At 34.5% G+C, this 48982-nt stretch carries 46 protein-coding genes, 1 pseudogene and 1 riboswitch (1 of these 48 running past the window's edge); of the genes and pseudogenes, 6 read left to right on the forward strand and 41 right to left on the reverse strand.

Annotation, left to right across the window (positions count from 1 at the left end; translation table 11 throughout):
• From eno to PBV87_RS15635, 17 genes are all read right to left on the reverse strand, one after another.
• On the reverse strand, positions 1 to 518 hold the 5' portion of the coding sequence (gene eno, locus PBV87_RS15555; protein ID WP_271012868.1) for a phosphopyruvate hydratase. The gene continues 802 nt to the left of window position 1, outside the view; 518 of the gene's 1320 nt are visible here — the first part of the coding sequence; its start codon is at positions 516 to 518; its stop codon lies off the left edge, out of view.
• A 697-nt stretch (positions 519 to 1215) separates the two neighbouring features.
• Complete coding sequence (gene gpmI / locus PBV87_RS15560; protein WP_271012869.1) at positions 1216 to 2751, reverse strand: 2,3-bisphosphoglycerate-independent phosphoglycerate mutase; 1536 nt, start codon at positions 2749 to 2751, stop codon at positions 1216 to 1218.
• Between the two features lie 26 nt (positions 2752 to 2777).
• Positions 2778 to 3524 carry a triose-phosphate isomerase gene (gene tpiA / locus PBV87_RS15565; protein ID WP_053984662.1) on the reverse strand — a complete coding sequence of 249 codons (747 nt, stop codon included), beginning with the start codon at positions 3522 to 3524 and terminating at the stop codon, positions 2778 to 2780.
• A 170-nt stretch (positions 3525 to 3694) separates the two neighbouring features.
• Positions 3695 to 4936, reverse strand: coding sequence for a phosphoglycerate kinase (locus PBV87_RS15570; RefSeq protein WP_271012870.1), 1242 nt, complete (start codon positions 4934 to 4936; stop codon positions 3695 to 3697).
• Positions 4937 to 5064: 128 nt separating this feature from the next.
• Complete coding sequence (gap, locus tag PBV87_RS15575; protein WP_053984664.1) at positions 5065 to 6078, reverse strand: type I glyceraldehyde-3-phosphate dehydrogenase; 1014 nt, start codon at positions 6076 to 6078, stop codon at positions 5065 to 5067.
• 73 nt (positions 6079 to 6151) lie between these two features.
• The gene (locus PBV87_RS15580; protein WP_053984665.1) at positions 6152 to 7219 is read right to left on the reverse strand and encodes a sugar-binding transcriptional regulator; all 1068 of its coding nucleotides are present in this window, start codon (positions 7217 to 7219) and stop codon (positions 6152 to 6154) included.
• Between the two features lie 227 nt (positions 7220 to 7446).
• The gene (locus PBV87_RS15585; protein WP_271012871.1) at positions 7447 to 8502 is read right to left on the reverse strand and encodes a Gfo/Idh/MocA family protein; all 1056 of its coding nucleotides are present in this window, start codon (positions 8500 to 8502) and stop codon (positions 7447 to 7449) included.
• Positions 8503 to 8565: 63 nt separating this feature from the next.
• Complete coding sequence (locus PBV87_RS15590) at positions 8566 to 9531, reverse strand: sugar phosphate isomerase/epimerase family protein (RefSeq protein ID WP_053984667.1); 966 nt, start codon at positions 9529 to 9531, stop codon at positions 8566 to 8568.
• 12 nt (positions 9532 to 9543) lie between these two features.
• Positions 9544 to 10266 (reverse strand): sugar phosphate isomerase/epimerase family protein, encoded by a 723-nt coding sequence (locus PBV87_RS15595; protein WP_271012872.1) that lies wholly within the window; start codon positions 10264 to 10266, stop codon positions 9544 to 9546.
• A 15-nt stretch (positions 10267 to 10281) separates the two neighbouring features.
• Positions 10282 to 11058 carry a sugar phosphate isomerase/epimerase family protein gene (locus tag PBV87_RS15600; protein ID WP_271012873.1) on the reverse strand — a complete coding sequence of 259 codons (777 nt, stop codon included), beginning with the start codon at positions 11056 to 11058 and terminating at the stop codon, positions 10282 to 10284.
• Between the two features lie 14 nt (positions 11059 to 11072).
• Positions 11073 to 12158: a Gfo/Idh/MocA family protein gene (locus PBV87_RS15605; RefSeq protein WP_271012874.1), complete on the reverse strand. Its 1086-nt coding sequence runs from the start codon at positions 12156 to 12158 to the stop codon at positions 11073 to 11075.
• Between the two features lie 24 nt (positions 12159 to 12182).
• The gene (locus tag PBV87_RS15610; RefSeq protein ID WP_271012875.1) at positions 12183 to 13172 is read right to left on the reverse strand and encodes a LacI family DNA-binding transcriptional regulator; all 990 of its coding nucleotides are present in this window, start codon (positions 13170 to 13172) and stop codon (positions 12183 to 12185) included.
• Between the two features lie 312 nt (positions 13173 to 13484).
• Positions 13485 to 15176 carry a Na/Pi cotransporter family protein gene (locus PBV87_RS15615; RefSeq protein WP_053984672.1) on the reverse strand — a complete coding sequence of 564 codons (1692 nt, stop codon included), beginning with the start codon at positions 15174 to 15176 and terminating at the stop codon, positions 13485 to 13487.
• 243 nt (positions 15177 to 15419) lie between these two features.
• On the reverse strand, positions 15420 to 16526 hold the full coding sequence (mnmA, locus tag PBV87_RS15620; RefSeq protein WP_271012876.1) for a tRNA 2-thiouridine(34) synthase MnmA: 1107 nt from the start codon (positions 16524 to 16526) through the stop codon (positions 15420 to 15422).
• Complete coding sequence (gene nifU, locus PBV87_RS15625) at positions 16495 to 16953, reverse strand: Fe-S cluster assembly scaffold protein NifU (protein ID WP_053984674.1); 459 nt, start codon at positions 16951 to 16953, stop codon at positions 16495 to 16497. Before nifU ends, mnmA begins: the two co-directional genes overlap by 32 nt.
• Positions 16954 to 17017: 64 nt before the next feature.
• Positions 17018 to 18202, reverse strand: coding sequence for a cysteine desulfurase NifS (gene nifS, locus PBV87_RS15630; RefSeq protein WP_053984675.1), 1185 nt, complete (start codon positions 18200 to 18202; stop codon positions 17018 to 17020).
• A 46-nt stretch (positions 18203 to 18248) separates the two neighbouring features.
• Positions 18249 to 18695: an RrF2 family transcriptional regulator gene (locus PBV87_RS15635; RefSeq protein WP_053984676.1), complete on the reverse strand. Its 447-nt coding sequence runs from the start codon at positions 18693 to 18695 to the stop codon at positions 18249 to 18251.
• A gap of 189 nt (positions 18696 to 18884) precedes the next feature.
• Between PBV87_RS15635 and PBV87_RS15640 the strand changes: the two genes are divergently transcribed.
• Positions 18885 to 19277 carry a NusG domain II-containing protein gene (locus tag PBV87_RS15640; protein WP_271012877.1) on the forward strand — a complete coding sequence of 131 codons (393 nt, stop codon included), beginning with the start codon at positions 18885 to 18887 and terminating at the stop codon, positions 19275 to 19277.
• 11 nt (positions 19278 to 19288) lie between these two features.
• A complete protein-coding gene (locus tag PBV87_RS15645) occupies positions 19289 to 19810 on the forward strand; it encodes a Gx transporter family protein (RefSeq protein WP_053984678.1) in 522 nt (173 codons plus the stop codon).
• A 384-nt stretch (positions 19811 to 20194) separates the two neighbouring features.
• Here PBV87_RS15645 and PBV87_RS15650 read toward each other — a convergent pair whose 3' ends face one another.
• On the reverse strand, positions 20195 to 21388 hold the full coding sequence (locus PBV87_RS15650; RefSeq protein WP_271012878.1) for a glycoside hydrolase family 3 protein: 1194 nt from the start codon (positions 21386 to 21388) through the stop codon (positions 20195 to 20197).
• Positions 21389 to 21494: 106 nt separating this feature from the next.
• Here PBV87_RS15650 and PBV87_RS15655 point away from each other — a divergent pair, with 106 nt between their 5' ends.
• Positions 21495 to 22169, forward strand: a complete 675-nt coding sequence (locus PBV87_RS15655; RefSeq protein ID WP_271012879.1) for a DUF2225 domain-containing protein — start codon at positions 21495 to 21497, stop codon at positions 22167 to 22169.
• Positions 22170 to 22221: 52 nt separating this feature from the next.
• On the opposite strand, the gene PBV87_RS15660 is transcribed toward PBV87_RS15655, so the two are convergent.
• From PBV87_RS15660 to PBV87_RS15750, 19 genes are all read right to left on the reverse strand, one after another.
• Positions 22222 to 23283, reverse strand: a complete 1062-nt coding sequence (locus PBV87_RS15660; RefSeq protein WP_053984681.1) for an ADP-ribosylglycohydrolase family protein — start codon at positions 23281 to 23283, stop codon at positions 22222 to 22224.
• A 288-nt stretch (positions 23284 to 23571) separates the two neighbouring features.
• On the reverse strand, positions 23572 to 25236 hold the full coding sequence (ilvB, locus tag PBV87_RS15665) for a biosynthetic-type acetolactate synthase large subunit (protein WP_271012880.1): 1665 nt from the start codon (positions 25234 to 25236) through the stop codon (positions 23572 to 23574).
• A 30-nt stretch (positions 25237 to 25266) separates the two neighbouring features.
• Positions 25267 to 26928: a dihydroxy-acid dehydratase gene (ilvD, locus tag PBV87_RS15670; protein WP_271012881.1), complete on the reverse strand. Its 1662-nt coding sequence runs from the start codon at positions 26926 to 26928 to the stop codon at positions 25267 to 25269.
• Between the two features lie 105 nt (positions 26929 to 27033).
• The gene (gene ilvE / locus PBV87_RS15675; protein ID WP_271012882.1) at positions 27034 to 27909 is read right to left on the reverse strand and encodes a branched-chain-amino-acid transaminase; all 876 of its coding nucleotides are present in this window, start codon (positions 27907 to 27909) and stop codon (positions 27034 to 27036) included.
• A 45-nt stretch (positions 27910 to 27954) separates the two neighbouring features.
• Positions 27955 to 29031: a 3-isopropylmalate dehydrogenase gene (gene leuB / locus PBV87_RS15680; protein ID WP_271012883.1), complete on the reverse strand. Its 1077-nt coding sequence runs from the start codon at positions 29029 to 29031 to the stop codon at positions 27955 to 27957.
• A gap of 10 nt (positions 29032 to 29041) precedes the next feature.
• Positions 29042 to 29533 carry a 3-isopropylmalate dehydratase small subunit gene (leuD, locus tag PBV87_RS15685; protein ID WP_271012884.1) on the reverse strand — a complete coding sequence of 164 codons (492 nt, stop codon included), beginning with the start codon at positions 29531 to 29533 and terminating at the stop codon, positions 29042 to 29044.
• Between the two features lie 2 nt (positions 29534 to 29535).
• Positions 29536 to 30804, reverse strand: a complete 1269-nt coding sequence (gene leuC / locus PBV87_RS15690; protein ID WP_271012885.1) for a 3-isopropylmalate dehydratase large subunit — start codon at positions 30802 to 30804, stop codon at positions 29536 to 29538.
• Between the two features lie 156 nt (positions 30805 to 30960).
• Positions 30961 to 32487, reverse strand: a complete 1527-nt coding sequence (locus PBV87_RS15695; protein ID WP_053984688.1) for a 2-isopropylmalate synthase — start codon at positions 32485 to 32487, stop codon at positions 30961 to 30963.
• Positions 32488 to 32543: 56 nt separating this feature from the next.
• Positions 32544 to 33545, reverse strand: coding sequence for a ketol-acid reductoisomerase (gene ilvC / locus PBV87_RS15700; protein WP_053984689.1), 1002 nt, complete (start codon positions 33543 to 33545; stop codon positions 32544 to 32546).
• A 53-nt stretch (positions 33546 to 33598) separates the two neighbouring features.
• Complete coding sequence (gene ilvN, locus PBV87_RS15705; RefSeq protein ID WP_053984690.1) at positions 33599 to 34093, reverse strand: acetolactate synthase small subunit; 495 nt, start codon at positions 34091 to 34093, stop codon at positions 33599 to 33601.
• A gap of 13 nt (positions 34094 to 34106) precedes the next feature.
• A complete protein-coding gene (ilvB, locus tag PBV87_RS15710) occupies positions 34107 to 35714 on the reverse strand; it encodes a biosynthetic-type acetolactate synthase large subunit (RefSeq protein ID WP_271012886.1) in 1608 nt (535 codons plus the stop codon).
• A gap of 466 nt (positions 35715 to 36180) precedes the next feature.
• Positions 36181 to 37182, reverse strand: coding sequence for a tetratricopeptide repeat protein (locus PBV87_RS15715; RefSeq protein WP_271012887.1), 1002 nt, complete (start codon positions 37180 to 37182; stop codon positions 36181 to 36183).
• 124 nt (positions 37183 to 37306) lie between these two features.
• On the reverse strand, positions 37307 to 37645 hold the full coding sequence (locus PBV87_RS15720; protein ID WP_053984693.1) for a DUF4870 domain-containing protein: 339 nt from the start codon (positions 37643 to 37645) through the stop codon (positions 37307 to 37309).
• Positions 37646 to 37960: 315 nt separating this feature from the next.
• Positions 37961 to 38650 (reverse strand): Bax inhibitor-1/YccA family protein, encoded by a 690-nt coding sequence (locus PBV87_RS15725; protein ID WP_271012888.1) that lies wholly within the window; start codon positions 38648 to 38650, stop codon positions 37961 to 37963.
• A gap of 103 nt (positions 38651 to 38753) precedes the next feature.
• Positions 38754 to 39833, reverse strand: a complete 1080-nt coding sequence (locus tag PBV87_RS15730; protein ID WP_271012889.1) for an ethanolamine utilization protein EutH — start codon at positions 39831 to 39833, stop codon at positions 38754 to 38756.
• Between the two features lie 39 nt (positions 39834 to 39872).
• The gene (locus PBV87_RS15735; protein WP_053984696.1) at positions 39873 to 40472 is read right to left on the reverse strand and encodes a LysO family transporter; all 600 of its coding nucleotides are present in this window, start codon (positions 40470 to 40472) and stop codon (positions 39873 to 39875) included.
• The gene (locus tag PBV87_RS15740) at positions 40450 to 40740 is read right to left on the reverse strand and encodes a LysO family transporter (RefSeq protein ID WP_053984697.1); all 291 of its coding nucleotides are present in this window, start codon (positions 40738 to 40740) and stop codon (positions 40450 to 40452) included. The genes PBV87_RS15735 and PBV87_RS15740 overlap by 23 nt, the downstream gene beginning before the upstream one ends.
• A gap of 80 nt (positions 40741 to 40820) precedes the next feature.
• Entirely contained in the window at positions 40821 to 42059 is a 1239-nt protein-coding gene (locus PBV87_RS15745) for an HD-GYP domain-containing protein (protein WP_271012890.1), read from the reverse strand.
• Positions 42060 to 42189: 130 nt separating this feature from the next.
• Positions 42190 to 43500 carry a uracil-xanthine permease family protein gene (locus PBV87_RS15750; RefSeq protein WP_053984699.1) on the reverse strand — a complete coding sequence of 437 codons (1311 nt, stop codon included), beginning with the start codon at positions 43498 to 43500 and terminating at the stop codon, positions 42190 to 42192.
• Positions 43501 to 43532: 32 nt separating this feature from the next.
• Positions 43533 to 43634, reverse strand: a riboswitch (purine riboswitch).
• A 238-nt stretch (positions 43635 to 43872) separates the two neighbouring features.
• On the opposite strand from PBV87_RS15750, the pseudogene PBV87_RS15755 reads away from it, so the two are divergent.
• From PBV87_RS15755 to PBV87_RS15765, 3 genes and pseudogenes are all read left to right on the forward strand, one after another.
• Positions 43873 to 44178 (forward strand): annotated as a pseudogene (locus PBV87_RS15755) (ArsR/SmtB family transcription factor); the annotation flags it as partial.
• Positions 44147 to 44365, forward strand: coding sequence for a NifB/NifX family molybdenum-iron cluster-binding protein (locus tag PBV87_RS15760; RefSeq protein WP_271012891.1), 219 nt, complete (start codon positions 44147 to 44149; stop codon positions 44363 to 44365). The pseudogene PBV87_RS15755 and the gene PBV87_RS15760, both read left to right, overlap by 32 nt.
• 334 nt (positions 44366 to 44699) lie before the next feature.
• Positions 44700 to 44879, forward strand: a complete 180-nt coding sequence (locus tag PBV87_RS15765; RefSeq protein ID WP_053984700.1) for a hypothetical protein — start codon at positions 44700 to 44702, stop codon at positions 44877 to 44879.
• A 25-nt stretch (positions 44880 to 44904) separates the two neighbouring features.
• Here the strand turns inward: PBV87_RS15765 and PBV87_RS15770 are convergent, their stop codons facing one another.
• The 4 genes from PBV87_RS15770 to PBV87_RS15785 form a co-directional block, all read right to left on the reverse strand.
• Positions 44905 to 45657: a uracil-DNA glycosylase family protein gene (locus PBV87_RS15770; RefSeq protein ID WP_271012892.1), complete on the reverse strand. Its 753-nt coding sequence runs from the start codon at positions 45655 to 45657 to the stop codon at positions 44905 to 44907.
• An 8-nt stretch (positions 45658 to 45665) separates the two neighbouring features.
• Positions 45666 to 46538: a 4Fe-4S binding protein gene (locus PBV87_RS15775; protein ID WP_082238779.1), complete on the reverse strand. Its 873-nt coding sequence runs from the start codon at positions 46536 to 46538 to the stop codon at positions 45666 to 45668.
• Between the two features lie 213 nt (positions 46539 to 46751).
• Entirely contained in the window at positions 46752 to 48275 is a 1524-nt protein-coding gene (locus PBV87_RS15780) for a hypothetical protein (protein ID WP_271012893.1), read from the reverse strand.
• 21 nt (positions 48276 to 48296) lie between these two features.
• On the reverse strand, positions 48297 to 48815 hold the full coding sequence (locus PBV87_RS15785; RefSeq protein WP_271012894.1) for a hypothetical protein: 519 nt from the start codon (positions 48813 to 48815) through the stop codon (positions 48297 to 48299).
• Positions 48816 to 48982 lie beyond the last annotated feature (167 nt).

Consider the following 48982-nt stretch of genomic DNA (forward strand, 5'->3'; position numbering starts at 1 on the left):
ACAGGCATAATCATAAATTCTTGAAGGTCAACTGTATTGTCTGCGTGTTCGCCACCATTTAAGATGTTCATCATAGGTACAGGTAACACTTTTGCATTAACCCCACCTAGGTATTGATAAAGAGGCATGCTTTGTGCTTTTGCAGCTGCTTTTGCCACTGCCATAGAAACACCTAGTATAGCATTTGCACCTAATTTACTCTTGTTTGGTGTACCATCTAAGTCTATCATTACTTTATCTATTGCAGCTTGATCAAGGGCATTCATACCTATAACTTCTTCTGCAATGATGTCGTTAACATTCTTAACAGCTTGTTGCACACCTTTACCTAAATATCTAGATTTATCTCCATCACGAAGCTCAATGGCTTCTAGTTCTCCTGTAGAAGCTCCAGAAGGTACGATGGCGCGCCCAACGTAATCTCCTTCTACAACAACTTCTACCTCAACTGTTGGATTTGCTCTAGAATCTAGTACTTCTCTTGCAAATACATCTAAAATCTCAATGTAACCTTTCATATGCATATGACTCCTTTCGGCCTACATGAATTCTCGAGAATTATTGTTTCCTCTTTTCATGTAAATCATACGAAATCTTTTCTTGCATTATGCAAAATTACATTTTTTCTTCTCACTATTAAACTTTATCCGCCCATAAAGTTTAATCTTATTTACCTTTTAATATGGATTACTATGAACCTTATTCATCTAAAAGTCACTATACTTATCCAAGTAATCTTATCAAGATATTACCTCTTCGCCAATGTTTGGGGCCATACTCCCTCTCACTCTTAAAGATTAAGCATCTAGATAGACTTACATACACCTTTATGCTATTTACGCATTCTTTGTACATACTACTAGCTACATTTATGTACTACTCGTTTCAAGCAGTTCAAATTGGGTTCATATTTTGTAAATTTCGAGTCAATTCCAGACTCCTCTTTTTCATTAGAGTCTTTAATTACTTAAAGCCTCCAATAAGTTTAAGAGGTTTGTTAGTTATTTAAGATTTCACACCTTCTCTAATCAGTTTTTAATCTTTAAATTCTTTAAGAGATAAGTGCAGTTAGGTATGTGCTAGAAGATACTTTATCCGGAACACACCTATGTAACTTTTAGTAAGAATTTCATCAAATAAGAATTCTCTAAAAGTGGAATGAAGTGTGTGGAAGAAGAAGTAATTTCTAGTACTCCTTCTTAGTCCACTCCTTCATTATTTAACGAGTAAAGACTCACCATTCATTTCTGCTGGTTGTTCCATACCCATCATTTCAAGTAATGTTGGTGCGATATCAGCAAGCTTACCGCCTTCTTTAAGTGTCACACCTTCTTTGTAGTTTACAAGTACAAATGGTACTGGGTTAGTAGTATGTGCTGTGAAAGCTCCATGAGTTTCATAGTCTTCCATTTGTTCTGCATTACCATGGTCAGCACAGATAAATGCATAACCATTTGTTTCTTCAATAGCACGAATTACATCGCCTACTGCTTTATCTACAGCTTCGATTGCACGAATTGCTGCAGCCATATCCCCTGTATGACCAACCATATCTGGGTTAGCAAAGTTACAGATAATCATATCGTATTTATGTGAACGAATGGCATCTTCTAATTTAGTAGATACTTCAAATACACTCATTTCTGGTTGAAGGTCGTAAGTTGCAACTTTTGGAGAAGCTACTAATACGCGGTCTTCATTTTCATATGGTTCTTCTACACCGCCGTTGAAGAAGAATGTAACGTGAGCATACTTTTCTGTTTCAGCAATACGAAGTTGTGATTTACCTTGGTTTGCAAGATATTCACCAAATGTATTAGTAAGTGTTTGTGGTGTAAACGCTACTTCTTTATTTGGAATAGTGATATCGTATTGTGTGAAAGTTACAAAGTGAGTTTTCACTCTATTTCTTTCGAATCCTTTAAATTCATCATCACAGAATGCACGAGTCATTTCACGCGCACGGTCAGGACGGAAGTTGAAGAAAATTACTGAATCGCCTTCTTCTACTTTTGCTACTGGAGCACCATCTTTTGTGATTACTGTTGGAAGCACGAATTCGTCGTTTACTTCTTTAGCATAAGAATCAGCAATAGCACCTACTGCATCAGTGGCTACTTCACCTTTACCGTTAACGATTGCATCGTATGCTTTTTCAACACGATCCCATCTATTGTCACGGTCCATAGCATAGTAACGACCAGATACTGTAGCAATTTCACCTACACCGATTTCTTCCATTTTTGCTACAAGTGAAGCTGTAAAGTCTTTACCTGAAGCTGGAGGTGTATCACGACCATCTAAGAATACATGTACGTATACTTTTGAAAGACCAAACTTTTTAGCCATTTCTAAAAGACCATAAAGATGATTAATATGGCTGTGTACCCCACCATCTGATAAAAGTCCAAATAAGTGAAGGGCTTTATCATTGTTTTTTGCATTTTCCATAGCACCTGCTAAAGCTTTGTTTTCGAAGAAATCTCCGTCTGCAATTGCTTTAGTGATACGTGTAAGTTCTTGATATACGATACGTCCAGCGCCCATGTTAAGGTGACCTACTTCTGAGTTACCCATTTGTCCATCTGGAAGACCTACTGCCATACCACTTGCGTAGCCTGGTACTGTAGGATATTTTGCCATAATCGCATCAATATTTGGTTTATTAGCATTTGCAATCGCATTGCCTTCTTTTAAGTCATTAAGTCCAAATCCATCAAGGATAAGGAGTAAAGTTGTTTGTTTATCCATGTTAAATCTCCTTCTAAGAGAGAGTCTTATTTGTAGTTAACGATTGAAGCGAATTCTGGTTTAAGACTTGCTCCACCTACTAAACCACCATCGATGTTACCCATGTTGAATAACTCGTTAGCGTTACCACCGTTTACAGAACCGCCGTATTGTACACGTACTTCGTCTGCAACTTCTTGGCTGTATACTTCTGCAATTACTTGTCTGATTGCTGCACATACTTCTTCTGCTTGAGCTGAAGTAGCTGTCATACCTGTTCCGATAGCCCAGATTGGTTCGTATGCAATAACAACTTTTTTAGCATCTTCTGCTGTTACATCTTTAAGAGCAATTTTTGTTTGAAGACGAACTAAGTCAATTGTTACACCTTGTTGTCTATCTTCTAAACTTTCACCAACACATACAACTGGTACTAAGCCATGTTCTAAAGCTTTTAATGTTTTTTTGTTAACTGTTTGATCAGTTTCAGCGAAGTATTGTCTTCTTTCTGAGTGACCAATTACAACATATTTAACACCAAGTTCTACTAACATGCTTGGAGCGATTTCGCCTGTGTAAGCACCGTTTTCTTCGAAGTGCATGTTTTGAGCACCTACTTGAATATTTGTACCTTTTACAGCTTCAAGTACAGCTGGAAGGCATACGAATGGAGGACATACTACTACATCTACTTCATTTGTGTTAATTTCATTTTTAAGTGAATCAATAAGTTCTACAGCTTTAGCTGGAGTCATGTTCATTTTCCAGTTACCAGCAACGATTTTTTTACGCATAAGTAATCTCCTTTTTAGGTACTATGTGACCTTTATTTTTTATTAGGAAAGTAAAAATTTTCTATTTACGAATATAGGCGACGAATACTCTAGCCCCAAATGGAGGTAGAGTACTCGTATACCCATTAAACTATTAATTAATAATTTAATTTTATTGAATTAAACCGGGATTAGTGACATCCACAGTTGCATCCGCAACCTTTGTTATCAGCTGCAGCAACACCTGGAAGTTCTTTACCTTCTAAGAACTCTAATGATGCACCACCACCTGTTGAAATGTGGCTCATTTTATCTGCGAAACCAAGACGTTTAACAGCATTTACAGAGTCTCCTCCACCAACTACTGTTGTAGCATCTTCAAGGTTAGCTACTGCATCACATACTGCAAGAGTACCTGCTGCGAAGTTTTCGAATTCGAATACACCCATTGGTCCATTCCATACAACTGTTTTAGCACCAGCTAAAGCATCTTTGTAAAGTTCGATTGTTTTTGGTCCGATATCAAATCCTGACCAACCAGCTTCGATTGTTTCTACTACAGCTTTTTCTGTATCATTAGAGAATTCTTTACCTACTAAGTGGTCAACTGGAAGAAGGAGTTTAACACCTTTTTCTTCAGCTTTTTTTACCATTTCTAAAGCGTAATCCATTTTATCTTCTTCTAATAATGAGTTACCAACTTCTTGTCCTTGAGCTTTAAGGAATGTATAAGCCATACCACCACCGATAATAAGTGTATCAACTTTTTCAAGAAGGTTGTTGATAACAGCAATTTTATCAGAAACTTTAGCTCCACCAAGGATAGCAACGAATGGACAAACTGGGTTTTCTACAGCTTCGCCTAAGAATTTGATTTCTTTTTGCATTAAGTAACCAACTACATTTTCTTTACAACATTTTGTTACACCAACGTTTGAACAGTGTGCACGGTGAGCTGTACCGAAAGCATCGTTTACGAATACTTCGTTATCGCAAAGAGCAGCTAATTCTTCTGCATATTTAACAGCAGCTTCATCTTTACCATATTTTGTTTCTTCTGCTCTGTAACGTGTGTTTTGAAGTAATAATACTTCGCCATCTTTAAGTTCAGCAGCAACTTTTTGTGTTTCTGGTCCTGTAACAACAGCATCATCAACAAATTTAACTTCAACGCCTAATCTTTCTGTAAGAGCAGCTGCAACTGGAGCTAATGAAAGTTCTGGTTTAGCTTCTCCTTTTGGTTTACCAAGGTGTGAGCAAAGGATAACTTTTGCGCCTTGTTCTAATAATTTTTTGATTGTTGGAAGTGCACCGTCGATACGGTTGTAGTTTTGGATAACACCATCTTTTAAAGGTACGTTAAAATCACAACGTACTAATACTTTTTTGCCTTGAAGACCTTGAAGATCATCAACTGTTTTTTTGTTTAGCATTTGTATTGCTCCTTTCAATTTCTACTTTATTTTTGTATTTGAATTTAATTTTAAATCTAACAAAAAAGGGGCCGGTCCTATAATCCAACTACAAGACCGGACCCTTTTAGGATCTTGTTTACAATAAATTATTTGCTAAGTTCAGCAAAGTATTTGATTGTTCTAACCATGTTGCTTGTGTATGAGTTTTCGTTGTCATACCAAGAAACAACTTTAACTAAAGTTTTGTCGCCAAGTTCAGTTACTTTTGTTTGTGTAGCATCGAATAATGAACCGTATGTGCAACCAATGATATCTGTTGATACTAATTCTTCTTCTGTGTAACCGAATGATGGTGTAGCAGCAGCTTTCATTGCAGCATTAACTTCTGCAGCTGTTACTTTACCGTCTACTACAGCAACTAATTCTGTTAAAGAACCTGTTGGAACTGGTACACGTTGTGCAGCACCGTCTAATTTACCAGCTAATTCTGGGATAACAAGACCGATAGCTTTAGCAGCACCTGTTGAGTTAGGAACGATGTTGCAAGCAGCAGCACGTGCTCTTCTTAAGTCACCTTTAGCGTGAGGACCGTCAAGTGTCATTTGATCACCTGTCCAAGCATGGATAGTTGTCATGAAACCTTTTTCGATTGCAGCTAATTTGTTTAATGTGTCAGCCATTGGAGCTAAACAGTTTGTTGTACATGAAGCAGCTGAGATGATTGTGTCATCTGCTGTTAAGATGTTTTCGTTTACGCCGAATACAACTGTTGGAAGGTCATTACCAGCTGGAGCTGAGATAACAACTTTTTTAGCACCTGCATCGATATGTGCTTGAGATTTAGCTTTTGATACGTAGAATCCTGTACATTCAAGAACTACGTCTACACCGATTTCTCCCCATGGAAGATCTGCAGCGTTTCTTTCAGCGTAGATTTTAATTTCTTTACCATCTACTACGATTGAATCTTCTTTAGCTTCTACTGTTTCAGCTTTAGCGTATCTACCTTGAGCTGAGTCATATTTTAATAAGTGTGCTAACATTTTAGGATTTGTTAAGTCGTTGATTGCTACTACTTCATATCCTTCAGCACCAAACATTTGTCTAAATGCAAGACGTCCGATACGTCCAAAACCGTTAATTGCTACTTTTACAGCCATTGATACATCCTCCTTAAGATAACTATGAGTAATAATTTTTATATGCAAACCGCTTCTATTAGTATAAACCTAATTAGCGAATTGATACCTCTATCATTTTTTTTGCAGCACCTTCATCGATTACAAGATAACTTTCTTTAAGCAAATCTTGTGTTGCCATAAGAGCAATCCCCTTTGAAGTGCCACCTGCTAGTACTATTCTAGTTTGGATACGTTTAACCATTTCTAAATCCAAACCAATGTTGCTTGCACTATAGATTACATGACCATCTTGATCAAAGTAGTATCTAAAGGCCTCCGCAACAGCACTATGTTCTTCAAGTAATGCTATGACCTCTTTTGACTCATTTCGCCTATAGGCCATTTTCATCGCATCACCCAAACCCAATATAATCATATCTGATTTTGCCATTTTTTGCAATATTTTTTGGATATGAGGTTCTTGTTTAATTGTTTCTATAGAATTTGCACTTAAATTGTCTGGTATATTGAAAACTTCATACTTTCCATTAATTTTTTTTGCAAATTCCGCCGCTAATATATTAGCTTGGTACTCCATACGCTTTCCGATACTTCCACGTGCTGGAATAATTGTTGTATAGGTAGGGCCTTTTTGTTTAACTGGCATAAGTTCTATCATTTTTGCAATAGTACTTCCACCTGTTATTGCTACAACATCATCTTCACCTAATAAGCTTAAAACCAAATTACTTCCAGCTTTTCCAAGCTGCCACTTAACGCGTTCATCATCATCCACATCCCCTGGTACTATAGTAACCTTTTTCGCTCCAGTTAATGCTTCTATCTCGCCTTCTAATGTTGTGAATGTATTAAGTGCTTGCAATGGCTCATATAACTCATCTAACAACATCTTTCCAGTTGTTGTCACTACCATTCCTGTATGCGCTATATCTATTAGCCCTTGTTTATTAAGTAGGTCTGTTGCTGCACGTATGGTTCGTTCTGAATATGTAGTAAGTCCTGCAAGAAGTCTACGCCCGATAGGCTCATTCTCTAAGATCGTTTGTAAAATCCTATATCTGATTTTAAAATCTTGCATACCTTCGGGGATCATGAGTTCTAGTCTTAACATGGTATCTTTCATTTTATCACCTTGTGGGACTTTTTTTGCCCCGTTCATTTATTTTGTTCCCACTCCATTATTCTACCATTTTTAAAGGATTTTTCAAGGCTTTATTAAAAATTTAACAATTTTTTTATATGAATCTCTAAATATTAATATTACCTTAAAACAAATAAGCACTTTACCTACAAAATCATTGTGTACAAAACAAAACCAGAGTATGTAGTTAAATTTTACATTCTCTGGTTTTGTCTTATGGTTTTAAAATACCATTTTATTCTATTTTAGATATTACAACTTACACTTGCTTTTTTTGCATGTGATTCAAAAATTGCATCAATTACTTTCATTGCACGTAAACATTCTTCTGGTTTTACAATAAGTTTCTCTTTACCATCTAGTACACCTACAATATTTTTGTAGTAGTCAGTCCAATCAGAAGTTACTTCTGGAAGGGGAAGATTTATTGTGGTTTCACTAGGTCTTGGTGCCATAGTACGTGTTGGACCTGCTTCTGTATATACAATAGCATCTGCCCATTCCATCTTTTCTTCTGTATTAAGTTTTACAATCTGTCCATTACAGCTCCAATCACTGATAACAGCTGTTCCTTCTTCCCCAATTACATGCCATCTTGATTGATTAATAAAGCAGTTTGTTGCTACTTCTATAAGCGCTGATACACCATTTGCAAACTTTAGCATCACTTTTAAGTTATCATCTACTTCTTCTGAATAGATAGAGTGTAAATCTGAATATACATCCACTACAGATGCATCAATCATACAAAGAAGTTGATCAACTAAATGTACACCCCAGTCAAGAAGCATACCGCCTCCATTAATTTTATAGGCACGCCACCCATGCATTGCTTGCCTTGAGCCTTGTACACGATTTTCTATCATACAAGGTTTTCCAATAATATTCTCTTCTACAATTTTTTTAATGATGACATAATCTTTATCCCATCTTCTATTTTGATGTACTGAGAAAAGTTTACCTGTTTCTTTTTGTACTTCTATAATTTCTTCTAACTCCTGCGCATTCATTGTAACTGGTTTTTCACAAACTACATTTTTTCCATGACGCATACATGTAATTGCAATATCTTTGTGTACATCATTCGGTGTAGCAATTGTAACAATATCTACTTCTTTATCATTTACAAGTTCTTCTAAAGAGCTATAACACTTAAGACCTAATTCTTTAATATGTGGATGCACTTCTTCCCTGATATCATATGCTCCTATAACCTCTATATCATCGATGCGTTTTGTTACATTTTCATAGTGCCATCCACCCATACCACCAAGTCCAACAATCGCTAATTTATATCCCATTTCATTCCCTCATCTCTATTTCAGATTTTATCTCTATCTGCTTATTTGATGACTACCTTCTATTTACGCCCACCACATATCGCCCACAGGCTCAGTTGTGATAATTTCTTTCAAGAAATCTGCTGCTTTTGTAAGTCCTTCATTTTGGCTCATAAGCCCATCTTCGTGCTCTATACTTATGGCATAATCATAGCCTACTAATCGTAGTGCTGAAATAATATCTTTCCAGGCTGCATCATCATGTCCATAACCTACACTTCTAAATACCCAAGAACGCTCACCTATATTGCCGTAGTGACCTGTATCTAGTACCCCATTTTTAGCTGTATTATATGGATCAATCTTAGTATCTTTTGCATGGAAATGGAAAATAGATTCTTTAAGTTCACGAATTACGAGACATGGATCCATGCCTTGCCAGAACAGGTGACTTGGATCAAGATTCGCACCAATTTCTGGCCCAACTGCCGCACGTAATTTAAGTAATGAACTTGTATTGTAAACTGCAAATCCTGGATGGAGTTCTAATGCAATTTGGTTCACACCATGTTCTTTAGCAAATGCCACTGTCTCTTTCCAATAAGGAATAAGGACTTCATTCCACTGATAATCAAGGACAGCTAGGAAATCCTCTGGCCAAGGACATGTTACCCAGTTTGGATATTTTGCCCCTGGGTGATCTCCAGGGCATCCTGAGAAGGTATTAATTTGATGAATTCCTAACTTTTCTGCAAGCAGGATAGTCTTTTTAATAGCTTCATCAAAAGCTGTAGCAATTTCTTTTTGTGGATGTACAGGATTACCATGACAGCTTAGTGCACTAATTTCCATATCATACTTTGCAATGAGCCCTTTAAATGTATCTAACGCTGCATCATCATTTAAGAGAAGATCTGGATTGGCATGGCTATTTCCTGGGTAACCACCACATCCTATCTCTACCATTTGAATTCCTTTTGACTTAAAATACGCTAATGATTCTTCTAAACTTCTATCACTTAGTAAAGTTGTAAATACACCTAGTTTCATATGCTTCCCCCTTTATTTGTTTTGAAGATATACCATACTTCTTTCAATGTCTTCTAATCCATTTGGATAAGGATTGTCATTTTCTACAATAATCCACTCAAGTCCTAATTCTTCCACTGTTTCTAACACTTGGGCAACTGGCGCTTTTCCTTCCCCTAAAGCATTAAGTCCTTCATCTGTACCATCTTTAACATGTACAAAAGGAATATGCTTTTCATGCTTTAACATATAATCTCTTGGATTAACGCCTCCACGATAAACCCAAAATGTATCTACTTCCAGCCCTAGCTCTCCATCACACACTTCCACTAACTTATCAAGTAAAAAGTTATCATCTAATATTTTTAGTTCATGATCATGATTATGGTAAAGAAGTTCCATCCCCTCAGCTTTTACTTTGGGAATAAGTGTTTTCAAACGCAAACCTATCTCTTGCAAAGATTCTTTATCTTTTAGTTCTGACCAAGGGCACACTAAGTAGCGATTCCCTATTGTCTTATTATAACGAATAACTTCATCAAATTGATTTTCTAATGCCTCTAGAGGTGTGTGGCTAGCAACTGCAGTTAGTCCTAAACGTTCTAAGTGGCCTTTCATTTTCTCTGCTGGTATATCAAAAAATCCTGCAAATTCTACCCCTTTGTAACCAAGTTCTGCAACTTTTTCTAATGTACCAACTGGATTCTCCTTCATTTCTTCTCTTACGGTATAAAGCTGTACGGCGATTTTATACATTTTTCTATCACCTTTCTATAGCATGATATTTCTTATATATTTAATCGTAAAATCTATTCCCTTTTGCCCTAGTTCTCCATGCCAATTACTTGAGTGTGGTTCAATACTTAAATTACCATCATAACCTTTTGCATAAAGTACTGCCATAAAAGAACCCCAATCTGTCTGATCAAGTCCTGCTGGTGGATCATCAAAACGTTTTCCATCTATTATAAGTGCCCCTTTAATATGTACATGTGCAAAACGTTCTCCCCATTTTTTTGCTTCAGATAAATAATCCCCTCCATCGTAAATACAGTGTGAAGTATCATATTTAATCCATAAATCCTTTAAGTGTCCATGAATTATTGTCCAGGCTGGATCTGAGTGTATGAAGTTATTCCATCTACAATTGTAAGTAGCAATTTTAACACCGTACTTTTTACCATGTTCAATGAGCTTTTCAAAGTAACTAATAGCAAGTGTACAGTTTTCATAATAAGATAAACTTTCAACATAATTACATCCTGTAATATAAATATCACAGCCTAGCTTTTGGGTTGCCTCAATCAAGCTATACTCTATTTGAAGCTCTTCCTCTTTGATTCCTTCAGCTGTAATTTTATCTTCACCCCAACGTCCTACACTTCCAATGGGCATTTCATAAGCTTGGCTATAACCTTTAAGTTCTTCAATTCCTGCCAAAAATGCTTCATGGCGCTCGTTTACACAAATTTCAATGAACTCTAATTTTCTTTCTTTTGCACGCTTAAATTCTTCTTCATTAATCCACCCAATGATTCCCAGTCTCATAGTTCACCTCTACATTAATTTTCAAAGAATACAGGTTTTCCTGTTTTTCCTGATTCATAAATAGCTTCTAAAATCTGTGTTACCACTAAAGCTTCTTCTGGCTTTACAACAACCTCTGTATCATTAATAACTGCTTCTATCCAAAGTCTTGCTTCTAACTCTTGTGGAGATTCTGCATCACCATCATAGAAGTCTACACCACCTACACCAAGCCCTGGTTTTTCTACATATTGTTTGTTGTATTTAACGCCATTAATACGAAGACCATCCTTCATATCTGCACCTGCCTTAGTTCCACAAAGTGTCGTTTGTGCTTCCCCTACATCGAGTGTATTAAGTGCCCAGCTTGACTCTAGTACAATTGTTGCGCCATTTTCCATTTTGATAAAGCCAAATGCTGAGTCTTCAACTGTATACTCGTTAACATCCCAGTCCCCCCATGCATTAGCTGTTTCTGTTTGATCACTTAACTTCTTAAATACACTCCCTACTACCATCTGTGGCTTGTAGTTGTTCATCATCCATAATGTTAAGTCTAAAGCATGTGTCCCGATGTCAATAAGTGGTCCTCCACCTTGTTCCTCTTCATTTAAAAATACACCCCAAGTTGGTACTGCACGACGTCTTAACGCATGAGCTTTAGCATAATATACTTCTCCTAATACCTCATCCTCACATGTACGTTTAAGATATAAACTATCTTCACGATATCTATTTTGATAACCAATGGTCAATTTCTTCCCTGTACGCTGAGCAGCCTCTACCATTGCTTTTGCTTCTTCCGTTGTTTTAGCCATAGGTTTTTCACACATAACATGTTTGCCCGCCTCTAATGCATCAATAGTGATGAAGGAATGTGAACGATTAGGTGTACATACATGGATAACCTGTATAGATTCATCTTTTAAAAGTTCTTTATAATCTACATAGCATTTTGCATCTGGTGTTCCAAACTTCTCACAAGCTTTTTTAGCTCTCTTCTCAATAATGTCACAGAATGCTACCATTTCTACATTTTCTAATTTTGCTAAAGATGGCATATGCTTTTGTGTTCCAATACCACCACATCCAATAATTCCAACTTTTACTACTTTATCCATAACCCTATCTCCTTTTTAAATAGATTATTTAGTTGATTGTCTAATCATTAATTCATGTGGTAAAAATATAGTTTCATTAGCACTGTCTATATTCTGGATTTTATTTAGCAATAATTTTGCTGCTTTTTTTCCCATTTCTAGACGTGGCTGACTGATGGTTGTTATTGTAGGCTCATAGAACTTCGAAATGAAGGTATTATCAAATCCTATAACATCTATGTCTACCCCTACTTTTTTCCCACATTCTTTTAATCCTCTAATAACACCTATCGCTAGACTATCTGAAATCGTAAATATAGCTGTAGGTGGGGTCTTTCTTGTTAACAATGCTTTTGCAGCCTCTGTACCGCATTGTGGTGTATAGTCTGTGTAGTAAATAAGTTCTTCGTTCACTGGTAATTGATATTGTGTAAGTGCCTCCTTAAAGCCTTCTTCCCTTAATTTTGAAGACGTATATACTTTTTTACTGGTTATAAGCCCAATATGTTTATGTCCTAGTTCAATAAGGTACTTAGTTGCATCAAATGCCGCTTGCTTATTATCAATACTTACCAAACTAAGCTTGGCACCTTCTACATACTCGCTACACTGAACAATAGGATATACTTTTCCAAGCCTTGTTAAAGTAGACTTTGCAATTTGAGGTGTAAAGAAAATAATGCCATCCACTAACTTATTTTCAAGTAGTTGAATATGATTCATCTCTATATTCACATCCAAATCCGTAATACCTATCATTACATTGTATCCCTTCAAAGTTGCTTCCTCACGAATTCCTTTAATAATAGCTGAATAGAACTGATTCGAAATCGTTGGAAGGAGTACCAGGATATTATGGGTAGAAGAACGTCTTAGATTTCTCCCTAGTAAATTGGGGGAATAGCCCAGTTCATCAATTGCTCTTTCAACTACTTCCTTCGTTTCTGCTCTTACTTTAGGATCATTATTAAGCACTCTAGATACTGTCGCTACAGAAACCTTCGCATGCTGTGCAACATCTTTAATGGTCGCCATGCTTTCCCTCCTTTCACAAATTGGATAATGTAATCCGTTACATCTTTGATTTAATTATAAGTTTTATTTAATATAATTCAATACATTAATTAATAAAATTATTTTTTTGTTTAAATTATATATTTTTACATTATTTTTTGTTCACCATATACAATGCTCTTGTAATTAAAATCATAACTATCACTTAAAATTTTTTTTAATTTTGTAGAAATAAAATAAGAGCAAAAAGGTACAAGATTGACTTGTACCTTTTTGCTCTTATTTAACATAAATTTAGTTTTAATTTATTATTAATTTAGTATTCTTATATTATTATTTAGAAATCATTGGTTCACTTGATACATAAATTTTCTTCTCATCAAGTACCGCATTCCCAACATTAGAAGCATGGTCAGAGATACGCTCTAAGTTACTAATTGCATCTAAGAATACGACACCTGCCATAGAACTACATTTATTATCTGCAAGACGTTTAATATGTCTTGTTCTTAATTCTTCTTCTAATTTATCAACTTGTTGCTCAATTGGCTGTACTTCTTTTGCAATAGAACGATCATCAAATTCACAAGCTTGAAGTGCTGTATCAAAGCATTTAATTGCTAAACCAGAAATAGCTTTTAATTCTTTTATAGCTGTTTCTGAGAATTCTACTTCATCTCTTATTCGAATTTGTGCAAGTTCTGCTAAGTTTTCTGCATGATCACCTACACGTTCAATATCGCTTACTGTATGGAATAAGCTATTAACAATACCATGTTCATTTTCAGAAATTGGTAAGTTAGAAAGTTTAATTAAATAGTGGTTAATACCATGTTGTAATTGATTAATAACTTTTTCACGTTTAAATACGTCTTGTATTTTAACTTCATCTTTATCAAAGATTGCTTCCATACCAATTTTTGCATTATGACTTGCCATTTCTCCCATACGTACAACTTCTTTAATAGCATTTTGTACTGCAAAAGATGGTGTTTCAAGAATACGTTCATCTAAATGTTTAAGTTCGCTTTCGTTATCCTCATCTTCTTTACCTGGAACAAGTTTTTCTGCAACTTTTACAAGTAAACCTGCAAATGGGAATAATAATAGCGTATTTAATACGTTAAAGATACTATGTACCACACTAATCTTCGTTGGGTCAATAAGTGATGTACCAAATGCAGCAAGTTTTGGCATAAGTCCACCAAATGCTATAATTGCTATCACGGCGAATACAACAGAACCAATTACGTTGAAAAGTAAATGGATAACAGCTGCACGTTTACCATTTTTACTAGCACCAATACTAGAAAGCATAGCTGTTACTGTTGTACCAATATTTTGACCTAAAATAATATAAATCGCAGTATTCCATGGTACAAGACCACTTAATGCTAATGTTTGTAAAATACCTACAGAAGCAGATGAACTTTGAATAACTGCTGTTACAATCGTTCCGACTAAAATACCTAAGAAAGGATTTGCGCCTAAGCTTACAAATAGTTGTTTAACAGATTCTAGTTGACTGATTGGTTTCACTGCATCTCCCATAAGGTCAAGCCCTAAGAAAAGTGCACCAAAGCCAAAAACAATTTGGCCAACTTGTTTTACTTTTTGTTTCTTACAGAATAAAACCATAATAACGCCTATACCAATACAAAGTGGCGCTATTGTAGCCGGTTTTAAAAATGATACCCAGTCTCCTAAAGATACAATCCATGCTGTTACTGTTGTACCAATATTGGCACCCATGATAACCCCTACAGCTTGTTTTAAAGACATAAGACCTGCATTAACAAAACCTACAACCATAACTGTGGTTGCTGACGAACTTTGGATAATAGCTGTTACACCTGCACCTACAGCAACCCCTAAAAACGGATTACTTGTTAATGCACTAAGAAGATTCTTCATCTTACTACCAGCTGCTTTTTGAAGCCCTTCTCCCATGTAGTCCATCCCAAACATAAAAAGACCAAAACCACCAAGAAATGCTAAAGCTATCTGAAATACATTAATATCCATCGGTATCCTCCCATGTTGTTTTCATACAGGGACATTCTAACACGATATATTTTGACGTACAACAATTAGATTTATACTTCTCATTATTTTGTACAATTTATCCTATATATCTATTATTTCATCTTAAAATCTAGTCTATGTGTTAAAATATTATATCAAAAGAATTAACTATTCTATTAATTTAAATAGCTAAAAAGGGTCGCAATGAGCGACCCCTTTTTATAGAGAATTAAAGTGATATATTTATTTAATAATTGTACCGCCACCAACTACAATATCACCATCATAAATTACAAGAGCTTGTCCTGGTGTGATGGCACGTTGTGGTTCTTTAAATGTACATTTAAGTGTTTCTTCATCTACCATTTCTATTGTACAAGGTTGAGGCGCATGGCTATAACGTATCTTAGCTGCTACTTCTAATGGACCTTCTAACTTTTCAAATGGCATAAAGTTAAGTTTATTTGCGTATACCTCGCAAGTAAATAAATCTTCATTATCTCCAACAACTACGGTGTTGTTAACTGGATCAATTTTAGAAACAAACAGTGGTTTACCATAGGAAATACCAAGACCTTTACGTTGTCCAATAGTATAATGAATAATACCTTTGTGCTCACCTAATACCTTACCATCTTTTGTGATAAACTTACCTTTTTGTTGTTTTTTTCCTGTTTCACGTTCAATATAACCTGCATAGTCATCGTCTGGAACGAAGCAGATTTCTTGGCTATCTGGTTTGGTTGCTACAGCAAGTCCTATTTCTTTAGCTATTGCACGTATTTCATCTTTTGTGTAATCACCTAATGGCATAAGAGTATGCTCTAATTGATGCTGTGTTAAATTGTACAAAGCATAAGTTTGATCTTTTGCCATTGTTTTAGAGAACTTAAGCATAAAACGTCCTGTTTGTTCATCTTGAATAACTCTTGCGTAGTGTCCTGTTGCAATATAGTCTGCACCAATTTGAAGTGCTTTGTGTAACATAGATTCCCATTTAACATAACGGTTACATGCTATACAAGGATTTGGTGTATGCCCTTGTTCGTACTCATCAATAAAATAATCAATTACATGTTTTTTAAAGTCATCTCTAAAATTTATTACGTAGTGTGGAATATCAAGCTTCTGGCATACGCGTCTTGCATCATCTACTGCTGAAAGCCCGCAACATCCCCCGTCATTATCTTCCGGTGCATCTTTTTGCCAAATCTGCATCGTCATCCCAATAACTTCATAACCTTGTTGCTGAAGAAGGTAGGCAGTTACAGAACTGTCTACCCCTCCTGACATCCCAACTACAACTTTCCCCTTGCTATTAGGCATGGCAAGCTTCATCTTCTTCATCATGGCCGTGGTCATGATCATGGTGGTCTGTTTCTTTTGGTTCTTCTAGACCTTCAATTTTAATCCCATTTTTTGTCGCATAATCCCAAAGCGCTGCTTGAAGTGCTTCTTCAGCAAGTACTGAACAGTGTACTTTTACTGGTGGAAGCCCATCTAATGCTTCCATAACTGCTTTATTTGTTACTTTTAATGCTTCTTCAATTGTTTTACCTTTTACAAGTTCTGTAGCCATTGAACTTGTTGCCACAGCTGCACCACAACCAAAAGTTTTGAATTTAACATCTTCAATAATATCATTTTCAATTTTAAGGTATACCTTCATAATATCGCCACATTTAGCGTTACCTACTGTACCTACACCACTTGCATCATCGATCTCACCTACGTTACGTGGATTCATAAAATGATCCATTACTTTTTCACTATACATAATTTCACCTCGTTAGTTATTTTAGTTATTTATTTTATCTCGATCTAGTATTTATAATTTTTTCTTAGTCTTGTTTGTTTTCTTTTAAAAAATCTTCGTATAAAGGAGACATATCTCTCATACGGCCTACAATTGCAGGTAATTTTTCAAGTACAAAATCAATTTCTGCTTCTGTTGTTTTCTCACCTAAAGTCATACGTAATGAACCATGAGCTTTTTCATGTGGTAATCCAAGTGCTAATAATACATGTGATGGATCAAGTGAGCCTGATGTACAAGCTGAGCCACTAGAAGCTGCAACACCATTCATATCTAATAAAAGAAGAAGTGATTCTCCCTCAACAAATTCAAATCCAATGTTTGCATTATTTGCTAAACGTTTTACTGGATCACCATTTAATTTGCTATATGGAATACTTGTTAAAATACCATTAATTAATCTGTCACGTAATCCTTGAATACGTGCAATTTTATTATCAAAATCTGTATATGCAAGTTCTATTGCTTTTGCAAGACCTACAATACCTGGTACATTTTCTGTTCCAGCACGTCTGCCTCTTTCTTGTGCGCCACCATGAATAAGATTAGTTACTTTAAGTCCTCTTCTGATATAAAGAACACCTACACCTTTTGGTCCATAGATTTTGTGCCCTGACATAGAAAGTGCATCAATATTTTGATCTTTTACATCTATTCTCACTTGTCCTACTGCCTGAACAGCATCTGTATGGAAAGCAACACCATGTTCTTTAGCAATTTGACCAATTTCTTTAACTGGCATAATACTTCCAACTTCGTTGTTTGCATACATAATTGTAATAAGAATAGTTGTATCTTTTATAGCTGCTTTAAGTTCTTCAAGATCAATTTGACCATTTTCATTAACATTTAAATAAGTAACTTCATAGCCTTGTTTTTCAAGATATTCACATGTATGAAGAACAGCATGATGTTCGATTTTACTTGTAATGATATGGTTACCTTTTGCTTTATTTGCTTCAGCAATCCCTTTGATTGCCCAGTTATCTGCTTCACTTCCACCTGCTGTGAAGAAAATTTCATTCGGATGAGCACCTAAATGCTTAGCTACTGTTTCTCTTGCATCATCTAATGCTTTTTTATTAATTTGAGCAATTTGATAAACACTTGATGGATTTCCGAAATTTTGTGTGAAGTAAGGCATCATAGCCTCTAATACTTCTGGTTTGACTGGTGTGGTCGCTGCATGATCTAAATAAATTTTATCCATTTTCAACACTCCCAACTTTATAATAAGTAGTTTCTATCTATAATATTTATATATAAAATTTGTTACATGAATTATCACTTATAGATTCATAGTCATCTATAAGTTCCTGTAATGAGATTCCATCTACAACTTCATTAATGCCATCTCTGATTTTTTCCCATACAGGTCTTGTTACACATCTTGTATTTCTTTCGCAATGTTTGCCTCCCTCACAAGTACAATCTGTTGGAGCAAGTGAACCTTCTAAAGTCCTTAGGATCTCTCCTATACTAATCTCTTTAGCTGGTCTTGCCAAGGTATATCCACCTTGGGCACCTCTTACACTTGTGACAAGCTTATTTTTTTTAAGTAAAGCAATAAGCTGTTCTAAATAATTTTCAGATACATCTAAGCGCTCAGCAATGCTTTTTAAAGAAATATGTTTTTCTTTCGCATAAACCCCAATATCAACCATTGCTTGGAGTCCATACCTACCTTTAGTAGATAATTTCATTTTAACGCCTCCAATTCCTAGTTATTTTGTAGGAATTACATTTTCAGCATATCACTCCCTTTTTTATTTGTCAATTATTATTTTTTGTGCTATAGTAGTGTGTTCCAATTTGTCCTTGATAAAACCTAAAGTCTTTGTCTATACTGATAATTGAACAAGCATTATTTTCTAAAGAAAGGTGTTTTTAAGATGAGTAAACATATAAATAAAATCATTATTGCCGCCATTGGCATCCTTATGGTTGTATGTATTATTGCAATTTTTATGATGATGAACTATAAAACTCCAGACCACCAAATAGCTACTATAAAATTGGATGGTGAAGTGATTCGTGAGATAGATTTATCAAAAGTATCTGATCCCGAAACTTTTTCAGTCGAAAATAAACATGGTGGTACTAATACCATTCATGTTGAACATGGTAAAATCAGATTTCTAGAAGCAAGCTGTCCAGATCAGCTTTGTGTACAACAAGGTTATATCTCTAATAGCTTGTTACCTGCAGTCTGCCTTCCTAATGGAGTAGTTATTGAAATTGAAGCAGCTAATGAAGAGTTATTACTCGATGCTATTGTTGAATAAAAGGAGTCTCTATGAATAAAGTTCAAAAGTTAGTCTATTTAAGCTTATTATGTGCCATTGCACTTGTTATCTTTATTATTGAATTACAAATTCCACCTATTGCGCCTATCCCTGGTCTAAAACTTGGCCTGGCTAATATGGTTTCCCTTGCTGTATTAATTCTCTACGGACCAAAAGAAGCCTTAACTGTACTTTTATTACGCATCTTTTTAGGAACAATGATTACAGGGAAAGTCTCTACAATTTTCTTTAGTCTTGCTGGAGGCCTACTTAGCAATATAGGTATGATCTTACTTTATAAATATTGTAGCAAATATATAAGTATCTGGGTCATTAGTGTTGTGGGCTCTATCCTACATATTATTGGTCAACTTGTTATTGCTGTAATAATTACAAATACACCTGGTATTTTCTTCTATGCACCAATTCTTCTTGTGAGTAGTATTGTTGCAGGATACTTCGTAGGATGGGGAGCTCTCTTTATCAGTAAACATTTAAAGAAAATTATGCGGACAGCAAATAAAGATTTTTAATCAAAAAAGGTGTTTCCTGTCGGAAACACCTTTTACATTTTAGGTTATAAAAATATAGTCTAATTTTATATCATTAAGCATATACATAGAATGTATTATATATGTCATATTTATAATTTATATAATTAAATGAGTCCAGCTTTTAGCAGATATATCATAGGATATAAATGTCTGTTCGTGACTTCTACCTTTAAGCGGCATCTTAATGGTAGGGCCTTCTTTTGTTTAAAGCTGGTTTTGTAAAGGCTAGACTCATTATTGTAGAATAAGGAATTTGTTCAAAGGGGATACTATACCATTTTACACTGTATAGTAATAATATATGCGGTCTTCTAAAAAAGGTTCCACTTTATTTAGAAATTTTTTGTTCTTCTTAATACTATATTATTCAAGTACAAGTATTTTTTGTTCTACTTTTTTCAACAAAATTTTATAAACTGATTTATTTATTCTCTCTTCACTTAGTTTTCCCTTTTCATAAGCTTCTTTTAATGCTTCCATAGCCTCATCTAATTGTTCTGGCATCAGAATCATATCTATCCCACTTATAAAACTCATAAGTGCAGCTTGCCCTGATCCTCTATCTTCTATAATAGCGCCCATATTCATAGCGTCGGTAATAAATATAGTATGCTCTTTATCAAAGTTTTGTTCTATATATTTTCCCCATCTCGGTGAAAGTGTAGCTGGAAGTGTATCCATTTCCTCTACAATCAAATGTCCTACCATTACCACATCTACTCCATTCTTTGTAGCTTCTAAAAATGGCTTCATTTCTTCATCTTCTAATTCTTTGATTGTTTTATCAATGTAAGCTAAACCAACATGTGAATCTTCTACTGTATTACCGTGTCCCGGGAAATGTTTTATAACAGGTATTATCTCTTCCTCCTTTAGCCCTTTACTAAACTCTATAACCATAGGTATCACTTCTTCTGCTGTCTTTCCAAAGCTTCTATCTCCAATCACTATATTTTCAGGGTTGTTATAAATATCAGCATCTGGAGCAAAATTCATATTAACACCTATAGAATGTAGTGCTTTCCCCATACGTTTTGCTTCCTCATATGCCACTTGCGTATCTCCAGTTTCGCCAATAGCTTCAGCACTTTTGAATGGTGCATTCACTATAGCTTCATTATTTCCTACTCTGCTTACTCTCCCACCTTCTTCATCAATTCCTATCCATAAGGACGTAGTTGCCTGCTCCTGTAATCCTTGTACAAGCTTACTTGTTTCTTCTATGGTTGTAATATCATCTTTAAAAAGTATAACACCACCTATATCCTTTCCATATTTATTATTTACTGCTACTTGTTGTACCGTCACAAAAAATAGCTGGCCAATCTTTTCCTCTATACTCATTTGATTCATATAGTCTAAGACTTGCTTTTCTTTTATCTCTTCCACTATCTTTGCATCCGAAACGTGAAAATCTGATTGTGGCTCATTTTGTGGTAACACCTGGGAATCAAATTGATTCTCCCCATGTCCAATCTCTAAGTCTATCTTGTTACATCCTACAAATATAAAGCTCATAAGTCCTATCATTATCACCCAACTTAATAACTTTTTCACTTTATCCCCTACTCTTTCTATATAAATTGCAATAGTTACAAAAGATTAATTTTAATGTATAATTACATTAAAATATACTAATATTTACTAGCAAAGAAGGTGCACTATGTCTACAACACTCACACCTTCGGATATTCTCTACGATAAGACTTATGAATGTCCAGTGTGTTATAACAAGTTTACGTCCAAAGCAATCCGCACTGGTAAAAACCAAGCGCTTTCATCTGATATAGATCTTTATGCACGTTACGCTGTTATCAATCCTATTTTATATGATGCAATACTTTGCCCTAATTGTGGATACTGTAGCTTGTCTAAAAATTTTTCTACATTATTACCTACACAAATAAAATGGATAAAAGAACAAGTAACACCTAAATATAAAAAACGTAACTTTGATACATATACTTCTATTAATGATGCAATTATAAAACATCAACTTGCTCTTGTTTCTAGTATTATTAAAAAAGGAAAAATTGGTGAGCAAGCCTATATCTGCCTACATATTGCTTGGTTATACCGAGATTTAAATGCACTTAATCAAGAAAAAATATACTTGAACAAGGCTGTAAATGGCCTAAAACAAGCTCTAGAAACAGAAAATTTTCCACTTTTTAATCTTGATGCATTAACAACTTCTTACATTATTTCGGCTATTTCCTATACATTAGGCGATTACACTAATGCAAAAACCTACTTAAGCGATGTTCTGTATAATAGCAACGGAAAACTAAAGGATCGTGCCCTTAATCTAAAGGAAATGATCTTAGAACATTCGTAATAAAAAGACCTGCACCTATAATACATGCAGGTCTTTTTATTACGTATCTTGACTACCATCCAGGATATCTTTTTTGCCATTCTTCCGTTTCTTCATAGCGTACATAAATATCTTCTGATATTTGTTCAAGTTCCTTGCGTATTTCTAAACTTTCAACAAGCTTATTAGGAATAGCATCTATCCCTAAATAAGTTCCTAGTACTTGCCCTGTAATAGCTGCTACACTATTACTATTACCACTTTGATTAATAGCAAGTTTTACAGCTGATTCAAAATCATTAGGATAGCTTAGTGTACAGTATACAGCCATCGCTAATGCATCATCTGCCATAAAGCCATCTCCAAAGTTTAATAATTTATCTGCATTTGGCTCACTATCTTTGGTAAGCTCTATCGCTTTATTAATCATTTCAAGACACTCTTCATGTCCTTCATACATTTTAAGTTTTGCTATGGCTTGTTCTAAACTCTCTTCTAAACTATATCCTTCTATTAAATAAAAAATCCATGTAGCTAGTATTCCTGCAGATAAGTAAGCTTGAGGATGTCCATGAGTAATAACACCTATTCGACTTGCTACTTCAAAAACATCTTCTTCTACCTCTATAAGGCCTACAGGAGCTATCTTTATAACTGTCCCACATCGTTTGCTATCATTAAGTGGTCTTTCTAAGGTTCCCATTACACCTTTTCCTAAAGACGTAATACAAGTGATACCTGGCTCTTTGTAACCATAAAGCTTCTTACATTTAACAAGCCATCCATCATATGATTTAGAATTCCAATTGGGGGTTGAAAGTCCTTGGGTATAAAGCCATCTTAAATATGCTCTAAACGTAATCATAGCTGTATCTTTAGGTGTTCTAAAAATACCTTTTTGATTGGCTCTAACAATACTTCTCAGTAAACCTTCTGCTGTAAATAGGGTTAGTTGTGTGTCATCTGTAATTGTTGCTTTTGGTCCTTCCATTGTAGCAATTAAATCAGTAATGCCTTGTTCACCATACATCTTCTGAATCTGCTCATACTTCATATTTTTAACAGGTGCACCAAATGCATCCCCAATTGCACCACCTATTAGGCATCCATAAAATTGTTCCTTACATCTTCTCATTCGAAGCACCTCCAGACCAGCATCTTTATAATTTTTCTTAAAGCTTTCATACTCTTCTTATTACTATCTTCCTATTACAGTTATATATAAAGTATTGTACCAAATTTATCTAGGTTTTTCAATGTTGTATATATTTTAATGTATATTCTAACACTTAAGCAAAATATTAACGCTCTTTATCTTATTCAATTTATTTTTACATTACTTAATTTACACTCGCTAATTATTCTTCCCAGAAATCCTAAATATAAAAGTATGGGATTGCAAAATTTATGCAACCCCATACTTTTACTCTAATATTAAATCATTAATAGGTGCACCCGGTGCTACCATAGGTAATACTTTTTCATCCTCACCCACATGACAATTAATTACAACAGGCTTTTTGCTCTCTAAGGCTTCTTTAAATGCTTGCTGGAACTCCTCTTGTGTAAATACATCATACCCCTTCATATAATAAGCTTCTGCTAATTTTACAAAATCAGGGCCTCTATCTAAAGTTGTCTCTGAATATCTTCCTTCATAGAACATGGTTTGCCACTGTCTTACCATACCTAAAACACTATTATTAAGTACTACAATAATAACAGGGATATTATAATACGAAATAGTTGCCAGCTCATTACAATTCATTCTAAAAGAGCCATCTCCAGCAATATGCACAACTTGCTTGGTAGGCATCCCCATTTGAGCTCCAATGCTTGCTCCTGTACCATATCCCATTGTACCTAGTCCACCAGAGGAAATATATGTTCTAGGCATTGTATACTTATAAAACTGTGCAGCCCACATTTGATGCTGACCTACTTCTGTTGTAATAATTGCCTCACCATTTGTTTGTTCATAAATGTCCTCTATAACAAACTCAGGTCTTAATTTATCATCTCGTTGATAATCAAAACGGAACTCTTCTTTCCACCCTCTAACATTTTCTAACCACTCTGTGTGGTCTTGTTGTACAATCATTTCATTAAGATTAGTGAGAATTTCTTTCGCATCTCCAATGATTGATGTATAACATTTAACATTTTTACTAATTTCTGCAGGATCTACATCAATATGAATAATCTTTGCATTTGAAGCAAATGTATTCACACTACTTGTTACCCTATCACTAAATCTAGCTCCCACTGCAATAAGTACATCACATTCAGTAGTTGCCATATTGGAAGCTTTACTACCATGCATACCAATAAGTCCAGTAGATAATCTATGGGTTTCTGGGAAACCACCTATACCCATCAAAGAAGTTGCTACAGGTGCTTGAATCCTTTCTGCAAACTCTAATAATTCTTTATGAGCAGAACTACGAATAATACCGCCTCCACAGTAAATCATAGGTTTGCTACTGTCTCTTATTAGTTTAACTGCTTCATCTAAGTCTTTTTGTCGAATACTACATACTTGTCTAAAAACCTTTTTAGGCATAGATGGCATATACTCACAAGTTATTGCCGTAATATCTTTTGGAATATCAATAAGTACGGGACCCGGTCTACCTGACTGAGCAATGTAAAATGCTTCTCTTATGGTATCCGCCAACTTACATATATCTTTTACAATATAATTATGTTTTGTAATTGGCATAGTTACACCTGTGATGTCCACTTCTTGAAAACTATCTTTTCCAAGAAGTGGTCTACCTACATTCCCTGTAATTGCAACCATAGGCACTGAATCCATATATGCTGTTGCTATTCCTGTTACTAAATTTGTAGCCCCTGGCCCTGATGTAGCTAAACAAACCCCTACTTTTCCTGTTGCTCTTGCGTATCCATCTGCAGCATGAGCTGCCCCTTGCTCATGTGCAGTTAAAATGTGATGGATTTTCTCTCTATATTTATATAATTCATCATAAATGTTGAGTACAGACCCTCCTGGATAACCAAACACAGTGTCTACGCCTTGCTCTAACAAACATTCCATTAATATTTGTGAACCATTAAGCTCCATATTTCCCCTCCTCTTGATTTATCTACTCTCTTACCCCTTAAAGATTGCTCCTGTACTTGCAGATGTTACTTGCTTTGCATAACGTGCCAAATAACCATGTTTTACTTTTGGTTCTGGTTTTACCCATGCATCACGTCTTTTTGTCAGTGTTTTTTCATCTACCAATAAGTCTAATGTACAAGCTTCCATATCAATACTGATTAAGTCACCATTCTCAACAAGACCAATTACTCCACCTTCAGCCGCTTCCGGCGAAACATGCCCAATGCAAGCACCTCTTGTCGCTCCTGAGAAACGTCCATCTGTAATAAGTGCTACATCTTTATCAAGCCCCATACCAGCAAGTACAGCAGTAGGAGATAGCATTTCCCTCATACCCGGTCCACCTTTTGGTCCTTCATAACGAATAACAACTACATCGCCTTTTTTAATTTGCCCACTTGTTATACCTTCTTTGGCTTCCTCTTCACTATTGAATACTTTTGCAGGTCCTGTATGTTTAAGCATTTCATGAGCCACAGCTGAACGTTTAACAACACAAGAATCTGGCGCTAAATTACCACGTAGTACAGCAATACCTCCTGTTTCACTATATGGATTTTCACTTGGACGAATAACTTCTGGATTTTTATTTACTACTTTTTCAAGATTAGTTGCTACACTCTCTCCTGTAACAGTAATAAGTTCCTCATTTAAAAGCCTTTTTTTAGTAAGTTCTTTCATAACAGCAGCAACGCCACCCGCACCATAAAGATCTTCCATATGATTTGGACCAGCTGGCGCTAACTTACAAAGGTTAGGTGTACGACTGCTAATGTCATTCGCCATATCTAAGTTAATTTCAACCCCTGCCTCATGAGCAATAGCTGGAAGATGGAGCATCGTATTTGTACTACATCCAAGTGCCATATCAGCTGTTAATGCATTCTCAAAAGCTTTCTCTGTTAAGATATCACAAATCTTAATATCTTTTTCTACCATTTTCATAATAGCTATCCCTGTTTTTTTAGCTAAACGAATACGTTCTGCATAAACTGCTGGAATACTGCCGTTCCCTGGAAGAGCAATCCCTAGCACCTCTGTCATACAGTTCATACTATTAGCAGTAAACATCCCTGAACAAGATCCACATCCTGGACAAGTATGTTCTTCAAACTCACAAAGCTCTTCTTCTGTAATTTTACCTGAATTATATGCACCGACTGCCTCAAAAATAAGAGATAAACTTACTTTTTTACCTCCTACTGTTCCTGCAAGCATAGGCCCTCCGCTTACTACTGCTGTTGGAAGATTCATTCTTGCTGCTCCCATTAACATCCCTGGTACAATCTTGTCACAGTTAGGTACAAGTACAAGCCCATCAAATCCATGTGCCATTGTCATACACTCAATAGAATCTGCGATTAGTTCACGTGTTACTAATGAATATTTCATCCCTTCATGGCCCATAGCAATACCATCACATACACCAATAGCAGGAATCTCTATTGGTGTTCCCCCTGCCATACGAATACCTGCTTTAACAGCTTCTGTTATACGGTCAAGATGCATATGCCCTGGGACGATTTCACTTTTAGCTGTAACAACCCCTATCAAAGGTTGATTAAGCTCTTCCTCTATATATCCCATTCCTTTAAATAATGAACGGTGTGGTGCACGGTCTATACCTTTTTTAACTACATCGCTTCTCATCTATAAGCCTCCCTCTATTTTATAAGTTTTAATCCTGCTAATTAGATTATGCCAAGGTGGGGTATAGCAATTTTACGCTATACCCCTTTAAATTCTTTATTAATATTAGAAAATTTCTGTTCCATTCTCATTTGCATAAGCTTTAAATGCTGCAAGGATTTCAGTTGTAACCTTTCCTGCTACACCATCACCAATAATACGCTCATCAACACTTGTTACAGGAATAGCTTCTGCTGCTGTTCCTGTTAAGAAACACTCATCTGCACTATATACATTGAATAAAGTAAATTCTTTCTCCTCTACTATATAACCCATCTTTCTTGCTAATTCTATAACTGTGCTTCTTGTAATACCATCTAAGATACCTACATGAATCGGAGGTGTATAAATTACATTATCTTTTACAATGAAGATGTTATCTCCTGTACATTCTGCTACAATTCCATCATGATTGAGCATAAGTGCTTCTGGTACACCTGCACGATTAGCTTCAATTTTAGCTAAAATATTATTAAGATAATTTAAAGATTTTACTTGTGGGTCTACAATGGTAGCCTTATTTCTTCTTTGAACAGCTGTAATAATTGGCATACCTTTTGTATACATTTCATCCGGATAAAGCGTAATAGAACCTGCAATACAAAATACAGTTGCTACCTTACAACTTTTGGGATTAAGTCCAAGATCACCTTTTCCTCTTGTTACAACAAGTCGAACATAACCATCCTTTAAATCATTTTTTCTACATGTTTCAAGTAAAACTTCTGTCATCTCTTTCTTAGTCAAAGGAATTTCTAACATAATTGCTTTTGCTGCATTATAAAGTCTATCAATATGTTCCTCACATCTAAATATACGTCCATTATAAGCACGAATACCTTCAAATACACCATCTCCATAAAGTACGCCATGATCAAATACTGATACGGTAGCTTCTTCCTCTGGTACATATTTTCCATCTAAATATATTATTCTACTCATGTTTCATTCCTCCTTATGCTGATTTTCTATAATTAATTAGTTCAACTAAATAGCATTACAAATTAATTCGCCCATTTCTCTTGTTCCAACTAATTTCATACCTTCATTCATAATATCACTTGTTCTATAACCTTGATCTAGGACACATTCTACTGCTCGTTCTATAGCATACGCCTCCGCATTAAGTCCTAATGAATAACGGAGCATCATCGCCGCAGATAAAATGGTGGCTATAGGATTTGCTTTATTCTGTCCTGCTATATCTGGCGCACTACCATGACTTGGCTCATAAAGCCCCAGACTTCCTTCTCCAAGACTTGCTGAAGCTAACATTCCAATAGAACCTGTTAGCATACTTGCTTCATCAGATAAAATATCACCAAACATATTGTTTGTAATAATAACATCAAACTGCATTGGATTCACTACAAGTTGCATTGCTGCATTATCTACATACATAAAACTATACTCTACTTCTGGAAACTCCTTTGCTACTTCTTCACTAACTTCTCTCCAGAGTTTGGATGTAGCAAGTACATTAGCTTTATCTACGATTACAGCCTTTTTACCACGTTTCATAGCGGCATCAAAACCGACTTTTAAAATACGCTCAATTTCTTCTACATTGTAGTACTCGATATCCTCTGCATACGTTGCTTTCTTATTTTCCATAACTACACGTTCATGCTTGCCAAAATAAATTCCACTAGTCAATTCTCTTACAATCAAAATATCTAAGTTATCCCCTATTACTTCTTCTTTTAAAGGGCTTGCGCATTTCAATTGCTTATATAAAATAGCTGGTCTTAAATTAGCAAATAACTTTAATGTTTCGCGAATTTTAAGAAGACCTTTTTCCGGCCTATCTCCATTAGATGTTGTATCCCATTTTGGTCCACCTACTGCCCCTAAAAGTATAGCATCACTTTTTAAACAGGCCTCTATAGTAGCTTCTGGAAGAGAAGCACCTGCCTCATCTATTCCTATTCCACCAATAAGTTGTTCATTGAATTTAAATTGATGGTTATATTTAATAGCTATTTTTTCTAATACTTTTACTGCTTCACCTACAATTTCTGGCCCAATACCATCTCCAGGTAATGTAACGATTTGATATGTCATAACCTACCCCCTAATTTCTACTTTCCTTTACATAGTTTACAAGCCCATTAGCTGCAATAATACGTTGCATAAACTCAGGGAAAGGTTGTGCCTTATAAGTTATACCTGTTGTCATATTATGAATCTCACCTGTATTAAAATCTACTTCTACCTGATCACCCTCACTAATACCTTTAACAGCTTCAGGACACTCTAAAATAGGTAATCCAATATTAATAGCATTTCTATAAAAAATACGAGCAAAAGTTTTAGCTATAACACAAGAGATACCTGAAGCTTTAATTGCAATGGGTGCATGCTCACGAGAAGAACCACATCCAAAGTTTTTGTCTGCAACAATAATATCTCCATCCTTAACTTTTTTACTAAATGTTAAATCTATGTCTTCCATACAATACTGTGCAAGCTCCTGTGGATTAGAAGTATTTAAGTATCTTGCAGGAATAATAACATCTGTATCAATATTGTCTCCATATCTAAATACTGTACCTACTGCTTTCATTACTATTCCCCCTTTACCTCTTCTGGATTTGCAATCTTACCACTAATAGCAGATGCAGCTGCTACTGCTGGGCTTGCTAAATAAATCTCAGATTCTACATGTCCCATACGTCCTACAAAGTTACGATTGGTTGTAGCCACACATCTTTCACCTTTAGCTAATATCCCCATATGACCACCTAAGCATGGACCACAAGTTGGTGTACTCACTACACAACCTGCTGTAACTAAATCTTCAATAATACCTTCTTTAATAGCTTGCAAGTAAATATTCTGTGTCCCCGGAATAATAATTGCACGTACACCGCGTGCCACTTTTTTCCCTTTCATAACCTCTCTTGCCATACGAAGGTCTTCCATACGCCCATTAGTGCATGACCCTATGACAACTTGATCAATAGCAATATTGCCTACTTCATCTATTGTTTTTGTGTTCTCAGGTAAATGAGGAAAAGCTATAGTTGGTCTAATGTTACTAAGGTCAATTTCTATCACTTGATCATAGTGGGCATCTTCATCCGCTTTATATACTGTATATGGTTTCTTAGATCTTTCTTTGATATAGTCAAGTGTGATTTCATCGACTTCAAAGATTCCATTTTTTGCTCCTGCTTCTATAGCCATATTTGCCATAGCAAGTCTAGAGTCCATAGATAAGTATTTAAGCCCTTCCCCTACAAATTCCATAGATTTATACAGTGCTCCATCTACACCAATCATTCCTATAATATGTAGAATAATATCTTTGCCTGATACAAACTTTGTAGGCTCACCTGATAACACAAACTTAATCGCTGATGGTACTTTAAACCATGCTTTACCTGTTGCCATACCTGCTGCCATATCTGTACTTCCAATCCCTGTTGAAAAAGCGCCTAATGCACCATAAGTACATGTATGAGAATCTGCCCCAATAACCACATCTCCTGCTACTACGAGCCCCTTTTCTGGAAGCAGTGCATGCTCAATCCCCATTTCTCCAACTTCAAAATAATTTTCTACGCCTTTAGCATAAGCGAATTGTCTTACACATTTGCATTGCTCTGCAGCTTTTATATCTTTATTGGGTGTAAAATGATCTGGTACAATAGCTACTTTTGCTTTATCAAAAATCTGTTCTATGCCTATTTTTTCAAACTCATTGATTGCTACAGGCGTTGTAATATCATTACCAAGAACGAGGTCAAGATCAGCCTCTATTAATTGTCCTGCTACTACTTGGCTAAGTCCTGCATGTGCTGCTAAAATTTTTTGTGTCATGGTCATTCCCATACGATTTCCTCCTTTTTAATAATTTCTGCCGATATAATCCCTTACACCGTTCTTACTTCTCTATGTTTATTACAATGGATATATTTTCCACTATCTCATAATGGTTTAAAGTGCAGGGCCTATCATAGTAGTCCCTGCACTTTGGAGTTTACCTCTTTATTTCATACTTTCTAAATCATAAAGCATACTATTAATGGCTGATATATAAGCTAAAATACTTGCTTCTACAATATCCATACTTACGCCATGTCCATTATATGTTTTACTCTTACATTTGATTTTAAGAGTTACCTCGCCCTGTGCATCTGCACCACCTGTTACTGAATTAATAACAAAGTCTTCTAATGTAAACTTCTTACCTACCATCTTATCTATCGCTTTAAATGAGGCATCAATTGGTCCATCATATGAAGACATTACATCTTCTAAAATAGCACCCGTTTTACAATATAAACGTACAGATGAGGTAGCTGTAATTGTATTTCCTGAATTTACAACGAAACGATCTAGGTTATAAGTTTGTGGAATAACAATAGTTTTACGACGCACTAAAGCTTCTACGTCTTTATTGGTTACAACTTTCTTCTTATCTGCTAAAACTTTGAACTGTTCAAAAGCTTTATTAAGTGCATCTTCTTCTAATGTATATCCCATTGTTTTTATACGATCCACAAAAGCGTGACGTCCTGAATGCTTACCAAGTACCATCTTATTCTCTGTAAGCCCTATAGACTCTGGTGTCATAATTTCGTAAGTTTCTTTATTAGCAAGTACACCATGTTGATGTATACCTGATTCATGTGCAAAAGCATTTTCTCCTACAATTGCTTTATTAGGTTGTACCTTTACACCTGTAATACTACTCAATAATTTACTTGTTCTATAAATTTCTTTTGTATTAATATTAGTACCTAAATTATAAAGATCTCTTCTAACACCAAGATTCATAACAATTTCTTCTAATGCAGCATTTCCCGCACGCTCTCCAATACCATTAATAGTACATTCAATTTGAGTTGCACCTGCTTTAATCGCCGCTAGAGAGTTTGCTACCGCTAAGCCTAAGTCATTATGACAATGTACTGAAATATCCACTTTATCAATACTTGGGACATTTTCACGAATTCCCTTGATTAAAGTGAAAAATTCCTCTGGACTTGTGTACCCTACTGTATCAGGAACATTAACAACGGTTGCTCCTGCTTGTATAACAGCCTCGATAATTTGATATAAAAATACTGGATTACTTCTAGATGCATCTTCTGCAGAAAATTCTATATCTCCACAGTATTTCTTTGCATATTTCACCATCTCTACTGCTGTTTCAAGTACTTGTTCAGGCGTTTTTTGCAACTTATACTGCATATGAATATCAGAGGTTGCAATAAATGTATGTATTCTTGGATATGCTGCCTCTTTAACCGCTTCAGCAGCTGCATCAATATCTTTTGTGAGGGCTCTTGCAAGACTCGCTACTCTTGTATTTTTAACAGCCTTTGCAATTTGGTTTACAGATTGAAAATCACCAGGTGATGCAATAGCAAAACCTGCTTCAATAATATCTACACCTAGGCGTTCTAGTTGCAAAGCCATCTCCAGTTTCTCGCTTAGGTTCATACTACACCCTGGTGATTGTTCGCCGTCTCTAAGTGTGGTGTCAAAAATTTTGATAGTGTTTGCCATATAAAAGCCCTCCTTTTTTCTTATTTTATTTATACTTCTATTTGTGGCTATAGTTTTTATTTATCGTCTTCTTTAATCCAGCTCATCATTTTTCTAAGTTCTTTACCTACTGTTTCTACTTGGTGCTCTGCTTCAATACGACGAATTGAACGGAAGTAAGGACGATTTGCTTGATTTTCTAAAATCCAGTTTTTAGCGAATGTACCATCTTGAATTTCTGTAAGTACTTTTTTCATTTCTTTTTTAGTTTCTTCTGTAATGATACGTGGACCTACTGTATAGTCTCCGTATTCTGCTGTATCAGAGATAGAGTATCTCATATATTCAAATCCACCTTGATTAATAAGGTCTACGATTAATTTCATTTCATGTACACATTCAAAATATGCACTTTCTGGTTGATATCCAGCTTCGACTAATGTTTCAAAACCAGCTTTCATAAGAGCGGTTACACCACCACAAAGTACTGCTTGCTCACCAAAAAGGTCTGTTTCTGTTTCTTCTTTGAATGTTGTTTCCAAAATACCAGCACGTGCACCACCAATACCTTCTGCATAAGCAAGTGCCATATCTTTTGCACTTCCTGTAGCATCTTGATATACAGCGATAAGACATGGAACACCACGACCTTCTTGATATTGGCTTCTTACTGTATGCCCTGGTCCTTTTGGTGCAATCATTACAACGTTTACATTACTTGGTGGTACAATTTGACCATAGTGAATATTGAAACCATGAGCGAATGCAAGTGTCTTACCTTCTGTAAGGCCTTCTTTAATACTATCTATATAGAGTTTTGCTTGTTTTTCATCATTAATTAAAATCATAATAAAATCAGCAGCTTGCGCGGCATCAGCAGCTGTCATAACTGTCAGACCAGCTTTTTCAGCTTTAGTCCAAGATGGGCTACCTTCATAAAGACCAACAATAACATCTACTCCAGATTCATGTAAGTTAAGTGCATGTGCATGCCCTTGACTCCCATAACCAATAATTGCTACCTTTTTACCTTTTAATAAATTTAAATCACAATCCTTTTGATAATATAACTTTGCCATAATAAATCCTCCCTAATATATGTTTATTTTAATAAGGCTTCTTCTAGGAAGTCTTAGTTTTTCAATTCTTTTTCTCCACGTTGTAGTGCCGTTAAACCCGTACGTATAACTTCCCTAATCCCATAAGGTTGAAGCATCTCTGTCAAAGCTTGAATCTTACTTTGATCTCCAGTTGCTTCTAATATAAGTACCTCTTTTGAGACATCTACAATATGCGCTCTAAAAATATTAGCAATTTCTATAATTTCAGCTCGATTACTTTGATTCGCACATACCTTAATAAGTGCTAACTCACGATAAACAGCATCTTGCTCTTTTAACTCTACAATTTTGATGACTTCTACTAATTTGTTAAGTTGCTTTTTAATTTGTTCTTGCATTTGCCTATCAGCTTTAGTAACAATAGTCATACGAGAGATTGAAGGATTTTCTGTTTCACCTACCGATAAACTATCAATATTATATCCTCGTCTACTAAATAGCCCTGATATGCGACTAAGTACCCCTGAATGGTTCTCAACAAGTATAGATATAACATGTTTTTCCATTTCATCTCCTCCTCTACAGTGTGCTTTCTTTATCATTTACAATGAATTCAAAGAAATAAGGTTCATTACTATTCACTGCTTCTTTTAAAGCCTCTTCTACCTGCTTTGGGTCAGAGATTGTTACAGCCTTAATCCCATAAGCTCTTACAATAGCTGCAAAATCTGGATTTTTTGGAAGTCCTACACCGTATTCTTTAAGCTCTGTTCTTCTTTGAATCTCTCTTACCATCCCAAGACCACTATTGTTAAATAAAATCATAATAGGACTTACTTGCTCTTGTATAAGTGTACCCAGTTCAAAGAAACTCATTTGGAAACTACCATCTCCAAAAACACTTACTACTTTCTTATGTTTATTGCCTATACAAGCTCCAATACATGCTGGCAAAGAATATCCCATAGTACCAAATCCACCAGAGCAAATCATTTGCCTATTGCCCTTCATTTCCATATTACGCATAGTCCAAAATTGATTCTGGCCTACATCTGCCGTAATAATGGCATCATCATCTAATAAATTAGATAATATCTTTATTACCTTTTTAGGGTTGATAAAAGTTTCATGATCTATTTCTTCTTTTAACTGCTTCCTATCTAAAATTGTCTTTGTCCAATTAACCGTATCTAGGGGTGTTACCATTTCATTCATTACGTTAAGTATTTCTTTTGCATCTCCTACAACAGGAATATTGGCAGCTGTAATTTTGCCTATTTCTGCTGGATCTACATCTATATGAATAATACTTGCATTATCATCTAAAATCCCTACATTTGCTACTGCACGATCTGCAATACGTGCCCCTACGAAAAGTATAGTATCTGCATTTTTAAGTGCCCAATTGGCATGGGCATATCCATGACTTCCTATCATTCCAAGATTAAACTCTGAATTTGTATCTAATGCGCCCGTTCCCATTAATGTATGTACAACTGGTATATTTGACTTTCTTACCAATTCTCGTATCTCGTCTTTTGCATGAGCAAGGATGACACCACCTCCTACGCATATAAGTGGCTTCTTACTATGCTGCAAAAGCTTAATAGCTCTTTTTATCTGTCCTACATGGCCTTTTACTGTAGGTTTGTATCCTCTAATTTCTACCTTTTTAGGATAATTAAAGTCTATTTGATAATCTTGAAAATCCATTGGTATATCAATAAGAACAGGACCGGGCCTTCCTGTTCTTGCTATATAAAACGCTTCCTTTACAATACGAGGGAAGTCTTTAGGATTTTGTAGCAGATAACTATGTTTAATAAACGGTTCCGTACACCCTGTAATATCTACCTCTTGGAATACATCTCTACCAATAAGTGTTGACTTTACTTGACCTGTAAAGATAACCATTGGAATAGAATCCATATAAGCTGTCGCAATACCTGTTACAAGGTTGGTTGCACCTGGACCTGATGTAGCCATGCAAACACCTACTTTACCAGTTGTCCTTGCATACCCACTTGCCGAGTGAACCGCTGCTTGTTCTTGACGCACCAATACATGGTGTATACTGGAAGCTCGTAATGATTCATACAGAGATAAGACGGCTGCACCAGGATACCCGAATACGGTATCAACATTCTCTTCAACTAAACATCTTACTAATACATCTGATAATTTCATTTTCGAACCTCCTCATTTTGAAATAATAAACAAAAATCTCATCCTACAAAGGACGAGACAAAAGTCTTTGGTTGCATTTATCTGACAATTTAATTATAAGTATTGTATCAATTGTCTTTAATAGTGTCAATATTTTACTTGTATATAATTTTTATTTTTGCTTATTTTAGTTAGATATTACAAAGCTCAATCTATTGAGTATATTTTCTTATCCATTTAATTAATTTACATAATTAATTTCCAAAATATTTATATTTTATTTGTAATATGACTTAGATTAGCACTATTAATTTCATATCTATGTCTATTCTTCTGATTTTTTCTTTATTCTTTCCTATTTAATGTACCACCACTCCCCCTAGTCCTTTCTTTTCTCACTAACAACTTTACATAATTCAAAAAATAATTTTAAAAAAGAAGCGTAGTGAGGAATTTTTCCATTCCAAACTACGCTTCATATTAATTACTATTTTTGTGTAATACGTTTATAAATTTGTGCTACTACTGGATTTTCTTTTTCTTTTTTATACGCATCTGTAATTGCCTCTTCTGCTTTTGCTTGATTCCCTTGTATAAAATACACATAGGCACGCTCTGCTGCTACATGATAATCTTTTGGTCTACGTTCTAAGTAGTAATCAAGATAAGGAAGTGCTTCCTCATAATTTTGTTTTAACCCATTTATAAGCCCCATACAATAATGTGCTAAATCATTACTTTCATCTAGTACAATTACCTTTTTATACAGTTCTAAAGCTTCATCATACATTTTGAGACTTAGTAAAATACTTGCTTTACATTCATATCCCAAAGTTTCTTCTGGTTCTTCTTGGATAGCCTTATTAAAACAGCGAATCGCTTTTGCATAAGCATCTTTTGCTAAAAATTCATCTGCCTTATGGAAGTAGCGTTCATAGTCCATATTAATAGAAAGAACACCATTTAACTCTTTTTCTGTAAGTACTAAATTCATATGATCTCCAGCATAATTATGAATATAGCTTAAAAGCTCTGCACGTTTAGCTTCATCCATATGATATGCAATTGGTGCTTCTAATCCTTCTACTACATAACTTCTTTCTTCTACTGGCAATAAGAGTACCCCTTGATTTGGTGCAACTATACTATATGTTCTTTCAAAACGTTCACTATCTAATGTAAGTTCTGTAAGAGCGTGTCCATGTACTGTAGCATCTTTATACCATCCAATAACACATGTCTCCCCATTACGATTTGGAGCTAACCATACAACAAGTACATTTTGTACTTTGTCATCTACAACTTCAATATTATCTTTATTTATTCCCTGAATTTTTTCTAATTGAATCGTTTCAAGTCCTTCCCCATAACCATAGTAATACCCATTTACATTCTGAAAATTATAACCACAAAGAGGAACCGCTTTCTCTTCATCCCCTTCTCCTACATAATACTTCATCCAGTCTGTTGTCACGAATAATATCTTCATTGTCTAATCTCCTATTAAAATCTTAAATCTCATAACAATAGCTTATCATATTCTAAAAAAAATGTCTAAATAAATACAAAAGAGGAGCGTTCATATCCCTCTCCTCTTTAATACTTTATCTTCTTTATTTAATAATCTCAAACTGACCTATTATAGGTAGTTCTTTTGCCTGGCCTTGAAGTGCATTCACTAAGCCCATTATAAATCCTGCTAAAACCAGTACCCAGGCTGAAAATGAGAAAATCCCCCCAATAAATGGGATAATACTAAGTATACCGCTTGCAATAGATACAATAATAGATGCGATAAAAAATACTAGGCCTTGATTAGCATGGAACTTTGCATATTCAGATTCTTTTGCAGCTAATAGGGGTACTATGAATAAAATCCCCACATATGATAGTGCAGCCATCCCCTTATTACTCTCTATATCTTGTGGATCAAAAACCTTTTGTGTTGACATCTTAATCTCCCTTCATCCTATATTCTTTCCTATTATAGGATAACTTTTCTGATAAATCAAATATTTATTCACCCCTTCAAACTTAATTATAAAAAAATGACTGTTGTAAAGCGATTAATCACTTTACAACAGCCTATATTATTTCTTCTTAGGTTGAATTTCTTCAGCTACTTCTAAGTTAGTATTTTTATTTGCTTTTTTAGCCTTTGTACTTACTTTATCTTTGTTATTTTTGTTTTTAGCCATCTTTAAAACTCCTTTAACATAGATTTAAACATTATCATTATTTCCAATGTAAAGGAATTTTATACATGATTAATTTCTTTTCCCCATCATTCTTACAAGATAAATAAATATGTTAATAAAATCCAAGTATAATTCAAGAGCAAAATATATCGCAACCTTCTCCATCATTTCTGATTGTTGTTCTACTGCTCCAAATGTATTTTTCATCTTTTGAGTATCATAAATAGTAAGTCCTAAAAATACAATCACACCAAATAGACCTATTAATAAATCATATCCAGATAAATTAATAAAAAATCCCACTACACCTATTCCTAAAAGAATAAACAAGCCCATAAAGCATAAATTTCCTATAGAAGAGAAATCTTTCTCCGTAGTAAATCCAATAATTGATAAACAGGCAAATAATATAGCTGCAAAAGCAAATGCTATAAAAACAGATGTGATATCAAACATAAAAAAGATTACTGAAAAAGTTATTCCTGTTAAGATTGAATATCCTATAAATACCATACGTGCAGTTGATGTTTGCATCTTATAAATTCTACTACTTAAGAAAATTACAAGGGCAATTTTTGCTATAATCATTGCAAAAGGTAACCATGAAAAGCTATAAACTACCCATATTAAATCTGTTGCAATCATTACATATGATGTAAGCGCTGTACATAGTAGCCCTACAAACATCCATAAATATGCTTTATTAATATAATTGTAACTTGATGATTGTCTTATTGATGAATACTGGTTATTTTCCATTATTAATCCTCTCCTCCATAAGCTATTATAATCATTGATTTTAATCCTTCTCTAAGGTTTATCCATTACTCTTGATAATTATACAAAAATAGTCTTAAATTTATCAATCTTTAATTTTATTATATAGCCTTACAGCAATAATTACACTTAAAATACCTGCAATTATTTTAGACGTTAAAAAAGGTATAATCATACGTTCTTCCATTGCACTTACAAAAGCCAACTGCCCCCCTAGCATAAACCCGCCACTTATTCCAAATGCACTTGCAACAACCTTTCCCTTTTTATCCATCTCTTCTAAATCACCAAATGTTAATAGATTACTTGCTAATGCACCTATCATTCCTACAATGGTTATATCATTAACTTGTAGCCTATTGGCTAATGGTTTGGTTACTGACTGCAACCCTTTTTGCAAGCAATAAAGCATTGGATATGCCCCTGCTAAGAATAATCCAATCCTTACTACGACTTCCGCTGCTTCTTGCAATGGCGGCATAGCAGCTGGCAAAAAGTCTATACCTAGTACAACAGATGTTCCTACTGCAATAAGTCCTAGTACACTTATCGTAGTAATCAACTTACTAAATGCAGTAAAGAATTTCACAACTGCATTTGTATATTTAATTGTGCAATATCCTAATATAATACTTAGTAAAAATAATGGAATACTATTAATAATAAGAGTAACTAAAGGTACACCTTGTACCAGTCCTCCTACAAAGTTTCCGATAGGTATAACAATAATTGCTACAACCAATCCTTTTAAAAAATAGGGCAAATCCTCTTTCTTAATCATACCTAAAGCAACTGGAATAGAAAAACTTAAAGTTGCTCCTAAATTAGATGCTAATATAATTCCGGAAAAGCTTGCCATTTCTGATGTATAGGCCAGTTGCCTTCCTAACTGTAATCCTCCCATATCTACTGCTAAAAATGTAGTTGGTATAATAGAAGGATCTATCTTAAACAAATGGGCAATAGGTTCTAATACAACAATAAGCCCCTGTGCTAGAATCGGTGCTAGCATATAAATCCCTATCATATTTAAGCTTAATGCACCTACTGCTTCTAATCCTTTCTTGAATTGGCTTCCTAGCCCAAATCGATTACCTATTAAATAATCCATACCTCCTAGTACAAGAAATCCTGCAATAATAAGAAATAATATTTTTGTTACCATAAACTAAACCTTTCCTTCTCATATAATGTAAGCAATCTACTATAGGACACTATAGAAGAAGTTAGTTAATATAGGTACCATCATTGAACAAATAACCCCATTAATAACTGCCATAACGACAACTTCTTCACTTGTATACTTGATTAAAACTGGCAAAGTCGTATCTTCACTTGTAGCTGCTGCTGGTGCAATAGCTGTATAAGGATTACAGTATTTTGCTACAATAGGTATTATCATAAAAGATAAAATTTCTCTAAATAAATTTGCCAAAAATGCTATTGTCCCTACATCTGCACCTGCTAAGTCTGTTAATAATACACCTGATAACGAATACCATCCAAGCCCTGATGTAATGGCTACGCTTGTATTAAGTGGCATATCCATAAGTTTACTACATACCACACCACCTAATATAGACCCTAATATGATTCCTACTGGAATAAGTAATATTTTTATATGGTGTTCTTTAATCTTACTGAAAACTTGTTTATTTGCTCCTACACTAATTCCTACTGAGAACATTAAAATAACTAATGTAATATCTGAAAGACTACTAAAAAATTCAACTTGTTCATTTCCCAAACCTACAGTTGCATAAAGCACACCTAAAACCAAACTAATCATTATTGCTTTGATCATCTTTTTTCTCCTTCATAAATAACCTGGTCAATATATATACAACAATAACTGATAGGATAATTGGTATAACTGCAAAAAGTAAGCCTTGTAATCCCATCCCTAACAATTTATCCATTAAAGTTTCATTACTCCCGAGTGTAACACCCATGCAAAAAATGAGTATTACAATACTTATAACCTGAACTTTACTATTATGTACTTGCCATTTTTCAGGAAAGATGTAAGCTCCCAATGCTACACCTAAACACATTATTAATAAAATAATCATATCATTTACTCCTTATTTCTAAACTTAAAATGCCATTTATCCAAATAAAAAGGGCTGTTTAATGACAGTCCTTTTATTAGCTATTCAATAAATACTTGATAACGGCGTATTGCATCCCTTTGAGCTGCCTCACGTATCGCAACTAAATTATCATAGTTCTGCTTCAGTACTTCCACTAAACAACTAAATTCCTCATCTTCTTCATCTTGCTCAACACGTTTAAAAATTTCTAATACTTTTTCTGATTTCATCGGTTCTCTATAGGGTCTTTCTTCTGTTAATGCTGTAAATATATCTGCTACTTTCATAATTTTACAGCCCTCATCCAATCCACTATCTTGTATTCCAAATGGATATCCTGTTCCTTTTATATTTTCATGGTGGTATGCTGCCCACTCTTTTACTTTTCCTATTCCTTCTATATGACTTAAAATCTGATAAGTATAATAGGGATGTATTTTCATGATACTATATTCTTCATCTGTAAGCTTATCTGGTTTTTCAATAATTTCTATCGGTACTGCCAACTTACCAATATCGTGAACAAACCCTGCAAATCGCATTAATGTACATTCATATTGACTATATGCTCTTAACTTTGCTAACTCACTTGCAACTGCTGCAATACCACTTGAATGAGTTGCCGTAAATCTACACCTAAAGTCAATTATTTGTGAAAAGAATAGCCCCATTTGAATCATAACATCTTCTGTAAAGGCTATGTTTTTATAATATTCACATCTAGGTGCCAATATCATAGCACTCATACTATCTAGCCAAAAAGCTTCATTTTTACTAATCCTCATAAAAGCTTCTACTACTTTAGGATTAAACATTTTACCACGTTCTTCAATAATCTGTGTTCTTATTTCTTCACTTTTTAGCAAAATATTACTTTGCTGCTGAGCTAATACATCTACTCTATCAGCTAAATATAATATATTCCCCCCTAACATTTCCTCTTGCTTAGGATATTCATCCCACCTTATATGATGATACCGTACATGTACTGCAACATCTTTAAATGATTCTAATATACTTAAAAGCTTATAGCCCTTTTCCGCATGAATCCCCCCATTTATTCCTTTAAAGTCAAAAATATCTACACGATCTTGAGTTGATAATGCCCCTACATCATGAACTAATCCAGCTAATACCATCTCATCTCGTTCCTGTGTGGTTAGCCCAAGCTCTTCCGCTATCCTACCTGCAATATATGCTACTCTTCTATGATGCCCCGTTAGCTGAGAATCTACTAAATCAGCTATTTTTCCCACAGAATAAGCAATATTAAAGATGGATACATTATATTCCCCCATATTAAATTCCTCTCTAGTGTATATTTCATTTTTTAATATTAGATACTAGTATATCATTATTCTTATAGCATTGAAATACTTCAAATATACAAAAAAACTTGCTAGGTCAGCTCTAACCTAGCAAGTTTGCTTATTCTGCTATATCTATTTTTTCATCTTTAGGTAAGATAAAGTTTAAAATTGCCGCTACTAAAAATGCCACAACTATACCACTTTGTGCAAAGATTAATCTTGCCCATTCTGGTAAATATTGAAGTGCATCAGGCACATTGCCTAACCCTAAACCTAATCCTAAAGCAATAGCAACAATCATTCCATTACGTCCACTCATATCTTGTTTAAATACAAGTTGCATACCACTTACTGCAATCATGGCAAACATAATAACTGTTGCACCACCAAGTACTGATTGTGGTGTAGCTGCTACAACTGCTCCTAATTTAGGGAAAAACCCTGCTAAAATAAGGAAAATCGCACCTGTCATAATTGTAAAACGGTTAACTACTTTTGTCATACTTACAAGACCAACATTCTGACTAAATGATGTATTTGGAAGTACTCCAAAGACCGCTGCAATAGCGCTTCCAAATCCATCTGCAAGTACACTACCACCTACTTCTCTATCCGTTGGTTCGCGGTCAAGGCCACCCATAGTAATACCTGAAACATCCCCTACTGTTTCTACTGCTGTTGCAATATACATAATGCACATTGGTATAATAACTTCTATTTTAAATTCAAATGGGAACATAAATGGTTGTGGCATACTAAACCATGCTGCATTTGTAACACCACTAAAATCTACTTTTCCCATGAAAACAGCCACAATATAACCTACAATAATTCCTATTAGTATAGCTGAAACACTTGCAAATCCTTTTGTAAATTGTTTTAAACCTATAATAATGAACATAACTAAGAATCCTAAAAATAAATTAGATAAAGATCCAAAGTCATCTGCCCCAATTCCTCCTGCTAAGAATTTCACTCCTGTAGGAATAAGTGAAAAACCAATAGCAATAACAACTGTACCTGTTACAACAGGTGGAAAGAATCTTTTAAGTGGTTTAATAAAGAAACCTAATATAATCTCAAGGATTGCACCTGTAAAAGATGCACCCATAATGGCACCATAACTATAACTTCCAGCTGCAGCTTGTACAGTTGGTAAAAATCCTGAACTTGTACCCATAACAATGGGTAGCTTTGCTCCAATACGACCTAGTGGATAAAGTTGAATCAATGTAATAAGCCCTGCAATAAACATGGCATTTTGCATCAAAGCAGCTTTTTGTTCTGCTGGAATACTCATGACACCACATACAATAATAAGTGGTGAAACATTTCCAACAAACATAGCTAAAACGTGTTGCATCCCTAATGGTATAGCTTTTTTCAAAGGCACTCTGCCATCTAACTCATAAATACTTTCTTTTCCCATATTTTTCTTTTTCCTCTTCCTCTTATATTTCATTGGGAAGGTGAACATTTCGTAGTCTACTTATTTACGGCAAGTAGGTAGAAACCTTCGGTCCTTATCACCAAATTTATACGATATAATATATGTATACATAAGTCGATTTTATTATAGCATAGCCTTTTATATTTGTGAACTATTTTTTGTATCTAATCATAATGTTCGAGTTTCATATTTATATTTTATTTTTTACACTTCTCTTTCTTATTCAAAAACAATTCTATAATTTAATTAAGTAATCACTTAATTAAATGGAGGCAGTATGGTTAATCCTATTCAGCTTTTCAAAGCACTCTCTGACGAGACAAGACTTCACATCCTTTATTACTTGCTCACAAAAATGTGTGTACAAAAGGTATTTCTAAACATCTTAACATTTCTGCAACTGCTGTAACACAGCATATTAAAATTCTCAAATATGCCGAGATTATTATAGATGCCAAACAAGGTTATCGTATTCATTATACTCTTAACCCCAACACACTTAATATTTTATCTAAATTTATAGATGAGTTAAGATGTCCTAGTACTATGAAGCAACATACTTCTTATCCCCTCAAAGAAAGTTGCACTAAAAGTTGCTGTCATTCCAAGCAAGAAGGGATTTATAATGAAAATATGTTTTCCAATCAATCAAGCTAACGACCTACAAAGCATACCTTATGGGCACTTTGGTTCAGCTCCAAATTTCTTAATCGTAGATAGTACTACCCAAGACTGTATTTGTATTGATAATGGTAACCTTCACCACGGGCATAATAAATGCCAATCACTACAAGCACTTAACCATACACACACTTGTAGCCATGATCATTGCCGTCACCATTAAGAATGAATATATTACATTTGTGTAACAATTCAAACTTCCTATTTACATTTTAACTGAATTATTTTAATATTATATTATCAAAAATTATGAAGGAGGTAAAAATGATGATGAAATTAAGAATGGCTGTAACAGGCACTTTAACAAAAACAAAACCAAATACATTAACACTCCCATCAGTTCTACCTCTAAATGAAAAAGGCTTACTACCTTCTAACTTATTCTAAAGTCCATTATGAGCGTGACACTGCTGTCGCGCTTTTTTTGTGTCCAAAAATAAGTTTGTATCATTTAGAGACTATGTAAAACTGAAAGGGGGCCATCGGGAGGCACTATTTTGAAAATAAAGTTTATATTATGGGTTATTTGCTATTTTAAAAAGAATATCAATTCTATTCTTGGTCATCATATTATTAATACTGATAAAGACCATGAACATTATTCATATAGTATTGGGGAACAGCAAAATAACTCACTAGAAGCACAAATTATTATAGATAGACAACGTCTTATATAATATGAAATGCCACAAGAAATTCAGATTATCCTTGAATTTCTTGTGGCATTTTGTAATTTTTAATTTTCTTCATCATTGTCTCTTTATGTGTAGCAAACTGCTCATGCCTATGTGCATTTGCTCCTGAGGGATGAGGAAAACCTAATAGACACTGCTCTTCTTTTAACTTTCCAGCTTCTATCAACTTCACTAATACTTCTTCAACGCTTTTTCCTAGTGGTATAATTAAAGCATCTTTTAAGATCTCTAATTGAGGATAAAAATACGCTTCTATATATTTCATGAGTAATTCATTCTTTAGAAGAGGTGGTTGATGGCCAGTATAGTTTTTACCTTTGACAAAAGTAGCATAAGGAATCATAGAGGTTGTATGCAACAAGTAATCATGATCACCAAATAACTGGGATGAATCGTTAAGCCCATATTTTTTTTGTAACTCTAACTCATTAAGCATACTAATAATGTTTTTTCTTAAGCTGCCCTCAAATCGGGCCTCTTTCTTACATATATAAGGGATTTCTTCTTTTGACACACCTTCCTCAGTACACTTTCTTGCCGCTACAAGCGACTTATTCATCTGATTGAAACCAGGAGTAATCCCTACGATAAAGATTTTTGCATTGGAATTCATATACTCATTATGTGTACAATAATAAAGGCTTACATCTTTTACTTCTTCTATTAAAAGTTCTGGAATAAGAATATCTTCTTTTGTATAACTCTTTTTGATCGGTAATGTCTTAATGATTTCTAAATACTTATTAAATATACTAGACATAAAACCTCCTAACTAAATAGCGCTTGTTCTACTACTTCAAGTCCTATTCTTTCAATCACTTCTGCAAAACGCTCACCACTACCTGCATGCTCATTATAAAAAGCTAATACTTTTTCTGTAACTTCATATATTTCATCTTCTTTAACTTTTACTTTACAAGGTATTGCAAGTCTTGACTTTCTTCCTAGTCTTCCCCCTAAAAACACTAAAAATTCTACTTTATCACTTTTTAATGCATTAACTGGACATTCCGGAATACACTTCCCACATCTAGAACATTTTTCTTTTTCTAATGCTAAGTACTTTTCATCCACTCTAAAAGCATCATCTGGACAAACTTTTACACACTTCTTACAGTGAATACATACCTCTTCTATAAGTTCTACACCTTTCACTGCAAGAAATGCTAAATCATTCCCTTGTGCTTTCCCATAGCTATTGGGACAACCTAATACTGTAATTTTAAATTTCCCCGGCAATTTACGACCAAAGAAGCGCTTGTCCATCTCACGTGTAATACGATTTGTATCTGCTAACCCATGTTTACACACTGTCCCCTTACAAGTTAAGATTGCTCGAACAGTGGGACCACCGCCGCCAATCCTTAAGTTTTTCTCATTACAAAATGCTAATACTTCTTCTAAATTTTCTTGTTTTATATAAGGGATTTCTAAAGTTAAACGACTTGTAAGTCCTAATTCACCATTACCATACTTACTTGCTACTTCAGATAAACTCGTCATTTCATCTACTGTAAAATACCCTGCATCGCTTAAAAAACGAAGTACAAAATATCCTTCTTGCTTCTGTGCAATAATTCCCTTTGCTTTAAGTTCAGCTAAATCTGTCATTCTTTCACGTCCTTTACTGCAAATTTTCATTGCGATTAATTATACGTCTGTTCTACAAATTTTTCAACATTTCTTTCTTAGCTTCCTCAACTTTCACCTTCTACCATATTCTCCCTTATCCAATTAACATCTCAGTTAGCACACAAAAAATAAGTGAGCTCATCTAAGCCCACTCCTCCTCACCATATAAAAATAACTCATTTGTTCAGAACGCTTAAACTATAGATCAAATTATATTAGTAATTATAATTGCTTCCATACGTTTTTAGCTTTATGTACATTACCATATACCTCAAACACCAATTTAAAGAGCTCTTTTTCTGAAAGTTTAAGTACTTCTTTTTCACTTTCTGGTATCACTAGCTCTATCTGCTCTAATGCCTGTATGTAACTTATGCCTTTTAACTCTATTTCAAAGTTATTATAACCATCTTTTACACCTATCTTTAATAAATTACTATCTATAGATACAGATTTCTCATCCCTATTACTTATGTAAGTACCTTGTATATCTATACTAAGTGCAAGTCTCTGCATTATATCAACTTTATATTTTAAAGTAAAATTATCATTTTCTATGTTAGGATTATAGATCCATCTATAATTCATATCCAAAAATTTTTCTTTATTATTTCCTATATTCCAACTTACCGTTTGGAATTTCTTTTCTTCCTTTTCTCCATAATTGTGTTCTGACTGGATAAACATTTGAATTTGGTCATATTCATTTTCTACTATAAATTCTATTTCAATATCATCGGTTAAGTAATGACTACTGCCAAAGCTAAGTTTCCCCTTTACATTGGCTTGATCATATAACCCCTCCACTTTAGTTGCACATTCTATTTGAGTAATATATTTATTGGTATTAACTAATAGTTTAAATGTTATTCCATCCTTAAACTTTAATTCTCCTAACCTTTTTTCTCCTGTATTATAAAATGCTTCATACTGTTCTTCTATACTTGTATCTTTATCATCATTTTGGACAAGTAATTGCTGTTTAATGGCTTCTTGAAAAATACTATCAGTCATAACAAGGTCATAGACCTCTAATAATACTTTTTTCAATGTAATTTCTTCTATAGTCACATTAAACAAAAAGTAATTCTCATCATCTATTTTCTGTTTTCCCAGAGAGCTTATCTGCATTTCTCTAACTTCTTTTTTAATAATTAGTTTTAAAGCTTCATTGAAACAATCACTTTCATGTTCTACATCTAATGTTTCAAAATCAAAGCTTCCATCAAGTTCAGGTAGCCTTGTCAATTTTCTAACCACTGAATTATTAAAATCCTCAACAAATGTAGCTTTTTGAATCGTATAGTAATCCTTAACAAAAGGTTCTAGCTTAAGTGCAAAAAGATCTTTATTGGTATAGCAACTCCCCTTTATAGCACATATTTGTTGATTAAGCAGACTTATATCTATTAGACTTTCATCTTCTCTAGTTGCTCGCGTAATTTGTAAAATCATATTAGTCAAAGCTTCTTTTAATTCAAGCCTTGTACCGTTTTGGGCAACTGAAATTAGCTGAAGTTGTGTATCTGATTGATACCCCACTCCATTTACAAATTGCTTTTGAAATACTTCCTTTACTATTTCGCTTTCTTCAATTAATTTATCATCTGTATTCTTAATAGCCTTTCCCAGAAAAATGGTGGGTGATATAGTCGCTAGCACTGTATCTTTTGCTAATATGCCACCACCTAAAAGGATAACAATACATATGATTATAATACTAATATGTGTTCCTTTTTTATTCATTGGCCTCCCCCTACATACTACTTAATCTATCTTCATACCACATCCACTACAAAATTTTGCCCCTGCATCTATAACTTGCCCACAAGAGCATACTTTTTTATTATCCTCTTCAGCTTCTTTTTCTTCTTCTATAACTTCCTTAGATATTTTAATAGACTCACTTTGACTTACAGGACTAACTTGAGGCGTAATAGGAAAATGTACTTCTTCTTTTATTTCTCTTTTTTTGCTTGCTTCTTGTAGAAGTAATTCCTCTTTTTGTCTAATATCTTCTATTTCATTTTCTTTTATTTTAATCTCAGCTTCTAACTCTTGAATTTTGAGGCAAAATGTTTTACATGCTTCTATATTGATTGACCCTTGTAAATACATTTTATAAAATAGATCACTTAAATCATTTTTCTGCTTTTGCACATCTTGGTTAAGTACATTAATACTACTTTTAACCCTATTTACTTCCATAAGAATATTAGATTTAATAGAAACTGTATTTACACCCTTATCTAATGTTTTCTTAAATTTATTTAAAAAATCAGCCATATCCATTCTCCCCTTTTAAATGACTTTAATGATTATGAACTCAATTCTATTGTATATCCTCAAAATATTTTTAACAATACATATTATTCTTTTTATTTCATTCAATTTTAAGTATTTATTTACTCTTTTAAATAACTACAAAAAGAGGCTACTTAATAGTAGCCTCT

It is taken from the genome of Holtiella tumoricola, assembly GCF_027857615.1.
Lineage (GTDB): Bacteria > Bacillota > Clostridia > Lachnospirales > Cellulosilyticaceae > Holtiella > Holtiella tumoricola.

Excerpts from the sequence above, each read along its gene's own strand:
- PBV87_RS15745 (WP_271012890.1), bottom strand. The coding sequence starts at position 42,059 with ATGGGGGAATATAATGTATCCATCTTTAATATTGCTTATTCTGTGGGA.
- PBV87_RS15760 (WP_271012891.1), top strand. The coding sequence starts at position 44,147 with ATGAAAATATGTTTTCCAATCAATCAAGCTAACGACCTACAAAGCATA.
- gpmI (WP_271012869.1), bottom strand. The coding sequence starts at position 2,751 with ATGGATAAACAAACAACTTTACTCCTTATCCTTGATGGATTTGGACTT.
- PBV87_RS15640 (WP_271012877.1), top strand. The coding sequence starts at position 18,885 with ATGAGTAAACATATAAATAAAATCATTATTGCCGCCATTGGCATCCTT.
- leuB (WP_271012883.1), bottom strand. The coding sequence starts at position 29,031 with ATGACATATCAAATCGTTACATTACCTGGAGATGGTATTGGGCCAGAA.
- ilvC (WP_053984689.1), bottom strand. The coding sequence starts at position 33,545 with ATGGCAAAGTTATATTATCAAAAGGATTGTGATTTAAATTTATTAAAA.
- PBV87_RS15660 (WP_053984681.1), bottom strand. The coding sequence starts at position 23,283 with ATGAGAAGATGTAAGGAACAATTTTATGGATGCCTAATAGGTGGTGCA.
- mnmA (WP_271012876.1), bottom strand. The coding sequence starts at position 16,526 with ATGATGAAGAAGATGAAGCTTGCCATGCCTAATAGCAAGGGGAAAGTT.
- PBV87_RS15780 (WP_271012893.1), bottom strand. The coding sequence starts at position 48,275 with ATGAATAAAAAAGGAACACATATTAGTATTATAATCATATGTATTGTT.
- leuD (WP_271012884.1), bottom strand. The coding sequence starts at position 29,533 with ATGAAAGCAGTAGGTACAGTATTTAGATATGGAGACAATATTGATACA.
- nifU (WP_053984674.1), bottom strand. The coding sequence starts at position 16,953 with ATGTATAGTGAAAAAGTAATGGATCATTTTATGAATCCACGTAACGTA.
- PBV87_RS15610 (WP_271012875.1), bottom strand. The coding sequence starts at position 13,172 with ATGGCGACCATTAAAGATGTTGCACAGCATGCGAAGGTTTCTGTAGCG.
- PBV87_RS15785 (WP_271012894.1), bottom strand. The coding sequence starts at position 48,815 with ATGGCTGATTTTTTAAATAAATTTAAGAAAACATTAGATAAGGGTGTA.
- PBV87_RS15715 (WP_271012887.1), bottom strand. The coding sequence starts at position 37,182 with ATGAAGATATTATTCGTGACAACAGACTGGATGAAGTATTATGTAGGA.
- gap (WP_053984664.1), bottom strand. The coding sequence starts at position 6,078 with ATGGCTGTAAAAGTAGCAATTAACGGTTTTGGACGTATCGGACGTCTT.
- PBV87_RS15580 (WP_053984665.1), bottom strand. The coding sequence starts at position 7,219 with ATGAACGGGGCAAAAAAAGTCCCACAAGGTGATAAAATGAAAGATACC.
- tpiA (WP_053984662.1), bottom strand. The coding sequence starts at position 3,524 with ATGCGTAAAAAAATCGTTGCTGGTAACTGGAAAATGAACATGACTCCA.
- PBV87_RS15655 (WP_271012879.1), top strand. The coding sequence starts at position 21,495 with ATGTCTACAACACTCACACCTTCGGATATTCTCTACGATAAGACTTAT.
- PBV87_RS15725 (WP_271012888.1), bottom strand. The coding sequence starts at position 38,650 with ATGGAAAATAACCAGTATTCATCAATAAGACAATCATCAAGTTACAAT.
- ilvD (WP_271012881.1), bottom strand. The coding sequence starts at position 26,928 with ATGAGAAGCGATGTAGTTAAAAAAGGTATAGACCGTGCACCACACCGT.
- PBV87_RS15720 (WP_053984693.1), bottom strand. The coding sequence starts at position 37,645 with ATGTCAACACAAAAGGTTTTTGATCCACAAGATATAGAGAGTAATAAG.
- PBV87_RS15595 (WP_271012872.1), bottom strand. The coding sequence starts at position 10,266 with ATGTATAAAATCGCCGTACAGCTTTATACCGTAAGAGAAGAAATGAAG.
- leuC (WP_271012885.1), bottom strand. The coding sequence starts at position 30,804 with ATGGGAATGACCATGACACAAAAAATTTTAGCAGCACATGCAGGACTT.
- PBV87_RS15645 (WP_053984678.1), top strand. The coding sequence starts at position 19,289 with ATGAATAAAGTTCAAAAGTTAGTCTATTTAAGCTTATTATGTGCCATT.
- PBV87_RS15775 (WP_082238779.1), bottom strand. The coding sequence starts at position 46,538 with ATGAAAATTTGCAGTAAAGGACGTGAAAGAATGACAGATTTAGCTGAA.
- PBV87_RS15570 (WP_271012870.1), bottom strand. The coding sequence starts at position 4,936 with ATGCTAAACAAAAAAACAGTTGATGATCTTCAAGGTCTTCAAGGCAAA.
- PBV87_RS15735 (WP_053984696.1), bottom strand. The coding sequence starts at position 40,472 with ATGATCAAAGCAATAATGATTAGTTTGGTTTTAGGTGTGCTTTATGCA.
- ilvE (WP_271012882.1), bottom strand. The coding sequence starts at position 27,909 with ATGAGTAGAATAATATATTTAGATGGAAAATATGTACCAGAGGAAGAA.
- PBV87_RS15750 (WP_053984699.1), bottom strand. The coding sequence starts at position 43,500 with ATGGGAAAAGAAAGTATTTATGAGTTAGATGGCAGAGTGCCTTTGAAA.
- PBV87_RS15740 (WP_053984697.1), bottom strand. The coding sequence starts at position 40,740 with ATGATTATTTTATTAATAATGTGTTTAGGTGTAGCATTGGGAGCTTAC.
- PBV87_RS15615 (WP_053984672.1), bottom strand. The coding sequence starts at position 15,176 with ATGGATATTAATGTATTTCAGATAGCTTTAGCATTTCTTGGTGGTTTT.
- ilvB (WP_271012880.1), bottom strand. The coding sequence starts at position 25,236 with ATGGAGCTTAATGGTTCACAAATATTAATGGAATGTTTGTTAGAGCAA.
- ilvN (WP_053984690.1), bottom strand. The coding sequence starts at position 34,093 with ATGGAAAAACATGTTATATCTATACTTGTTGAGAACCATTCAGGGGTA.
- ilvB (WP_271012886.1), bottom strand. The coding sequence starts at position 35,714 with ATGAAATTATCAGATGTATTAGTAAGATGTTTAGTTGAAGAGAATGTT.
- nifS (WP_053984675.1), bottom strand. The coding sequence starts at position 18,202 with ATGGATAAAATTTATTTAGATCATGCAGCGACCACACCAGTCAAACCA.
- PBV87_RS15730 (WP_271012889.1), bottom strand. The coding sequence starts at position 39,833 with ATGGTAACAAAAATATTATTTCTTATTATTGCAGGATTTCTTGTACTA.
- PBV87_RS15605 (WP_271012874.1), bottom strand. The coding sequence starts at position 12,158 with ATGGATAAAGTAGTAAAAGTTGGAATTATTGGATGTGGTGGTATTGGA.
- PBV87_RS15590 (WP_053984667.1), bottom strand. The coding sequence starts at position 9,531 with ATGAAACTAGGTGTATTTACAACTTTACTAAGTGATAGAAGTTTAGAA.
- PBV87_RS15635 (WP_053984676.1), bottom strand. The coding sequence starts at position 18,695 with ATGAAATTATCTACTAAAGGTAGGTATGGACTCCAAGCAATGGTTGAT.
- PBV87_RS15695 (WP_053984688.1), bottom strand. The coding sequence starts at position 32,487 with ATGGCAAACACTATCAAAATTTTTGACACCACACTTAGAGACGGCGAA.
- PBV87_RS15600 (WP_271012873.1), bottom strand. The coding sequence starts at position 11,058 with ATGAGACTGGGAATCATTGGGTGGATTAATGAAGAAGAATTTAAGCGT.
- PBV87_RS15585 (WP_271012871.1), bottom strand. The coding sequence starts at position 8,502 with ATGGGATATAAATTAGCGATTGTTGGACTTGGTGGTATGGGTGGATGG.
- PBV87_RS15770 (WP_271012892.1), bottom strand. The coding sequence starts at position 45,657 with ATGTCTAGTATATTTAATAAGTATTTAGAAATCATTAAGACATTACCG.